Genomic DNA, 57,671 nt, shown 5'->3' on the forward strand with positions numbered 1-57,671 from the left:
CTATTACCTCGGCGGCACCTTCACGGCGCTCGGGATCGTGCTGCTGCTCACGACCATCTTCCAGGTCCGCTATGGCCTCGCGCCGCTGAAACGCATCTCCGAATCGATCGCCGACATCCGGTCCGGGCGCGCCGAGCGGCTGGAAGGGGAGTTTCCGGTCGAGATCGCGCCGCTGGCCCGCGAAACCAATGCGCTGATCGATGCCAATCGCGAGATCGTCGAGCGGGCGCGCACGCATGTCGGCAATCTCGCCCATGCCATCAAGACGCCGCTCTCCGTCATCGTGAATGAAGCGGCGACCCATGCGGCGGACCCCTTCGCGGCCAAGGTCATGGAGCAGGCGGACGTCATGCGCGACCAGGTCGCCCACCACCTCGAGCGGGCGCGGATCGCCGCGCGCGTCACCATCGTATCCACCGTGACGGAGGTGGCGCCGGCCATCGAGGCGCTGCGGCGCACCATGGAAAAGATCTACCGCGACCGCAGCATCGTGGTCGAGGCGACCGCCGATCCCGCCGCGAGGTTTCGCGGCGAGCGCCAGGATCTGGAGGAGATGGTCGGCAATCTGGTCGACAATGCCTGCAAATGGGCGGCTTCGCGGGTTTCGGTCGAGCTCACGGTGGAGCCGCCGGCCCAGTCCGGGGCGTCGCCGATGCTGCGGATCGTGGTCGACGACGATGGCCGCGGCCTCTCGGCCGCCGAGCGCGCCCAGGTGCTGCGGCGCGGCCAGCGGCTGGACGAATCCAAGCCGGGGTCGGGGCTCGGGCTGTCGATCGTCACCGATCTGGCCGCGCTCTATGGCGGCCGCCTGACCCTGGGCGATGCCCCGACCGGGGGACTGCGGGCGGAGCTGAGATTGCCCGGCGTTTGACGGGGCGGCGAATTTCGCCATCCTAAAGGTGTTCTTAATACCGCGGACGCTATGGTTCGGGCAGGGGTGCGCGATGTGCGCTCTCGCCGTGGAAATTTGCACGCCGGCGCATGGGTCAGACAGCTCACGAGCGGTTAAGGGAATATCTCGGGCAGCTGCCGCCGAACGCGCAGTCGCTCCTGATGCGCGAATTCGAGCGCGCCATCGAGCGCGGCCAGGACGTCGCCGTGGCGACCCTGGTGCTCGAGCAACTGCGCAAGGTGGTGCGTCCCGTCGCGCCGCCGGCTCCCGCGCCAACAGCCGACCCGGCGCGGCCCCAACCCGCCATCGAGATCGCCCGTCCGCAGGCCCGCGAGGAGCGCCGCCAGAGCGGCGATGGCCCGCGTCGGCTGTTCCGGCCGCTCGACCCGTTCCTCACCGATTCCACCGGTCCTCTCCGTCCCGGCCAGATCCGCCGTGCCTCGCTGCTGCCGGTCTGGCAGTGGCTCGGCCGCGAAGGGGCGCCGGAGCGCTACGCCGAATTCGAGGCCGCGATGGCGGTCTCCAGCGACAGTTCGCGCGAGGTCGAGATGGCCGCGCGCAAGCTGCAGCGCGCCGCCGCCGACGCGCTGATGAACCTCGTCGGCCCCAACGCGACCGGCGACCGCCAGCGCGCGCTGGCCCGCATCGGCGCGCCCAGCGTGATCGAGGATCTCCTGCCGATCGGGCTGGTGCTGCAGAATCGCGAGGCGCTCGACGGCCTCAACGGCCGGTTGCCCGGCATCATCCGCGTGCTCGGCGATTCGCAGATTGCCTCCGTCACCGAAGCCATCAACGTGCCGTCGCTGCAGACGCCCTCGATGCTGCCGTTCGCATTGTCGCTGGTGATGCAGCGGCTCGCCGCGCCCTGGCAGATCATCCGGCTCGCCACCAAGATCGCGGCATCGGACGACGAGATCCGCGTGGCGGCGACCCCGTTCGGCGTCGCCGTCACCATCGCGCTCAACGATCTCGCCGGGCTCGCCTCGGTGCTGCGCGCCGACATCCGGCGCGGTCATTTCTCCAATCTCGGCGATACGCTGAAGACGCTGCATGACGGCGTTCGCGGCCTGCGCACCGAGCTCGACCTGCGCTCGGAATCGAACTGGGGCAAGCAGCTCACCGCGATCCGCGCCGACATCTCCAATGCCCTGCAATCGGAGATCGACAGCGTGCCGGGCCGCGTCCGCCGCATCCTGCGCCAGCGCGCCGACAAGGACATTCCGGCCGGCGCCGGCGTCGACGGCAGCGAGGTCGAGGAGGTGGCGGCGCTGATCGAGTTCGTCGCCGTCTGCCGCAACTATGCCAGCGAGCTCGCGATCAACGAGGTGACGCTGCGGACCTATTCCGACCTGCAGCAATATGTCGAGAAGGCCACCGAAGCGCTGGTGCAGTCGCTGCGCTCGGGCGACGCGCGGGCGCGCGCCTATCGGCAGTCGCAGGTGTCGGCGGCGATCCGCTTCTGTCACGTCCTGTTCGGCAACGACTACGCCCAATTGATGAGCAGGGCGGCCGAGAACGCGATGAACGGCGAGCGAAAATCCTCGCGCGCCGGCTGAGATTTTCTGCTAATCTGTTTACGTTTTTGATTTTGCAATTTCAGGTTGACCCCGCCCCGGGGCCACGCATAGGTTCCCGCCAGGTTCCATCCTTTTTCATCAAGACCATGATTTCCGTCATCAACTTCGTCGAGGTCGAGAACCGCGTCGTTCGCGCGACCTATCGCAACCTCATGATCAAGGCGAAGGTCGTGCTCGTCGACAAGACGAGCGGGGCGCCACTCGCCGATCCCGTCATCACCATCGCCTCGCCGGTCCCGGTCGGGTCGCTGCGGATCAGGCTCACCGACCATGTCAGGCCGGGGACCTATTTCCTGGTGGCCCTGAACGGGCGCGGCAGCTATCTCGCCAAGAGCGCCGAGTTCGAGGTCCCCTAATTACGTAATCCTCCTGAGTTTTTCGGCGCGGACGGCTGGGCTACCACGGCGGCAAATGTGAATTGCCGCCGGGAACGGTGCTGGTTAAAAGCGGCGCGAGGCGCGCCTGCCGGTGGGCGCTGACTGGAACTCTGTCCGATGACTCTCTGGTTCGTGTTCGCCGTGATGACGGCCGCGGCGATCTTCGCCGTCCTGCTGCCGCTCGGCCTGGGCGCGCGGGCCTCGTCGGACGGTCGCGAGGTCGTCGTCTACAAGGACCAGCTGGCCGAGATCGAGCGCGACGTCGAAACCGGGCTGATCGGCAAGGTCGAAGCCGAGGCCGCGCGGGTCGAGATCGGCCGCCGCCTTTTGGCCGCTGCGGACCAGGAGGGCGAGGCCACGGTGAAGCCGAGCCTCGGCCTGCGCCGCGCGTCGGCCGTGCTGGCGCTGATCGGCGTGCCGATCGTGGCGCTCGCGGTCTACCTGCCGCTCGGCTCGCCGCAACTGCCGGATTTCCCGCTCACCGCGCGCGCGGCGCCGCCCACCGGGACGCAGCCGCTGGAAACGCTGGTGTCGCAGGTCGAGCAGCATCTGCAGAAGAATCCGACCGACGGCCGCGGCTGGACCGTGCTCGCCCCGGTGCTGGCACGGCTCGGCCGCACCGATGACGCGATTCGGGCCTATCGCAACATGATCACCTATGCCGGCGACGGCGCAGCCAAGCGCGCCGATCTCGGCGAGGTGATCACGGCCGCCGCCGGCGGCGTCGTCACCGCCGAGGCCAAGGCCGAGTTCGAGCGGGCCCATGCGCTCGAGGCCGACGAGCCGAAGTCGAACTACTACCTCGGTCTCGCCGCCGAGCAGGACGGCCGCAAGGACGATGCGGGCGCGATCTGGCGGGCGATGCTGGGCAAGGCGCCGGCGGATGCGCCGTGGCGGCCGCTGGTGACGGCGGCGCTCGGCCGCGTCGGCGGCGGCGAGGTGCCGGCGCTGCCGAGCGAGGCGATGGCCGCGGCCAAGAGCATGAGCGACGGTGACCGCGAGACGATGATCCGCGGCATGGTCGACCGGCTGGCGGCGCGGCTGAAGCAGAATGGCGACGACGTCGAGGGCTGGCTGCGCCTGGTGCGCGCCTATGTCGTGATGGGCGATCTCGACAAGGCCAAGGGGGCGCTGTCGGATGCGCGGCAGGCGGTGTCCGGCGATGCCGAGCGGTTGCGGCAGCTCAACGAGGGCGTGAAGACTTTCGGCTTGGATGGATGAGCGGCGCTTCCGCCGCCAACGGGATGACGGGATGACACGCAAGCAGAGGCGTTTGACGATCATCGGCGGTGCGCTGTTCGTGCTCGCGGTCGCGGCAGGGCTGGTGCTCAACGCGCTGCGCGACTCCATCGTGTTCTTCTCGACCCCGACCATGGTCGCGGAGAAGCATATCGGCCCGGGCAAGCGCTTCCGGCTCGGTGGCCTGGTGCAGCCGGGCTCGCTGAAGCGCGGCGACGATCTCGACATCAGCTTCGAGGTCGCCGACGGCGGCGCCAAGCTGCCGGTCGCCTACAAGGGCATCCTGCCGGATCTGTTCCGCGAAGGGCAGGGCGTCGTCGCCGAGGGCGCGCTCGATGCCAACGGCGTGTTCAAGGCCGACACCGTGCTCGCCAAGCACGACGAGACCTACATGCCCAAGGAAGTCGCCGACAGCCTGAAGAAGCAGGGCCATTGGAAGGACGATTACGGCAAGCCGCAAGCCGGCGCCCAGCCAGCCGGCGCAACCACACCAAGCCCGGTGTCGATGCGCGAGGGAGCTGACAAGAGCGCGGCAGGAGCGACGCAGTGATCGCAGAGAGCGGACATTATGCCCTGGTGCTGGCGCTCGCGCTGGCGCTGATCCAGTCCACCGTGCCGATGCTCGGCGCCGCCCAGCGCGACGTCGCGCTGATGAATGTCGGCCGCTCGGCGGCGCTGGCGCAATTGCTGTTCGCCGGCCTGTCCTTCATCGCGCTGATCACCCTGCACGTGACCTCGGATTTCTCCGTCGCCAACGTGTTCGAGAACTCGCACTCGATGAAGCCGCTGCTCTACAAGGTCACCGGCGTGTGGGGCAACCACGAAGGCTCGATGCTGCTGTGGGTGTCGATCCTGGCGCTGTTCGGCGCCATGGTCGCGGCCTTCGGCAACAATCTGCCGCTGTCGTTGCGCGCCCGCGTCCTCGCGGTGCAGGCCTGGGTCGCGACCGCGTTCTATCTGTTCATCCTGACCACCTCGAACCCGTTCACGCGGCTCGCCACCCCGCCGATCGAGGGCCGCGACCTCAACCCCGTCTTGCAGGACATCGGGCTCGCCGTGCATCCGCCGATGCTCTATCTCGGCTATGTCGGCTTCTCGATCTCGTTCTCGTTCGCCATCGCAGCCCTGCTCGAAGGCCGCATCGATGCCGCCTGGGCGCGCTGGGTGCGGCCGTGGACCCTGATGGCCTGGATCTTCCTGACGCTCGGCATCGCCATGGGCTCGTACTGGGCCTATTACGAGCTCGGCTGGGGCGGCTGGTGGTTCTGGGACCCGGTCGAGAACGCCTCGCTGATGCCCTGGCTCGCCGGCACCGCGCTGCTGCACTCCGCCGTCGTCATGGAGAAGCGCAACGCGCTCAAGGTCTGGACCATCCTGCTGTCGATCCTGACCTTCTCGCTGTCCCTGCTCGGCACCTTCCTGGTGCGCTCCGGCGTCATCACCTCGGTGCACGCCTTCGCCAGCGATCCCACGCGCGGCGTCTTCATCCTCGGCATCCTCGTGCTGTTCATCGGCGGCAGCCTCACGCTGTTCGCCGGCCGCGCCACCGCGCTGAAGCAGGGCGGCCTGTTCGCGCCGATCTCGCGCGAGGGCGCGCTGGTCTTGAACAATCTGCTGCTCACCGTGTCCTGTGCCACCGTGCTGTTCGGCACGCTCTATCCGGTGATCATGGAGGCGCTCGACTTCAAGCTCTCGGTCGGCGCGCCCTTCTACAACATCACCTTCGGCCCCTTGTTCGCGCTGCTGCTGCTGATGGTGCCGTTCGGCCCGATGCTGGCCTGGAAGCGCGGCGATCTCGTCGCCGCGATGCAGCGGCTGCTCGCGGCCGGCATCACCGCGCTGGTGGCGATCGCGATCGTCTGGGCGTGGGCGCGCGGCGGCAGCGCGCTGGCGCCTGTTGGCATCGGCCTCGGTGTGTTCGCGATCACCGGCTCCGTCGTCGATCTGGTCGAGCGCAGCGGCGTGGCCCGCGTGCCGTTCAGGACCGCGCTGCACAGGACCCGCGGCCTGCCGCGCTCGGTGTGGGGCACGGCGTTCGCGCATGCCGGCCTCGGCGTCGCGCTGCTCGGCATCGTCTGCGAGACCACCTGGAACAGCGAGCTGATCAGCACGCTGCGTCCCGGCGACGTCCGCAATCTCGCCGGCTACCAGATCAAGTTCGACGGCATGACCCAGCGCCAGGGCCCGAACTTCAGCGAGGTCGTCAGCACCTTCGTCATCAGCGAGGATGGCAGGCAGCTCAGCGTCCTGACGCCGAGCAAGCGCAGCTTCGCCACCCGCGGCATGTCGACGACGGAAGCGGCGCTGATGACCCGCGGCGTCAGCCAGCTCTACGTCTCGCTCGGCGATGCCACCGCCGACGGCGGCCTCGCCGTGCGCATCTATCACAAGCCGCTGGTGCTGCTGATCTGGTTCGGCCCGGTGCTGATGGCGTTCGGCGGCCTGCTGTCGCTGTCCGACCGGCGCCTGCGCGTCGGCGCGCCGCGGCCGGCGCGTGCCGCGCACGCGCTGCAGCCGGCGGAGTAGGGCGGATGCGACGCATTCTCGGTCTCGCGGCGCTCGCGCTGCTGCTGCTCGCCGCGCCGGTGGCGCATGCGGTGCAGCCCGACGAGGTCATGGCCGACACGGCCAAGGAGCAGCGCGCCCGCGCGCTGTCGCGCGAGCTGCGCTGCATGGTCTGCCAGAACCAGTCGATCGACGATTCCGATGCGCCGCTGGCGCGCGACCTGCGCCTCCTGGTGCGCGAGCGTCTCGCCGCCGGTGATAGTGACAATCAAGTGCTGGATTTCCTGGTCGCGCGCTACGGCCAGTTCGTGCTGCTGAAGCCGCGCTTCGAGCGCCAGACCCTGTTGCTATGGCTGCTGCCGCCGCTGCTGCTGCTCGGCGGCGGGCTTGCGCTGTGGCTGCAGGTGCGCCGCCGCGGCCAGCGCGGCCCGGAGGCCACGCCGAAGCTGACGGCCGACGAGGAGGCGCGGCTTGCGGCGCTGATGGCCGCGGAGAAGCAGCCGCCGGCGACATGAAGTGCGCGACTCATGGTCGATGCGCCGCGCCGGTTTCGGAGCTCACCCTCATGGTGAGGAGGCGCGCAGCGCCGTCTCGAACCATGAGGCCACAGCGCGGGCCTCGCCCTTCGAGACGCCCGCCTGCGGCGGGCTCCTCAGGGTGAGGAGCGGAAGGCAGAACGTGGCCGGAGTGCTCATGGTCAGCGTCCAGCACGCCTTCGATGCTCCATCTTGCTTCGGCCGGTAGCCCGCAAAACCCCGTGCTCGCCCCGCCCCCGTGCTTTCATCTTATTTTACCTTTGTCTGGAAGTGTGCGTTGACATTCCGTCTGACGTACCCGGGCAAAGCCGATGTTCTCCAACAGTAATCTGACGATCCGCTTCCTCGTGGGGGGCGTCGTGGCCTCTCTCCTCATGCTGTTGGCGATCGGCGGCGGCACCGGCTTCATCGCGGTGCTCTATCTCAACAACCAGATCACCAGCCTGTCGTCGGATTTCGCCAGTCTCAGCGGCCCGGCGCGTGATCATGCGATGCTGACCTATCAGCAGGCGCATTCGGCGTTCTCCTACTTCCTCATGGCCTGCGTCGCCATTGCCGTGTTCGCCAGCGCCGTCTGCCTGATGACCTACGCCGCCGTGCAGAACGGCATCCTGCGCCCGCTCGCCGCGATGGTCAGCGCCATGCGCGACGTCGCCGACCAGAAATTCGACACCCGCATTCCCGGCCTCGGCCTCAGCAACGAGATCGGACAGCTCGCCGGCGCGCTGGAGGTGTTCAAGACCAACGGCATCGAGCGCCAGCGCCTCACGGAGCGCGAGCTGCAGGAGGCGCAGCGCCAGGGCGAGCGTTCGCGCTTTCTCGACGGCCGCATCCACTCCTTCAACGAGCTCGTCGCCAGCGTCGTCGGCAGCGTGGCGTCCTCGGCGGTCCGGCTGAAGAGCAATGCCGAGACGCTGTCGCGCGCCGCCAACGACACCTCTGCTAAAGCCAATGCGGTCGAGGCCGCCGCCAACCACGCCAATCGCAGCGTCCAGACGGTGGCCGGCTCGGCCGAGGAGATGTCGAGCTCGATCGGCACCATCAGCCGCCGCGTCTCCGACGCCACCCAGCGCGCCGAGGGCGCGGCGTCGCAGGCCGAGAAGAGCAAGAACACCATCCATTCGCTGTCGGACGCCGCCGAGAAGATCGGCGCCGTCGTCCAGCTGGTGCAGGCGATCGCCTCGCAGACCAACCTGCTGGCGCTGAACGCCACCATCGAGGCCGCCCGCGCCGGCGAGGCCGGCAGGGGCTTCTCGGTCGTGGCGTCGGAGGTGAAGAACCTCGCCAACCAGACCAGCAAGGCGACCGACGAGATCTCCGCGCACGTCGCCAGCATCCAGGGCATCACCGCCGAGACCCGCGGCGCCATCGACGGCATCTCGACCACGCTCTCCGAGATCAGCGCCATCATGTCCGGCATCGAGGTCGACACCTCGCAGCAGCGCAACGCCACCCAGGACATCTCCAAGAGCGTCCAGGAAGCCGCCCGCGGCACCCTCGACGTCTCCAACCACATCGCCCAGATCACCTCCACCTCGGCCGAAACCGGCCGCCTCGCCTCTGAGGCCCGCGACGCCGCCGGCGAGCTGTCGCAACAGGCCGAGACGCTGAAGCGCGAGGTGGATGCGTTCATCGTGAGCGTGAAGGCGAGCTGAGGCGGCGATGCCGTAGCCCGGATGAGCGATAGCGACATCCGGGTTCTCACGCGCTGCCGAGGTGAACCCGGACATCGCCGCGCTCATCCGGGCGACGCGTTCGGTCGAGTAGGGCGGATTAGCGCAGCGTAATCCGCCACTGCAGACCGAGCTTGGATCGTGGCGGCTTACGCCTGCGGCTAAGCCGCCCTACGCACCGCCGATGGGGCGGTCCGTCCGCGTAACCCGCATGAGTGCAGCTACATCCGGGATCGCACCAGATTTAGAGATGACTCCGGATATCGCTGCGCTCATCCGGGCTACGCTCGCTACTCCACCGTTAGCTTGGGTAGCGTATTAAGGGGCTTGCAGATCACTTCCATTTTTGAGGCGCAGCGCTCGCAGTCGCCATGATTGATAAGGCCCCACCACTTGATCCCCACGGCATAGGTCCCATTCGGGCACGTTGAGATGAAAGGAGGCTCAAACACGGTGCCCCATCCGGCTTCGTTTCCCTGCCGAAACGTTTGCGGTTCGCCGGGCCAGACTGAAAGTCGATTCATTGTCAAATAGATTAGGGTCAGCGTGAGGGCGGTTGAAATTAAGATCGCCGATTCTAAAGGCCATCGGTTCAACCACGCTCTTACCGCGGGAATACGCACCACTAAGAGTGCGCCGGCCATCGCGATCAGCTTGTCAGCGATGGAAGCGAAGAAAGAACTTAGCATGAATATCGCTCACCTCCTCCAAAATGCAAAAAATATATCAAACGGAACTATACTCGTGAAGAGAGCGCCGGCGAAATCACGCGCGCGCAGCGGCGGCGATCTGTTTGGTGATCCGTGAACCAGGCGCCTCGTATCCAGGGCCAGTACGTAGCGTAATCCGCCATGGCCACCGAGACTGCCGCGCGGCGGCTTACGCCTCCGGCTAAGCCGCCCTACGCACCACCGATCAGGTGAGCCGGCCCCGTAGCCCGGATGAGCGTAGCGATATCCGGGTTCACACGAGCTTTAGAGACGAACCTGAACATCGTTGCGCTCATCCGGCCCACGCTCGCTTGGTTGTCGTCCGAGTATTGGATAGGGCAGTACTAACTTCATCCCTTGCCCGTAGCCCAAATCACCTCTTCTTCTGAAAAACAGTCGATAAATTCCGAAAATCAAAAATCCTCTTGCGCTCCACCCCAAATCACCCTTATCCTCCGCGCGTTCCGTTCCGCTGAGGGAGCGTATCGCGATCGTCACGGACGCGGGTTTCGGAATGCGATGGACGCGGGCTGCCGCAGCGGGGTTTTTGGCCTCGCCGACGAACGGCGGATCGCGGACGTGAAATCGTGTGGTCCTGGTCGCCCGATGCTGCGGCCAAGCCGGTGGTGATGATCCGCCGGTGACGGGGGCAAGACAGCCGGTCCCCGGGGAGATCACGTATAATCGTTAACACCATCGCACAGGGAGGGCCGGGCGTGTTCGGCCAGACCTGTGGTACCTGCCGCCTGCATTTTTTTCCGCAGGCGGGCCACGGGCGGTGTGCCGAGTATGAACGACAGCTTGGAGGTGGAAGTCCTCTATCCAGCCTGATGGCGGCGAAGGATTAGCGAAGCGCAAGGGCGTCATCGCGAGGTGGGGTCTGAAGACAGCGTGGAGCAAAGCCGCGGCCCGATGAACAAACATCGGATGTGAGGCCTACCCGGCCGGACGAGCGAGCCACCAATCGCGAAGTCCACGGTCATCAAGGGGCGGGGTGGTAGATCCGACGGGCATGCGGTGAAGGCGGTCGGTCTTACCTCGGGAGATCTGCGTCGTGTCCCGGCAACGGGACTGAGGTCGTTGCAAGGCGATCTGAACGCGACGCAGAAGTCAGCAGAGGGCATAGTAGGCGGCAGCGTACCGCCGAAGGCCCGAACGATGGAAGTTCTGGTGGAGCGGTGATCTCGCACGACCCAATGCGGCAGGAAGCTCAGAGCAATCTGAACCCTCGCCCCGGACCGAGGGGTGAAGCCCCGCGGGCCGGCGCCGGGGCGGCCGAAGCTCGCGCGGCGAAAGCCTGTCTCGATCAGACGGCGGTCGCGGGACCGTCGATGGAAAGGATCGTCGCACGTGAGAACCTGAAGAAGGCATTGGACCGAGTGAAGCGCAACAAGGGCGCGGCGGGGGTCGACGGGATGACCGTGGATGATCTGCCGGCCTACCTGAAGGTGAACTGGCTCGCGATCCGCGCCCAACTGCTCGACGGCACCTACAAGCCGCAGCCGGTGCGGCGTGTCGAGATTCCAAAGGCATCGGGCGGCGTCAGGCTGCTCGGCATCCCGACGGTGCTCGACCGCTTCATCCAGCAGGCGGTTCTGCAGGTGCTGCAAAGCGAATGGGATCGGACGTTCTCCGAGACGAGCTTCGGCTTCCGGCCGGGCCGCTCGGCGCATCAGGCGGTGGCGAAGGCGCAGACCTACATTGCGTCCCGGCACGCGGTCGTGGTGGATATCGATCTGGAGAAGTTCTTCGACCGGGTCAATCACGACATCCTGATGGGGCTGGTCGCCAAGCGGGTTGCCGACAAGCGACTCCTGAAGCTGATCCGCGGCTTCCTGACTGCGGGCGTGCTGGAGGGAGGGCTGGTCAGCCCGACGGAGGAAGGAACGCCGCAAGGCGGGCCGCTCTCGCCGCTGCTGTCGAACCTGATGCTGGACGTGCTGGACAAGGAGCTGGAGAGGCGAGGTCATCGCTTCGTGCGCTATGCCGACGACTGCAACATCTATGTGCGCAGTCGGAAGGCGGGCGAGCGGGTGATGGCGAGCATCGAGAGATTCTTGGAACGGCGCCTCGAGCTCAAGGTGAACAGGGCCAAGAGCGCGGTCGCCAGACCGAGCCACCGCAAGTTCCTGGGCTTCAGCTTTACGCAGGGGAAGAAGCCGCGCCGGCGCATCGCGCCCGAGGCCATTGCCCGTTGCAAGGCGAGAGTTCGGGAGCTGACGGGGCGACAATCTGGCCGAAGCCTGGAGCAGATCATCGAGAAGCTGGCGCTGTATCTGAAGGGATGGCGCGGCTACTTCGGGTTCTGCGAGACGCCGTCGGTGTTGCGCAAGCTCGATGAGTGGATCAGGCGGCGGTTGCGCGCCGTCGTCTGGACCCAATGGAAGTGCGGTCCTACTCGCTTCGACGAGCTGCGACGCCGCGGCGTCGACCGGGAGACGGCGCTTAAAACCGCCGGCAACCCACGTGGTCCCTGGCGGCTCGCCAACAGCGCCGCACTGGCCAACGCTCTGCCAAGGTCCTTGTTCGCCTCACTCGGCCTGCCTTTCCTCGCAGCCCGCAAAGCCGCTTAATCCGCCGAACCGCCGTATACGTGATCCGTATGTACGGTGGTGTGGGAGGGGTGGAGTCGCGAGACTCCCCCCTATCCCGATCGGCCAGCGCCCGGCCTTCCCTGTGCCCTCGACGTGAGGGTGCGAGTTTGAAGGGCATAGCTCGGGCGCGGGATGCGTCGCGAGGATGTGGAGGCTCGACGCGCGGTTAGTTTTCTCCACATGCTGTTTGATAGTGTGGATCAGGATAGTTGCTCCGGGCGTCATTGCGAGCGCACCGGACGGGTAGGGCGGATTAGCGAAAGCGTAATCCGCCGGGGGCTGGCTCCGGTGCGGGCGGATGTGCGGCGGCTGGATCGGGGGCTGTTGGAAAGGCGGCGGGTTACGCCTGCGGCTAACCCGCCCTACGGGGGTTACGACTTTGGTCGGACCGGCCAAAATGATGGCCGCTACGGGGCGGCCGGGACGCTGGCAAACCCCTGGTCTCGCAAGGCTTTTCCGCCGCGCTCCACCATCTGCGCCATTCCGCCGCAGTGTTCGTGTCCGTCCATTACAGAAGTTTAACGCCGCAGCCAGCACGCCGTAAGGCGGCGGCCCCCATCTTCACTGGCGAACGGGGCGCACAGCCCGGGACCCAAGTTTAGACCTTGACCAAAATCGCTTGCGGAGAAAACCGTATGACTGACCGTCCGACCGACCTGTCCTCCCTTCCGTCCTATCGCCAGCCCCGGCGCGGGCTGTTCTCGGCGCGCAAGTTCGCGCTGATGGCCTCCGTGGTCGCGGGCCTCGGCGTCGCCGCCTATGGCCTGTCGCCGCAGGGGGCGCCGGTCGATCTGTTCTCGACCTCGGCGCATGCGCAGGTCGCGAACGAGGTCAGCAAGGTCGCGCGCCCGGTCGGCTTTGCCGACATCGTGGAGCGGGTCAAGCCGTCGGTGATTTCGGTCAAGGTCAACATCGCGGAGAAGGTCGCCAAGGACGACAGCGACGACGATACGCCGTTCCAGCCGGGCTCGCCGATGGAGCGCTTCTTCCGCCGCTTCGGCGGTGAGAACGGCATTCCCGGCATGCCGGGTCGCGGCGGCCGCGGCGGTGGTCGCGCCGTGACCGGGCAGGGCTCCGGCTTCTTCATCTCCGCCGACGGCTATGCCGTGACCAACAACCACGTGGTCGACGGCGCCAACAAGGTCGAGGTGACGACCGACGACGGCAAGACCTACAGCGCCAAGGTGATCGGCACCGACCAGCGCACGGATCTGGCGCTGATCAAGGTCGAGGGCAGCACGAACTTCCCGTTCGCCAAGCTCGCCGACGGCAAGCCGCGCATCGGCGACTGGGTGCTGGCGGTCGGCAATCCGTTCGGTCTCGGCGGCACGGTGACGGCCGGCATCGTCTCGGCCGTGGGCCGCGACATCGGCAACGGCCCGTATGACGATTTCATCCAGATCGACGCCCCCGTGAACAAGGGCAATTCGGGTGGTCCGGCGTTCGATGTCGACGGCAATGTCGTCGGCGTCAACACCGCGATCTATTCGCCGTCCGGCGGCAGCGTCGGCATCGCGTTCTCGATTCCCGCCTCCACGGTCAAGAGCGTGATCGCGCAGCTCAAGGACAGCGGCTCGGTCAGCCGCGGCTGGATCGGCGTGCAGATCCAGCCGGTGACGCAGGATATCGCCGACAGCCTCGGCATGAAGAAGGCCGAGGGCGCGCTGGTCGCGGAGCCCCAGGCCAATGGTCCGGCGGCGAAGGCCGGCATCCAGTCCGGCGACGTCATCACGGCGGTCAATGGCGAGCCGGTGAAGGACGCGCGTGAGCTCGCCCGCACCATCGGCGGCATTGCGCCGGGCGCCTCGGTCAAGCTCAACGTCCTGCAGAAGGGCCAGGAGAAGACCATCAACCTGACGCTCGGCAAGCTGCCGAACACGATTGAGGCCAAGGCCGACACCGGCGGCGACAATGCGAGCCCGACCCGCGGCGCCGACGTGCCGAAGCTCGGCATGACCGTCGCGCCCGCTTCGAGCGTTGCCGGCGCCGGCAAGGACGGCGTCGTCGTCACCGAGGTCGATCCGAAGAGCGCGGCCGCCGATCGCGGCTTCAAGGAAGGCGACGTCATCCTGGAGGTCGCGGGCAAGTCGGTGACCTCTGCCGGTGACGTCCGCGAGGCCATCAACGCCGCGAAGGCCGACAACAAGAACAGCGTGCTGATGCGTGTGAAGAGCGGCGGCCAGTCGCGCTTCGTCGCGGTGCCGCTGGCCAAGGGCTAAGAGCCCTTACGAGATGGGAGGCCGCCGGCAAGTGCCCCCGCGTCGGCGGCTCTTCCTGGGGCGGGCTTAAAGTTCCGCTCCCACAGACCTTCCGTTGGACAACGCCCCCCTCCGTCGGAAGGAACTCGGGCGGTGAGGTCCCCCAACCTCACCGCCCACTTTGCTGCCGATCAACCCCGGGCCCACGCCGCCTTGCACGGAAACCGCGGCCGGTCCATGTAGATGGACACCAACCGTGACCACCGCCCCCGTTTCCGCAATGCGCCTCCTGATCATCGAAGACGACCGCGAGTCCGCCGACTATCTGGTCAAGGCGTTCCGCGAGGTCGGACATGTCGCAGACCTCGCCAGCGACGGCGAGGAGGGGCTCGCCATGGCCGAAAGCGGGGATTACGACGTGCTGGTGGTCGACCGCATGCTGCCCAAGCGCGACGGCCTGTCGCTGATCGGCGCGCTGCGCGACGAGGGCAACCGGACGCCGGTGCTCATTCTCTCGGCGCTCGGCCAGGTCGACGACCGCATCAAGGGCCTGCGCGCCGGCGGCGACGACTATCTGCCGAAGCCCTACGCCTTTGCCGAGCTGCTCGCCCGCGTCGAGGTGCTGTCGCGCCGCCATGGCGGACCGGCCGAGGAGACCACCTACAAGGTCGGCGATCTCGAGCTCGACCGTCTTTCTCACAGGGTTGCGCGCGGCAAGGACGAGCTCACCCTGCAGCCGCGCGAGTTCCGCCTGCTCGAATATCTGATGAAGCACGCGGGGCAGGTGGTGACGCGCACGATGCTGCTCGAGAACGTCTGGGATTATCACTTCGATCCGCAGACCAACGTGATCGACGTCCACATCTCGCGGCTGCGCTCCAAGATCGACAAGGGGTTTGACCGTCCGCTGCTCCACACCATCCGCGGCGCGGGGTATATGATCCGTGACGGCCTTCGGTAAGCTGATCCGCACCACGGCGTTCCGGCTGACGCTGGTCTATCTGCTGTTGTTTGCGCTGTTCGCAGCCTCGCTGCTCGGCTATTTCGCCTGGAACACCCGCCGCCTCATCACTGAGCAGATCTCGACCACGGTCACCTCCGAAATCAGCGAGATGACCGACATCTTCTCCCGCTGGGGCCTGCGCGGAATCGTCGGCGCGATCGAGAGCCGCGCGCTGCGGCCCGGTGCCAATCTCTATCTCATCACCACGCCGACAGGACAGATGATCGCCGGCAATGTCGGCTCGCTGGCGGCGGGCGTGATGGGCTCGTCCGGCTGGTCGGAGACCTTCTATCGCCGGCTCGATGATTCCAGCGAGCAGAACCACCGCGCGCTGGTCTACGTCACGCAGCTCTCCAACGGCTTTCGGCTCCTGATCGGTCGCGACCTCGAGGAACGGCGCCGGCTGTTCGGCATCGTCGCCAAGGCGGCGCAATGGTCGGTGCTCGTGGTCATGGTGCTCGGCATCGGCGGCGGCATCTTCGTGGCGCGGCGCGTGCTGCGCCGGATCGATGCGATGACCGGCACGACGCGGCGGATCATGGATGGCGATCTCTCGGGCCGGCTGCCGGTCGGGCGCAGCGGCGACGAGCTCGATCGCCTGGCTGAAAACCTCAACGCGATGCTGGAGCGCATCGAGGCGCTGATGACCGGCCTCAAGGAGGTCTCCGACAACATCGCGCACGACCTCAAGACGCCGCTGACGCGGCTGCGCAACCGCGCCGAGGAGGCGCTGGCGAAGTCGCGCTCCGAGGACGAATATCGCGCGGCGCTGGAGCGCACGATCGAGGAATCCGACGGCCTGATCCGGACGTTCAACGCGCTCCTGATGATCGCGCGAGCGGAGTCGGGGCAGGCGCGCGGCGACATGGTCGAGTTCGACGCGGCCGAGGTTGCCGGCGGCATCCACGAATTGTACGAGCCGCTGGCCGAGGACAATGAGATGACCTTGCGGGTCAAGGCCGCGGCCGCGCCGGTGCATGGCAATCGCGAGCTGATCAGCCAGGCGCTCGCCAATCTCGTCGAGAACGCGATCAAATACGGCAAGCCGGCGGCGCTGCCGCTCGATGCCGCCGCCGCCGCTGATAGCCGCGAGATCCTGATCGAGGCGCGGCGCGAGGGCGGACAGGTGCTGCTCAGCGTCACCGATCATGGCGAGGGCATTCCTGAGGCCGAGCGCAAGCGCGCCGTCGAGCGTTTCGTCCGGCTGGAGGCGTCCCGCACGTTGCCGGGGTCCGGCCTCGGCCTCAGCCTCGCCTCCGCCGTCGCGACCCTGCATGGCGGCGAGCTCCGGCTCGGCGATGCCAGGCCGGGCCTGATCGCGACCCTGGTGCTGCCGGCCGGTGCCGGCGTGCCCGCGAAGCTTGCGGCGCCGGCGCAGGATGTGCCACAGAAGGCCGCATGACCTCCTCCGCGCCGGGAAACGCGGACGGGCAGATGCTGGCCGAACGTTTCGTTGCCGGCCCGCATGTCCGTGCGCCCGACAAAGCCGAACACCGGCTTCACGAGTGGCTCGCCGAGCTCGAGCCGTCCTTGGCCGTCTCGCTCCGCGCGCTGCTCGCCGGCGGCTGGCCGCGAACCATCCTGCTCGGGATTGCCGAGTGCTCGCCCTATCTGTTCGATCTCGTGCGCGCCGACGGCCATCGCCTGGACCGTCTCTTGCGCTGCGACCCGCAGGCGCACCTTTCCGAGCTGATCGCCCGCACCGGCCGCGAGGTGTTCGCCGCCTCCAGCGAAACCGAGGTGATGAGCCTGCTGCGGCGGCTGAAATCCGAGGCGGCGCTGCTGATCGCGCTGTGCGACATCGGCGGCGTGTGGCCGGTGATGCAGGTGACGGCGGGGCTGACCGACGTCGCGGTGTCCTCGGTGCAGATGGCGCTGCGGTATCTGCTGCGCCTGGAGACGGTGCGCGGCCGGCTTGCGCCCGTTGATGCCGACGATCCGGAGCAGGGCAGCGGCCTGTTCGTGCTCGCGATGGGCAAGATGGGCGCGGGCGAGCTCAACTATTCGAGCGACATCGACCTGATCGTGTTCTTCGACCCCGAGGTCAATTCGCTGGCGCGCGACATCGAGCCGCAGCCGTTCTTCGTCCGCGTGACGCAAGCGATGGCGCGGCTGCTGCAGAGCCGCACCGCGGACGGCTATGTGTTCCGCGTCGATCTCCGGCTGCGGCCGGATCCGGCCTCGACGCAGGTGGCGATGTCGACCGAGGCGGCGCTGCATTACTACGAGCGCGAGGGCCGCACCTGGGAACGCGCCGCGATGATCAAGGCGCGGGTCTGTGCCGGCGACGTGGTCGCGGGCGAGGCGATGCTGGCGGAGCTGTCGCCCTTCGTATGGCGCAAGCATCTCGACTTCCAGGCGCTGACCGACGTCCACGACATGAAGCGGCAGATGCAGGTCTATCGCGGCCACAGCGAGATCGCGGTCGAGGGCCACAACGTCAAGGTCGGGCGCGGCGGCATTCGCGAGATCGAGTTCTTCGCCCAGACCCAGCAACTGATCGCCGGCGGCCGCCATCCCGAGCTGCGGGTGCGTCCGACCCTGCAGGCGCTCGACGTGCTCACCGCCAGCAAGTGGATCACGGAGCAGGCGCGTGACGAGCTCACCACGGCCTATGAGTTCCTGCGCCGGGTCGAGCACCGGCTGCAGATGATGGCGGACGAGCAGATCCACAGCCTGCCCGACGATATCGAGGGCGTGAGCCGCTTCGCATGCTTCTTCGGCTACGACAGCCGCGAGCGGTTCGCGACCGATCTGCTGTTCCATCTCGACGTCGTGCAGGGACACTACGCCCGGCTGTTCGAGGGCGATCCCACCGGCACCGTCAGCCTGCCGGCGGTGAACTACGGCGCCGGTCCCGACGAGCCGCGCCTGATGGAGCATCTTGCCGCATTGGGCTTCCGCGATCCCGTGATGGTCGCCAAGACCCTGCAACAATGGCTCGCGGGCGAGTACCGCGTGTTCCGCACTGATGCGACGCGCACCGCGTTCACCGATTTTCTGCCCGCGCTGATCGATGGCCTCGCCCATGCCGACGAGCCGGATCGCGCGGTCGTCGCCTTCGACCGTTTCCTGCAGGCACTGCAGCTGGGCGGCCGCCTGATCACCCTGCTCGGGCAGAACCGCGATCTCGTCGCGCTCGTCGCGCTCGTGCTCGGGGCGGCGCCTCGGCTCGGCGACATGCTGGCGCGGCAGCCGCGGCTGATGGACGGCCTGATCGATCCGCGCTTCTTCGGCGCCATCCCGGACCGGCGTGAATTGTCGGAGCGGCTGGCGTCGACGCTGCAGGATGCCGGGACCTATGAGGAGTTTCTCGATCGTCTCAGGCTGTTCGGCCAGGAGAGCCTGTTCCTGATCGGCACGCGCATCCTCTCGGGGACGGTGTCGGCGCAGCAGGCCGGCACCGCGTTCGCCGATGTCGCCGAGGGCATCGTGCACACCGTGCATGATCTCGTGACCGACCGCTTTGCCGCCCAGCATGGCCGCATCAAGGGCCAGGAGACCGCGATCGTGGCGATGGGGCGGCTCGGCGCGCGCGAGATGACGGCCTCCTCCGATCTCGACCTGATTTTGCTGTATGATTTCGATGCCGACGCGCCGGATTCCGACGGCGAGCGCTCGCTGCAGGGCGCGCATTATTTTGCGCGCTTCACCCAGCGGCTGATTTCGGCTTTCACGTCGCGCACCAATTACGGCGTGCTCTACGACATCGACATGCGGCTGCGGCCGTCGGGTCGCGCCGGTCCGCTGGCCTCGCACATCGACTCCTTTGCGCACTACCAGGAGCACGAGGCGTGGACCTGGGAGCACATGGCGCTGACGCGCGCGCGGGTGATCTCGGCGTCGCCGGCGTTTCGGGCGCGCATCGAGGAGATCATCCAGGCGGCGCTGCGCCGGCCGCGCGACAGGAGCGCGATCGCGCGCGACGTCGCCGACATGCGCCGCGCGATCGCCGCCGAGAAGGGCGAGGCCGATCTGTGGGATCTCAAGCACGCCGCCGGCGGCATGGTCGACATCGACTTCGTCGCGCAATATCTGCAGCTCGTCCATGCCGCGACGACGCCGGAGATTCTCGATGTCAGCACGCTTGCGGTGCTGGACAATGCCGAGCGGCTCGGCGTGCTACCGCGTGCTGAAGCCGTGATCCTGCGTCAGGCTGCGCGGCTCTATCACGATCTGACGCAGATCGTGCGGCTGTGCGTCAGCGACAAGTTCAAGCCGGATCAGGCCGGCGAGGACCTGCTGCGGGTGATGACCCGGGCGGGCGACGCGCCGGATTTCTCGGCGCTCGAGGCGAGGCTGCGCGAAACGCAGACCGAGGTGCGGCGCGTGTTCACCGCACTCGTGGAGGGATGACCGGACCAGGCGCGCGGTAGGACAGCCGGCCGCCTATGCCTTTTCCTTGGCGACCGCCGCCTGCTTCAGCCGGCCGATCGCTTCCTTCACCGCCGGGTCGAGGCCGGCGCCGCCGGCGTCGTGGTGCGCATAGATCGTCTTGAGCATGCGCGGATCCCAGAACTTCTTGATGTGCTCGGCGACGCCGGCGACCTCCTTCTCCTGCCCCTGGCTCTGGAAGAACTTGCCGATCTGGTTGGCCATGTAGACGAGGCGCTCGGAGGGGTTATGCGACATGGGTGTTGTCCGTCTGTGTTGATCGCGCGCCGGTCTCGGCGCTCGCGACGATCCGGTCGGGATGGGTGAAGATTTCGAAGCCGTCGTTGCGGGCCACCGCAATCAGCGTGATCCCCGCGGACTCGGCCATGCGGATGGCGAGCGCGGTCGGTGCTGACACTGCGACCAGAACGGGGGCGCCCATAGCCGCGGCCTTCTGCACCAGCTCGACGGAGACGCGGCTCGTCATGAGCACGATGCCTTCGGTCGCAACGCTTCGCGCCTGCGCGAGGTGGCCGGCGAGCTTGTCGAGCGCATTGTGGCGGCCGACATCCTCGCGGAGCGCAACGATGCCGCGCGCCGGCGTCCAGAACGCCGCGGCGTGCACGGCGCGGGTCTCGCGATTGAGCTTCTGCAGCGGCTCGATCGCGGCGAGCGCGGTCATGACGTCGCGCGGCGCGAAGCGCCGGCCCGCGGGCACGCGCGCCACCGGCCGCACCGCTTCCGCGATGGAGTCGATGCCGCATAGTCCGCAGCCGGTGGGACCGGCGAGGCTGCGCCGGCGCTCTGCCATGCGCGCAGCAAGCTCCGGCGGCAGCCACATCCTGAGCTCGATGCCGTCGGTAAGCTCGACGACATCGAGCGAGATGATGTCGTCGCGGCTGGCGATGATGCCCTCGTTGAGGCTGAAGCCGATGGCGAAGTCGGTGAGATCCTGCGGGGTCGCCATCATGACGGCCTGGGTGCCGCCATTATAGGTCAGCGCGACCGCGGTCTCCTCCGGCACGCGGCGGTGGCCCTCGGTGAGGGCTCCGTCGCGCCAGACCAGACGATCCGCGATGCGCACTGCATCGGTCATGCTACTCCGCCGCCTCCACGATCGGGGCGATGCGACGCGAGTTGCGGGCCTGCTCGTCATAGGCCTTCTGCCAGTCCGACGGGCCGTTGGACTGCGACACCTGCACCGCCGTGACCTTGTACTCCGGACAGTTGGTCGCCCAGTCCGAATAGTCTGTCGTGATGACGTTGGCCTGGGTCAGCGGGTGGTGGAAGGTGGTGTAGACCACCCCCGGCGCCACGCGCTTGGAGATCAGCGCATGCAGCGTGGTCTCGCCGGCGCGGCTGGTCAGCCGCACCCAGTCGCCGTCGCGGATGCCGCGCTGCTCGGCGTCGTGCGGATGGATCTCCAGCACGTCCTCGCCATGCCACACCACGTTGTCGGTGCGCCTTGTCTGAGCGCCGACATTGTACTGCGACAGAATGCGGCCGGTGGTCAGCAGCAGCGGGAAGCGCGGGCCGGTGCGCTCGTCGGTCGCGACATACTCGGTGACCACGAACTTGCCCTTGCCGCGGACGAAGCCGTCGACATGCATGATCGGCGAGCCCTCGGGGAACTTCTCGTTGCAGGGCCACTGCACCGAGCCCATTTCCTCGAGCTTCTGGTAGGAAACGCCGGCAAAGGTCGGCGTCAGCGCCGCGATCTCGTCCATGATCTCGGACGGATGGTTGTACTTCATCTCGAAGCCCATCGCCTTGGCGAGACCGATCGTGACCTCCCAATCGGCGAGGCCGTTGCGCGGGCTCATCACCTTGCGCACGCGCTGGATGCGGCGCTCGGCGTTGGTGAAGGTGCCGTCCTTCTCCAGGAAGGTCGAGCCGGGCAGGAACACGTGGGCGTAGTTGGCGGTCTCGTTCAGGAACAGGTCCTGGACGATGACGCATTCCATCGACGACAGCGCCTGCACCACATGCGTGGTGTTGGGATCCGACTGCAGGATGTCCTCGCCCTGCACGTAGAGGCCCATGAAGGTGCCTTCGATCGCGGAGTCGAACATGTTCGGGATGCGCAGGCCCGGCTCAGGGTTGAGCTTGACGTTCCACATCGCCTCGAACTGGTCGCGCACGGCGTCGCCCGAGATGTGCCGGTAGCCCGGCAGCTCGTGCGGGAACGAGCCCATGTCGCACGAGCCCTGCACGTTGTTCTGGCCACGCAGCGGGTTCACACCGACGCCGCGGCGGCCGATATTGCCGGTCGCCATCGCGAGGTTGGCGATCGCGATCACCGTGGTCGAGCCCTGGCTGTGCTCGGTCACGCCGAGGCCGTAATAGATCGCGCCGTTGCCGCCCTTGGCGTAGAGCCGGGCCGCGCCGCGGATGGTCTCGGCATCGACGCCGGTGATCCCGGCGACCGCCTCCGGGCTGTTCTTCTCCAGCGCGACGAACTCGGCCCAGTCCTGGAATTCGCTCCAGTCGCAGCGCTCGCGCACGAAGGTCTCGTTGACGAGGCCTTCGGTGACGATGACATGCGCCAGCGCGGTCAGGATGGCGACGTTGGTGCCGGGCAGCAGTGGCAGATGATAGTCCGCCTTGATGTGCGCTGACTTCACGAGGTCGATCTTGCGCGGATCGACGACGATCAGCTTGGCGCCCTGGCGCAGCCGCTTCTTCATGCGCGAGCCGAACACCGGATGCGCATCGGTCGGGTTGGCGCCGATCACCATGATCACGTCGCTGTCCTCGACCGAGTCGAAGTCCTGCGTGCCGGCGGAGGTGCCGAAGGTGGTGGCAAGGCCGTAGCCGGTCGGCGAGTGGCAGACGCGGGCGCAGGTGTCGACATTGTTGTTGCCGAAGCCCGCGCGGATCAGCTTTTGCACCAGATAGGTCTCTTCGTTGGTGCAGCGGGACGAGGTGATGCCGCCGATCGAGTCGCGGCCATGCTTCGCCTGGATGCCGCGCAGCTTGTCGGCTGCGAACTTGAAGGCCTCGTCGTAGGAGACCTCGCGCCAGGGCTGGTCGATGGTCTCGCGGATCATCGGCTTGAGGATGCGCTCCTTGTGGGTCGCGTAGCCATAGGCGAAGCGGCCCTTGACGCAGGAATGGCCGCGATTGGCCTTGCCGTCCTTGTAGGGCATCATGCGCACGACTTCTTCGCCGCGCATCTCGGCCTTGAAGGTGCAGCCGACGCCGCAATAGGCGCAGGTGGTGACGGCGGAATGCTCGGGCTGGCCGATCTCGATCACGCTCTTCTCGGTCAGGGTCGCGGTCGGGCAGGCCTGCACGCAGGCGCCGCAGGACACGCATTCCGAGCCGAGGAAGCTCTCGCTCATGCCCGGCGACACCCGGCTGTCGAAGCCGCGGCCGGAGATGGTCAGCGCGAACGTGCCTTGCACCTCCTCGCAGGCGCGGACGCAGCGCGAGCAGACGATGCACTTGGAGGGATCGTAGGTGAAATAGGGGTTCGATTCGTCCTTCGGCAGCCAGGCAGGATTAGCCTCGCCGCAGGCGTCGGCGAACACATGGTTCTCACCCTGGTTGCCGTAGCGGACGTCGCGCAGGCCGACCGCGCCGGCCATGTCCTGCAGCTCGCAATCGCCATTGGCGGCGCAGGTCAGACAGTCGAGCGGATGGTCGGAGATGTAGAGCTCCATCACGCCCTTGCGCAGCTTCTTCAGCCGCTCGGTCTGGGTGTGGACGACGAGGCCCGCGGCCACCGGTGTGGTGCAGGAGGCCGGCGTGCCGGCACGGCCCTCGACCTCGACGAGGCAGAGGCGGCAGGAGCCGAACGCATCGACCATGTCGGTCGCACACAGCTTCGGGATCTGCGTGCCGGCCTCCATGGCCGCGCGCATGATCGAGGTGCCTTCGGGAACGGTGATGCTCTGACCGTCGATGGTGAGCGTGACCATCGTCTCGGACTTGGAGCGGGGCGTGCCGTAATCGGTTTCGTGGATGAGCGACATGGTCGGTGTCCTTTCCCGATAGCCTATTCCGCGGCCTGCAGGCGCGGCTGCTGGGGTCCGAAATCTTCGCGGAAGTGCCTGAGCGCTGATAGCACAGGGTAGGGCGTGAAGCCGCCAAGTGCGCACAGCGAGCCGAGCTTCATAGTGCCGCAGAGGTCCTCGACCAGAGCGATATTCTCGGCGACGCGCTCGCCGCGGCGGATCTTGTCGATGGTCTCGGCGCCGCGGGTCGAGCCGATGCGGCACGGCGTGCACTTGCCGCAGGATTCGATGGCGCAGAACTCCATCGCGAAGCGTGCCTGCTTCGACATGTCGACGGTGTCGTCGAACACGACGATGCCGCCATGGCCGATCAGGCCGTCCTTGGCCGCGAACGCCTCGTAGTCGAACGGCGTGTCGAACAGCGCACGCGGGAAGTAGGCGCCGAGTGGCCCGCCGACCTGCACCGCGCGGACAGGGCGGCCAGTGAGGGTGCCGCCGCCGACGTCGTCGACGAGTTCGCCCAGCGTGATGCCGAACGCGGTCTCGAACAGCCCGCCGAACTTGACGTTGCCGGCGATCTGGATCGGCATCGTGCCGCGCGAGCGCCCCATGCCGAAATCGGCATAGGCCTTGGCGCCTTCATTGAGGATGAAGGGGATCGCGGCGAACGATAGCAGGTTGTTGACCACGGTCGGCTTGCCGAATAGCCCATGATGGGCGGGCAGCGGCGGCTTGGCGCGAACCAGTCCGCGCTTGCCTTCGAGGCTTTCCATCAGCGCGGTCTCTTCGCCGCAAACATAGGCGCCGGCGCCGGTGCGCACCTCGAGATCAAAGGTGTGGTTGGAGCCGGCGATCTTGTCGCCGAGCAGGCCGGCCTTCCGGGCGATGTCGATCGCCTTGGTCATGGTGGCGATCGCGTGCGGATATTCGGAGCGCGTGTAGATGTAGCCCTTGGTGGCGCCCACCGCGATGCCGCAGATGGTCATGCCTTCGATCAGCACGAAGGGATCGCCTTCCATCAGCATGCGGTCGGCGAAGGTGCCGCTGTCGCCCTCGTCAGCGTTGCAGATGACGTATTTGCGGTCGGCCGCCGTCTGCGCCACCGTCTTCCACTTGATGCCGGTCGGGAAGCCTGCGCCGCCGCGGCCGCGCAGGCCCGACGTCGTGACCTCGGCAATGACCGCATCCGGCGACAGCGTCAGCGCGCGCGTGAGACCCTTGTAGCCGCCATGGGCGCGATAGTCCTCGAGTGACAGCGGATCGACGATGCCGCAGCGGGCGAAGGTGAGGCGGGTCTGCCGCTTCAGCCACGGGATCTCCTCGGTCAGGCCGAGCGAGAGCTTGTGCGGCTTGTCGGCGATGATCGCATCCAGCAGCGACGGCACGTCCTCAGCGGTCACCGGACCGAAGCCGAAGCGGCCCTGCGCCGTCTCCAGTTCGACCAGCGGCTCCAGCCAATACAACCCACGCGAGCCGTTGCGGACGATCTCGATGTCGACATTGCGCTCCAGCGCCGCCTTGTGCAGCGCCTGCGCGACCTCATCGGCGCCGACAGCGAGCGCGCCGGCATCACACGGGACAAAAAGACGCACGCTCATCGCTGGGCCTCCGAGACGAGAGCATCGATCCGGGCTTCGTCGAGCCGGCCGACCAGGCGTCCATCGAGCATGGCCGACGGCGCGGTTGCGCACAGCCCGAGACAGTAGATCGGCTCGAGCGTGACGCGCTCGTCAGCCGTGGTGTTGCCGAGGGCGACGCCGAGCTTCGCTTCGGCACGCGCCGCGAGCGCATCACCGCCGGCGGCCTGGCAGGCTTCGGCGCGGCACAGCTTCAGCACGTGACGACCGGCCTTCTTGGCGCGGAAATCATGGTAGAACGTGAACACGCCGTAAACCTCGGCGCGCGACAGGTTCAGGGCGGACGCGATCATCGGAATGGCATCCTCCGGCACGTAGCCGAACGTCTCCTGCAACGCATGGAGGATGGGCAAGGTTGCGCCCTCCATGCTGCTATGTTCGGCGATGATCTCGGCGCCGCGCGCCGCGTCCCAACTTTCGTACACCGGCGTCATCCTGATCCCGATTCTGCGTTGCAAGCGTTTCGCACATCCAAATTGGAATTGCTCGAGATATCAATAAAGCAGTCCCGTGCTGCGATAGCGAAACGCAATCGAGAGATAGCTAGAAGTTGACGAAAAACAGGCGTTCGCGCGACAGGGCTGCGGCGTGTTTTACCATGTCGGCGCCCCCCTCGTCGTGATAGGGTTTCACCATGGCTGGCAACGCCGAAAACGTGCGGAACCGGGCCGTTCAACCGCTGGAAGGCCGACCTCTTGATCGACAAGCTCGAACTGCTGCTGGCGTTGGCCAAGGAGCGTCATTTTGGCCGGGCGGCGGAGGCGTGCGGTGTCACCCAGCCGACCATGTCGACCAGCATCAAGCAGCTGGAGGAGATCCTCGGCGTCATGCTGGTGCAGCGGGGATCGCGGTTCCAGGGGTTCACGCCCGAAGGCGAGCGAACGCTGGATTGGGCGCGCCGGATCGTCGGCGACTTCCGGGCGATGCGCCAGGAGATCAACGGCCTCAAGGACAAGCTGTCGGGCGAGATCCGCATCGCTGCGGTGCCGACCGTGCTCGGCATGGTGGCCTCGCTGACGACGCCGTTCCGCGCCAAGCATCCGGAGGTCCGGTTCCGCATCATGTCGTGCACGTCGGCCGACGTGCTCGGCCTCTTGGAGAATCTCGAGGTCGATGCCGGCCTGACCTACATCGAGAACGAGCCGATCGGCCGTGTCCGCACCATCCCGCTCTACAACGAAAGCTACCGCCTGCTGACCGCGCCCGACGCGATGTTCGGCGATCGCGAGCAGGTGACTTGGCAGGAGGTCGGGCAGGTGCCGCTGTGCCTGCTGACGCCGGACATGCAGAACCGCCGCATCATCGATCGCGCGCTGCGCGCCGCCGGTAACGACGTCACGCCAACGCTCACCTCGAACTCGCTGCTCGTGCTCTACACCCATGTGAAGACCGGCCGCTGGGCCAGCGTCATGCCGGCCAAGCTTGCCGAGACGCTCGGCCTCGCCGACAAGGTGCGCTCGATCCCGATCATCGATCCCGTAATCAACTACCAGATCGGCCTCGTCATCCCGCAGCGTGACCCGATGACGCCGCTGATCGCAGCCCTGGTGCAGGTCGCGCGCGAGGTCGCACCGAGCCTGCAGGCGTGAGGCGCATGTCCGGCAGCTGAGTTGCCGCTGACGCCGTGTCTCACCACCGGCGGTGAACAATGGCCTGGATTGCGCTCGCCATGACGGCGCAAATTGCCTCCTCTCGTCATTGCGAGCGCAACGAGGCAATCAGGTTGCTGCCGTGGCGACGGTCGGCGTCGTCACCGACCTCGCTGGCGTCATCGGCAGACTTCGGGCTCTCATGCGGTTGGGGAACCCTGACCTTGCGCGTGGCGCGTGGTCTTCAGCTCATAATGCGCGGCATGGCTGTCATAGCGGCTGAGCAGCTTCCGCGCCGCGGGCGGCACCACCGCCGTGTCATGCGCTGGACCCGCAAAGCGAACCACCGCCGCCTGATCGACGAAGGTCATGATCGTCACGAATTCGACCTCGGCCTCCAGCGGTCTGCGCAGCAGCTCGATGCCTAGAAATCCTTCGATTGCCTGATCCACAATGGCCGGAAAGATTGTCGACCGCAGCAGCTCCTCATAGGCGTCGGCATCCGCCGCCCTGGTCCAGCCGCGCCATATACGCTTCAGCATCTGATCGTCCTCCGTCGTGACGATGTTCACCCGAGAACTCGCACAGGCCGGTGGCAGTGCACTTGGTCAAAATTGCGCTTTCTGCGACCGACGTGTCAGACAGCCACCATCGTTCCGGGGCAAGACCTATAGGCCTTGAACCCGAAATCCGCCGTCCCGAACCATATGGAGTTCCAGCTTCCATCGTCAGCGAGGCCGCTTCGCGCCCTCCCATTGACGCCCCCCGAATTGAGGGTGATCGTGGCGTGGCAGGACTAATAGCCCGCAAACCTCTCCCGCATCACTTTCTCCTCTTGCCGGATGCGCAAGACGAGCGGCACGGCATAGATGGTCATGCCGACCACGAGCGTGACATAGGCGTGCAGCGTCAGGGCGTAGCCGATCAGCTCGGGCAGGATGTTGAGGAAGTAGTTGGGATGGCGGACCATCCGGAACAGCGGATGCGTCACCAGCGCATGGTCCCGCGCGATCATCAGCTTGACGGTCCAAAACCGGCCGAGCAGCCGTGACACCACGAACAGCATCACCGCACCGAACAGATAGATCACGAACCCCGTGATGCTGACGGCGTCGACCGGGGCGTCGCGGACAAGGCCCTCGGTCGTCGCGGCGAGGTAGAAGGCGACATGGGCGATCGCAAGCCAGCGCGAAACCGATGCTCCGTATTCGGTCGCGCCGTTGGCGCGCAGCCGCTTCTCGTTGCGGATCGAGACGGCGAGCATGGCGAAACGATAGGCAAAGGCGGCGACAATGAAGGCGATGATCACGCTCGGCACTCCAGATTTCGGAGCGATTGCCTTAGTTGCCGATGCGCAGGTGCGTCAATACCACATTCTGCTAATGTTGCTTACTAAGTGCGAGGCCGATGTCAGCGCACGCGGCGAAAAGGGCAGCTGATTGCAGACCTTGGGCGTCATGTACCGCGAGAGGTTGCTGGGACGACAGCGGTCTTTGTCGATGCAGCCGTGCACGACGACGTTTTTGTAGCTGGCGTAGGGTGGGCAAAGAGCCGCCCGCAGGGCGGCGCGTGCCCACCGTCTGCGTCGCGAACATCGGTGGGCACGGCGCGCGAGAGAGCACAGCTCAACGCGCGTCTCGCGGGCGCGCCTTTGCCCGCCCTACGGCACCACGCACGCAACTCATGCCGCGACGGAGATGCTCGCTGTTGCCTTATGGGCGTCGCGGGGCAGGGTGACGCGGACCACGGTGCCGAACTCCAGCCGCGAGCGCAGCCGCATCGAGCCGCCGTGCAGCTGGGCCAGCGAGCGGGCGATCGCGAGCCCCAGGCCGGAGCCGTGATAGGTCTTGGTCATCTGGCTCTCGACCTGCTCGAACGGTCGGCCGAGCCGCGCCAGCGACTGGGCGGGGATGCCGATGCCGGTGTCGGCGATGATGAGCACGACCTTGTCCTCGAACACGCGGCTGCGCATCGTGACCCGGCCGCCTTCGGGGGTGAACTTCACCGCGTTGGACAGCAGGTTGACCATGATCTGCTTGGTGGCGCGGCGGTCGGCGACGACGGGGATGCTGCCTCCGATGTCGGCGTCGAGCACGAGGCTCTTGTCCTGGGCGCGGCCGGAGACGACGCGCAGGGATTCGGCCAGCGTCTTGGCGAGGTCCAGCGGCTCCATGTCGAGCTTCATGCGGCCGGCCTCGATCTTCGACATGTCGAGGATGTCGTTGATTACTTCGAGCAGATACTGACCAGAGGTCAGGATGTCGTGGCAGTACTCCTGATACTTCTCTGAGCCGAGCGAGCCGAACATGCCGCTGCCCATGATCTCGGAGAAGCCGATGATGGCGTTGAGCGGCGTGCGCAGCTCGTGGCTCATGTTGGCGAGGAATTTCGACTTGGTCTGGTTGGCTTCCTCGGCGCGGGTCTTTTCCTGCGAGTACTTCTCGGCGAGGTCGGCGAGCTCGATCGCCTGGCGCTCCAGCGCGCTCTGCGAGCGCTGCAGGTCGATCACGGTGGCGCGCAGGCGCAGGTCGTTGTCGACGAGCTTCTGCTCGTGCTCCTTGATGCGGGTGATGTCGGTGCCGACCGAGACGTAGCCGCCGTCCTTGGTGCGGCGCTCGGAGATGTGCAGCCAGCTGCCGTCGTCGAGCTGGGCCTCGAAGGTGCGCCCGCCCGGCGCCTGCTGGCTGTGGTCGTGCAGCCGGGTGCGGATCTCCGGCATCTTGCCGACCTCGATGACGGTCTCGTAGGAGGTGCCGGGGATCACGGCGGAGTCCGGCAGCTTGTGCAGCTTCTGGAAATGCGAGTTGCACAGCACGAGCCGGTTGTTGGCGTCCCACAGCACGAAGGCTTCCGAGATCGTCTCGATCGCGTCCCGCAGGCGGAGGTCTGCCTCGACGGTCTTCTCGACCAGGCTCTTCTGCTCGGTGACGTCGACCGCGATGCCGATCAGGTGCAGGCCGGAGTCGGAGGTGCCCTGGCTGAGCTCGCAACGGACCCGGAGCCAGATCCAGTGGCCCTCGGTGTGGCGCATCCGGAAGCTCTGGTCGATCTGGTGGATGCCGCCGGCGACGAGCTGGTCGGCGATCGCGAACAGGTCGATGTCGTCCGAGTTCACCAGCGCGTTGACCTCGCCGAAGGTGAGGAGGTCGGTGCGGTTTTCGAGGCCGAGCATCGCGAACATCGAGTTCGACCAGAAGATGCGCCCGCGCGACAGGTCCCAGTCCCACAGCCCGCAGCGGCCGCGGTTGAGCGCGGTGTCGATGCGGCCACGCACCGCGTCGTTGATCAGGTCGCCCTCGCGGGCGCGCGTCGACTGCCAGTGGAAGGCGAAGCCCAGGATCAGCACGACGAAGCCCGTCGTCGCCGACAAGGTCACGGAGAGCGCGGCGTCCGAGCCCCAGATCGGCTCGAGCTTCTCCTGGATCACGACGACGCGGCCGGGCAGCGCCTTGATCAACTGCGACACCGCGAAGGCCGGACGGCCGTTCGGCAAGGTGATCTCGGTGACCGCGCCCTGCAGGCCGGGCGTGGCCAAGAGCTGCGCGGTCGAGATCAGATCGAGGATGCGGTCGTTCTCGCCGAGCGCTGCGTCGACCGGAACCCGGGCCAGGATGCGGTGGTCGGCGCCGGTGACGATCACGTGGCGTCCGGCCGCCGCTCCCCAGGCGGGGATCAGGTCGGGCAGCAGGCTCTGCAGATGCTCGATGTGGGCGATGCGGTCCGGGCGCATCGCCAGATGACCGATGCGGTCGGCGAGCAGGTCGGAGATCGCGGCCAGGTCGCGCTTGGTCGCGCCGCGCTTCTGACGGCTCTGGTCGAGCACCTGGACGAAGGCGCCGAGACAGATGGTGACGAGAAAGGCGATGATCAAAGTAGGGACAGCACGACGCAATACCGGCTCAGCAGTCAGTAGCCTTTGATAGGCCGGTTTCGCGATCGATTGCGCCAACCCTTTGATGGAATCAGAAGATTGGACGCACGCGTTCGCGGCATGCGCACGCGCCATGCTGAAGACCCCCGAAACTTCTTGGATACCCGAATTTCGAAAGAGCCCCAGCCGCTTCCGAATCAAGTTGATTTGAATCCAGATTTGTCGGGCTGTCGAGAGTCAACGATTTGGCAAAAGCTAATAAATCTTATCCAATGCGGAATTGCCATGGCGAAAAGCCGGCAGAGTGAGTCCGAAGCGGGAACGCAGCATGACTTTCATGCTTCAGCCGTGCGGCGGCTCGGCGTGACTGATGACGCGCTTGACGCTCGGGAAGGCGCGACGCACCCCGCGCTCGATGTGGTCGACATTGTCGTGCACCTTCAGCACGCTCATCGACGGCGCGGCGCGGCAGTGGAAGTTGACGATCTCGCCGGCCTCGGTGTTGCGGACGCGGACATTGTGCACGTCGTACATGTCGGTCTCGGCGGCGAGGCGCTGCAGGGCCTCGGCGATCTCGGCGATCCGCTGCGCTGGCGCATCGACGCCGAATGGCAGCTCGGGCTCGAGCGGCTCGATATGGGTGTCGACCTCGACGTCGGCGCCGAATTCGGCGCGGATGCTGCGTTCCAGCTCGTGCGCGATGGCATGCGCTCCGAACAGGCTCATGTCGCCGTCGACCTCGAGGTCGATCGCGACGATCAGGCGGCCACCGACGTCATGGACGGTGACGTGATGGATCGCGAGGCCGGAATTGCGCGCGATCACCATGATGCGCTCGCGGACGCTCTCGTTGCTGAGCGCGACCGGCACCGTCGTGAAGGTGACGTCGGCGCCGGACAGGCTGGCATCGACTGCGGCCTGCGCATCGCGCTTGATCTCGTGCACGCGGTCGATCGGGTAGGTGCGCGGCACCTGCACCGTGGCGTCGACGAAATGCGTCGCGCCGACGAGCCGGACCCGTAGCCGCTCGACATCGACGACGCCATTGATCGAACGGATCGCGGCGCGCGCCTTCTCGGCCGCACCCTCTGGCGCGCGGTCGAGCAGTGTTTCTACGGTGGAGCGCGCCAGCCGCAGGCCGAGCACGGAGATCATCAGGGCGACCGCGACCGCGGCGGCGGAATCGCCCCACCAGAAGCCGAGCGCGGTGAGGACGAGGCCGGCGATGACGGCGATCGAGCCGAGCACGTCGGAGGCGAAATGCAGCGCGTCGGCGGCGAGCGCCTGGCTGTGGGTCTCGTGCGCGGCCCGGTGCAGCGCGCGGGCGCGCCAGAAGTTGACGGCGATGTCGACCAGCAGCACCACGAACGGAATCGCCGACAGCGACGGCGGCGCCGCCGCCTCGCGCAGCCGGCTGACGGATTCCACCAGCACGCCGCCGGCCAGCACGTAGAGCAGGGCGATGACGCCCAGCGCCGACAGGCTCTCCAGCTTGCCGTGGCCGTAATGATGCTCGTCGTCGGCCGGCCGGTCCGATACCCGAACCACCATCCAGGTGATCACGGTGGCGACGACGTCGACGGCGCTGTGCAGTGCCTCGGAGACGAGCGCGAGACTGCCGATCAGGATGCCGACGATGAACTTCGCCGCGGCCATGCTGGCGCTCGCCGCGATCGAGATCGCGGCGACACGGGTTTTCCCGGAATCGATATGGGAGGCGGCGTCTCTCATGGCGGCGGATGTAGCAGCCGAGGCCGCACCATGAAAGCCAGGATCGCGCGGTCCATGGGCGTGGACCGCGCGCTGTTTCGAGTGCTTCTAAATCTCAGAAGCTTGCGTTCACAAGGTCACCACGATCTTGCCGAGATGCTTGTTCGCCTCCATGTGCGCGAACGCCGCGCCAATGTCGTCGAAGGCGAAGACGCGGTCGATCGGCAGCCGCAGCGCGCGCTGCTCGACCGCACTCCAGATGTCCTTTTTCACCTCGTCGAAGATCGTACGGATCTCCTCGATCGAACGGGTGCGGAAGGTGACGCCGACATAGGTGATGCGGCGCGCCGCGTGCAGGTCGAAGTTGAAGTCGGCATGGGTGCCGCCGAGCCGGCCGACATTGACGATGCGGCCGAGGACCTTGGTCGCGGCGAGGTTCTGATTGGCGACCTTGCCCGACACCTGGTCGATGATCAGATCGACGCCCTCGCCGTTGGTCGCCTGCAGCACCTGATCGACCCAGGCGGGATCGCTGGAGTCGATGGCGAGATCGGCGCCGAACTCGTTGAGCCGTTGGCGGCGCATCGCATCGGTCGAGGAGCCCACCACCAGCGAGGCGCCCTTGAGCTTTGCGATCTGCATCGCCATCAGGCCGACGCCGGAGCTCGCGCCCTGCACCAGCACGCGCTGGCCCGGCTGCAAAGCGCCGTTGGTGATGACGGCGTTGTGCATCGTGGTCAGCGCGATCGGGAGCGTGGCAGCCTCGTCGAAGTTCATGTTCGACGGCGCGTGGAACAGGCGGCCATGGTCGGCAAGGGTGTATTCGGCGAACGCCGCGCTGCCCGAGCCCATGACCTTGTCGCCGATCTTGACGCCCCTGGCGTCGGGACCGAGCTCGGCGACCTCGCCGGCCCATTCCATGCCGAGCACGGTGCCGACGCCGCCGGCGGCACCATGCACATGCCCCTTTGTCATGCCGAGGTCGGCGCGATTGAGGCCGCAGGCGCGCACGCGCACCAGGACCTGCGTGCGCTTCGGCGCGGGCTTGGCGATATCGGTGATCGCGGCGCCCTGGGCGCCGTAGACATAGGCTTTCATCGCGAGGAATCCTGTCGGGTCGGCATGAGCGGCGACCTTACTGTGCCGCTCCTCTCTGCGCACCGCCTAACAGGCGGCGCGCTGCTCCGACAAGACTCTCTCAGTCATGAACCGGTTCCGCTGACCGGGCTGGACGCGTCAGGCGGCGACCGGAGCTTCCGCTTCGTCGAAGGCGCTGGAGACATCGCGCATGCTGATGACGCCGGCGAGCGCGAAGTCGACGATGACGGGGAGGTGGCGGATGTGGTGCACGTTCATCAGGTGCCGCACGTGCTCGAGCGTATCCTCGGTGCTGCAGGAGATCAGCCGCTGCGGCGAGATCAACTGCGAGACCTTCAGGTTGACGCCGGCGGCGCCATGCTCGGCGATGGCGCGTACGACATCGCGTTCGGTGAACATGCCGGCCGCGGTGTTGCCTTCGGTGCGGACGACGTCCTTGACGACGAGGGCGCTGACATTGCTGGCGCGCATCAGCTGCGCCGCGACGCCGACGGTCTCGTTCATTCGCACCGTGATCACGCGCGCCGTCTTGTTGCGCAGGATGTCTCCGACTTTCATGGCACCCTCCCGTTTGTTGATAGTGAACGGAGGGAAGTCTGGTATACGTTATGCCAGAAGTCAATCGGGTTTGACGGCTTTTCGTGCGCTCGGCCACCGAAAAAACACGTCAGCGACACTGCCGGAGCTGCCGGATATGACGCGCCAGCGTCCTGCCCCGGCGCAAAAAAAAGGAGGCGCACCGTGGTGCGCCTCCTGAAGTCGCGGGAAGAAACAGTGGCGTCACGCCATCCGGGCGTCCTGCGTCACCGGCTCGGTAACCGGCTCCTTGCCGAGGATGAAGGCGCGGCGCAGCGGCTTGATCACGAACAGCGCCATCAATGCGGCCGTCGCGTTCAGCCCGACGCCGATCACGAACACGGCCTGCCAGCCATATTTTGCGGAGACGAGGCTCGCGAGCGGGACCAGCAGCGAGGCGGTGCCCTTCGCGGTGTAGAGCATGCCGTTGTTGGTCGCGGCGTATTTGCTGCCGAACGTATCGCCCGAAGTCGCCGGAAACAGGCTGTAGATTTCGCCGAACACGCCGAAATAGACGGCGGTCGCGAGCACGAACACGATCGGATTGTGCCCGTAGCTCGACAGCGTCAGCAGCATCAAAGCGGCCGTGCCGAAGGCGATGAACATGGTGTGCTCGCGACCGATCGTGTCGGAGATCCAGCCGAACACAGGGCGGCCGAAGCCGTCGAAGATTCGATCGAGCGAGATCGCGAAGGTCAGCGCCGCCATCTGGAAGCCGGCGAGCGTCACCGGCTCGTTGGCGATCTTGAAGTCATGGGCGATCGGGGCGATCTGGGCGGCGGTCATCAGGCCGCCCGAGGCCACCATGACAAACACCAGATACATGATCCAGAAGATCGGCGTGCGCAGCACCTGCGGCGGCGTGTAGTCGATCTTGCTCTGCGGCAGATTGAGCTGCTTCTTGCGGGTCGGCGCCGCAACCGTCGGCGGCCGCAGGAAGATCGCGAGCACGAACACGACCAGCCCCTGGCCGATGCCGAAGGTGAAGAAGGCGCTCTGATAGCCGCTCGAGGCGATCATGCTGGCGATCGGCACCACGGTCAGCGCGGCACCGGCGCCGAAGCCCGCGGCGGTGGCACCCGCGGCGAGGCCGCGGCGGTCGGGAAACCATTTCAGCGCATTGCCGACGCAGGTGCCGTACACTGCGCCCGCGCCGATGCCGCCGATGACGGCGCCGGCGTAGAGCAGGGTGAGCGAGTCGGCGTAGGAGTTCAGCATCCAGGCTAGCGAGATCATGACGCCGCCGAACATGATGACGACGCGCGGACCGTATTTGTCGACGAACCAGGCCTCGACCGGCACGAGCCAGGTTTCGGTGACGACGAAGATCGTGAAGGCGAGCTGGATCGCCGTGCGACCCCAGTGAAACTTCGCGTCGATCGGATCGACGAACAGCGTCCAGCCATATTGCAGGTTGGCGATCATCGCCATGCAGACGATGCCCATTGCGAGCTGGATCCAGCGGAAGCCGCTGGACTGTGCCTGGACAGGCGGTGTTGCCTCTGTGCTGGAAACCATGTGTCCTCCCAAACGCGCTCTCTTGGAGGATGCCGCTGCAAGCGCGCTCCTCATCTGCGCACGGAACCATTCTGGTATAATATATTCCAGTCCGCAATATGGCCTGCGACACAGGGTGCGACATGTTGCTTTGCAGCGAGACCGAAATCGTCCGCCAAGCAAAAGAAAACGCTCGGCAAAATGCCGAGCGTCGTCGATCTGGAAGCGTTCTTTTTATTTTTGTTGCAGCGCGAAGGGATGCGTCAGAGCGTCGATTTCTGCACCACGACCCTCCGCCAGGGCTTGAGCACCGCGATCGCGAGGATCGATGCCAGGATGTTGGCGCCGGCCGCGATGATGAAGACGCGATCCCAGTTGCCGCTCGATTGCTGCATGTAGTTCGCGATCGGCACCAGCAGCGCGGCCGTGCCCTTGGCGGTGTAGAGCAGGCCGGCATTGGTGGTGGCGAACTTGGTGCCGAACGTGTCGGTGCAGGTCGAGGGGAAGAGCGAATAGATCTCACCCCAGGCGAAGAACACGAAGCCGGAGAGGATCACGAACCACACCGGATCATGGCCCAGCATGTACAGCGCCCAGATGCCGATGCCTTCCATGCCGAAGGCGATGAACATCGTGTTCTCGCGGCCGATGTTGTCCGAGATCCAGCCGAAGAACGGACGCGTCAGGCCGTTCAGCACGCGGTCGATGGTGGCTGCGAAAGTCACCGCCGTCATGGTCATGCCGATCAGCGTCACCGGAATGTTGTCGACCTTCCAGTCGCCGGCGATCGGCTTGAGGTTGGCCGTCACCATCAGGCCGCCGGCGCCGACGATCACGAACATGAAGTACATCAGCCAGAAGATCGGCTGACGGATCACTTCGGTCGGGTTGTAGTTGCGACGGCTCTGCACCAGGTTCGTGTTCTGAGCAACGGCCGGCACCTGGCCTTCCTTGGGCGCGAACAGGAAGAAGGCGAGGATGACGATGATGATGCCCTGGCCGAGACCGAAATACAGGAAGGTGGTCTGAAAGCCGGAGTCGCGGATCATGGCCTGGATCGGCGCGACTGTCAGCGCCGAGCCGGCGCCGAAGCCGGCTGCCGTGATGCCTGCCGCGAGGCCGCGCTTATCGGGAAACCACTTCAGCGCGTTGCCGACGCAGGTGCCGTAGACGCCGCCGGCGCCGATGCCCGCGATGATCATGCCGAGATAGTAGCCGTTGAGCGAGGTGGCGTAGGCGTTGATCATCCAGCCGATCGCGCAGAGCACGCCGCCGACGAGCACGACGATGCGCGGGCCGTATTTGTCGACGAACCAGCCCTCGACCGGCACGAGCCAGGTTTCGAACAGCACGAACAGGGTGAAGGCCCACTGGATCGAGGCGCGATCCCAGCCGAACGTCTTGGCGATATCCGGGACGAAGAAGGTCCAGCCATATTGATAGTTGGCGATCATCACCATCGCCAGGACGCCAACCGCGAGCTGCGTCCAGCGATAGGCGTCGCTTACTCTTGCAGATGCGGGCGCCCCCGCGTGAGCCAAGTCCGTCATGTTTCCTCCAGGGCTGTCTATTTTTGTCCTAACAGCTATGCGGAGTTTGGTATATGATATGCCAATAGACAAGCGGATTCATCGACCCCGTGCTCGCTGGTAGCCCAGCGATCGACGAAAAAAGCCTGTAGAAGCAAGGCAAATCGCTGCAGCGACAATACGACGCAGCAGAGGATATTTGTAGCTCAACTATCGGAGTAGGGGCGAGTTACGCGGCGACCGCCCGCAACCGGTTGTAGCCCTGCTGGATCGCCGACCAGAACAGCGCGATCAACCCGAGCGCCATGATGGTGCCGACCAGTCCGTTGGAGAAGAATATCGCGAGCGATCCCTGGGATCCCAGCAGCGACTGCCGGAAGGCCTCCTCGGCCTTGTCGCCGAGCACGATGGCGAGCACCAGCGGCGCGAGCGGATAGCCGCACTTCTTGAACAGATAGCCGAGCACGCCGAACACCAGCATCAGCACGACGTCGAACGTGCTGCTGTGCACCGAATAGGCGCCGATCGCACAGAGCACCAGGATGAGCGGGGCGATGATGCTGAAGGGAATGCGCAGGATCGCCGCGAAGACCGGCACGCAGGTCAGCACGACGAGCAGGCCGGCGAGGTTGCCGAGATACATCGAGGCGATCAGACCCCAGACGAATTCCTTCTGCTCGACGAACAGCATCGGGCCGGGCTGGAGGCCCCAGATCAGGAGGCCACCGAGCAGCACCGCCGCCGTGGGGGAGCCGGGCACGCCGAGCGACAGCATCGGCAGCAGCGCCGCCGTGCCCGCCGCATGGGCCGCCGTCTCCGGCGCGACGACGCCCTCGATCTCGCCATGGCCGAAATTCTTGCCGCGCTTGGAGAGGCGCTTGGCGATGCCGTAGCTCATGAACGACGCCGGTGTCGCGCCGGCGGGGGTGATGCCCATCCAGCAGCCGATCACGCAGGAGCGCAGCGACGTCAGCCAATACGCCGGCATCTCCTTCCAGGTGTGCAGCACCACCCGCAGATTGATCTTGGCATTGCCGCCGCGGAAGCTCAGGCCTTCCTCCATCGTCAGCAGGATCTCGCCGATGCCGAACAGGCCGATCACGGCGATCAGGAAGTCGAAACCGTTGAGCAGCTCGGTGATGCCGAAGGTGAGCCGGAGCTGGCCGGTGATGGAATCCAGGCCGACGGCCGCGAGTGCGAAGCCGATCATCATCGCCGCGATCGTCTTGAACGGCGGCTCCTTGCTCAGGCCGACGAAGCTGCAGAAGGCGAGGAAGTAGACGGCGAATTTCTCGGCCGGGCCGAACTGAAGCGCGAAGCCGGCCACCAGCGGCGCAATCAGCGTGATCATGATGACCGCGAACAGCGCGCCGACGAAGGACGAGGTGAACGCTGCCGTGAGCGCCTCGCCGGCCTTGCCCTGCTGCGCCATCGGGTAGCCGTCGAACGTGGTCGCGACCGACCATGGTTCGCCGGGTATGTTGAACAGGATCGAGGTGATGGCGCCGCCGAACAAGGCGCCCCAATAAATGCAGGACAGCATGATGATGGCCGAGGTCGGCGGCATGCTGAAGGTCAGCGGCAGCAGGATCGCGACGCCATTGGCGCCGCCCAATCCCGGCAGCACGCCGATGATCACCCCGAGCACGATCCCGAGGATCATCACCATGATGTTGAAGGGTTGGAGCGCGACTGCGAAGCCGTGAAACAGATTGGCGAGTTCTTCCATGCCAGCTTGGTCCTGCAACCCTCAGCGGATGAGTTTTCGTGTCAGAGTCCGAGCCAATCCTCGACCGGCCCCTTGGGCAGTGGGACCATGAACCAGCGCTCGAAGATCAGATAGGTCACCACCGGCATTCCGATCGCGACCGCCGCCACTGTGAGCCAGCCATATTTGCCAAGCCAACGCATGAACCAGGCGATGAAGATCATGGAGGCGACGTACAGACCGGTGAAGGGCAGGGCGCCGACATAGATCGCCGTCGGCACCACCACGCTCATGACCTGGCGGAGCTGACGCCATTCGGCGAAGACGCTGCCGTCAGCCTCGCGCAGCGTGTTGCGGACATTCATCGCGCTCGCCGCGATGATGAACAGGCCGACGTAGAACGGGAAGAATCCCGCGCGCGGCCCCTCGGCGCCCCAATTGATCCCCGCCTTCACGCTGCCGAGGATCACGATGATCCCGAACAGCGCGATCGCGAGCGTGACGCCGAGTTCGACCGCCTTGTGGCTGGGCCCGGCGGATCCTCCCTGGCTTCTCATGCGAGCCGCTCAGTTCGAGGCGAGGAAGCCGGCTTCCTTCATCAGGAGCTCGTGACGCTTCTCTTCGGTCTCAACCCACTTCGCGTAGTCCGCACCGGTCATGAAGGTGGTGTTGAAGGCGCCGGTCTTCATGAAGTCCTGCCATTCCGGGGTTTCCCGCACCTTCTTGAACAGGTCGACATAGTATTCGATCTGGTCCTTGGTGGCCCGCGGCGACATGAAGATGCCGCGCAGCATCAGGTATTCGATGTCGAGGCCCTGCGACTTGCAGGTCGGAATGTCCTTCCAGGCCTTGCCGTCGGTGATCTGCTCGCCGTAGCCCATCGGCTTGTCGTCGAACACGCAGAGCGGCCTGACCTTGCCGCCGCGCCATTGCGCCACCGCTTCGATGGGATTGTTGACGGTGGAGTCGATGTGGTTGCCGACCAGTTGCACGGCCACTTCGCCACCGCCCTTGTAGGGGATGTAGGTGAACTTGGCGCCGGTCGCCTTCTCCATGGCCACCGTGATGATCTGGTCTTCCTGCTTCGAGCCGGTGCCGCCCATCTTGAGGGTGCCCGCGCCTTGCTTGACCGCGTCGATGTAGTCCTTGGCGGTCGTGTACGGCTTGTCGGCGTTGACCCAGAGCACGAATTCGTCGAGCGCCAGCATGGCGACCGGTGTGAGGTCCTTCCAGCTGAACGGAATGCCGGTCGCGAGCGGCGTCGTGAACAGGTTCGACAGGGTGATGATGATCTTGTGGGGGTTGCCGGCTGACGCCTTGACGTCGAGGAAGCCTTCGCCACCGGCACCGCCGGACTTGTTGATGACGACCAGCGGCTGTTTCATCAGATTGTGCTTGGTGACGATGCCCTGAATCGTCCGGGCCATCTGGTCGGCACCGCCGCCGGTTCCGGCCGGAACGATGAACTCGACCGGCCGGACGGGCTCCCATCCCGCCAGAGCCGGGATATGCCCCACCATCAGGGCGACGCCGGCCACAACGGCCACGCGCATGGAACGCTTCATCGACGCTTTCTCCCCTTCATTCCCGGACCGCACGGCTTCTTCCGGCCGCTATGCCCAATCGAACCACTGACCCGTCGAGTCCGGCTGGTGTCATCCTCCACCGCGACGCGCTTCAGGTCGTCGCCGGCCTCGGACTCTCTCGCAATGCCCATTGCAGCCAAAAGTTGTAGTGGCGGCCTGGGTCATGCAGCAAGACGTGCATCCGCAGCAAATCGACCGATTTGATTTTGGTATGAAGAGGTGACCGACCGCAATTGAGGAGATCGGTTGGGATGCTCACGGGGCCAATTTGTCGCAGGCCGCGGGGGTGTCGCAAAAGCAAAAGCCCCGGAGGTCCGGGGCTCTTGATTGGGCTTCGATGCTGCTTGCGCGCGCGAAGCGCGCCGGCCTCAGAGGCCGAAATACGGCAGGTCGCCGTTGCGGTTGGCGGCGCGGGCGCTGGTCATCAGCACGCGGTCGAGGGCGGCCAGGAAGCGGCCGAACAGGGACACGGAGTTGACGAGGGGGAGGGCGACGGTCTTGGCCATGGTTTGTCTCCATCAGTTGGGCGGTAGGACGTTCTGACTGAGGAGAATTTACGTATACCAGATGCCAGATACAATGGATCATATTGCATGGCGGTATGAGGATTTTGCGCTGCAGCAGGAATGTTACAATTTGAATTCCCTATCGAAGGCGGCATTTTCATATGGAAAGAGCCGCCCAACCTGGGCACCGGATCGTCTCGATCCTGCTTGGCGGACCGAGCCGGCAAAGTCTGGGTATCTCGGCGACTGCTGAGAGCTGCCATCCCGTGCGTCTATCCCCCCGCGTGCAACGCGACGGAACAATCGGCCCGAGGTGAGGGAACTGTGCTGCCCGGGCCGCAGTTACTCTGCAATGAAGCGGAGTGGCGCCGCCGGATGTTGATCGTTCAGTCCGTCGCGCTGTATTCCTCGAAACGTATCATCAGCAGACCTGAGGGCGAAGGAAAGGCCATGCGCGCCTTGATCCTGGCACTGTCCATCCTGGCGATCGCCGGAAGCGCGCAGGTCGCTCACGCTGGTCTGAGCAGCACACCTCGTGAAGCGTCGGCACCCGCCGATACCGTGATCGCTGCCCAGGACGCCAATCAGCAGGCCGAGAATCAGATCGGCCTCACCAAGGCGAAGCGTCGCGCCGTGCAACGAGGGCTGACCCGGCTCGGGTTCGGCACCAAGATCAACGGGACGTTCGACGATTCGACCCGCGCCGCCCTTGCCCATTGGCAGGAGGAGCGCGGCTACCCCGCGACCGGCTTCCTCAATGCTGCCCAGCACAAGGCGCTGATGGACGCGGCCACCGAGGCTGCCAAATCCGACCGCCAGGCCCGTCGCAGCACGGGACGCGCGCGACATCAGCGGAATGTGGGAGGTCCGATCGGCGCGATCGGCGGCGCGATGCATCGCGTGGTGGGCGGAATATTCGGCAGGTGATGGGGCTGTCCGACAGCTTGACCGCTTTGCCGACCGACAGGCACTTGCGGCGCTCATGGATCGTAGATGATCTTCGCCGTGATGCCCAATCGGGCCGCGACCGCATCGACCTCTTCCCGACTTTGTGGATAGGCTTCAAAGACGATGTTTGCCTTAAAGAGACGCGGGTAATATCTCGGGTTGAGCGTCCATAGGATATCGTGATCCACCCCTGTCTCTGCGTAGAGGCTGGCCACTCTTCGTCTCACGTAGATGCTGTCGGGCGGCATCACAGACGAGGGATCGATGGCTCTCTCCCAAAGAAACCGAGCTTGGCGCGCCGATGAGTATTCGACGGTGTCGCTTCCCTCGCGACATGGTCCACGCCGCAAGCCCCTCGGACCGCCGTCGCGTGGTGTCTTGAGGAATGCACAATAGGGATGGGCCGGGTCGCTGCTTTGGGGATTATGCCAGAGAACGAGGGCGTCCTTGAGCACGTAAGTTTGGTCGGGAGCGGTGATGATGAATTCGGCGCAGGCCGAGAAGCAGTAGTCATAGACGACAACGGTCGCATGCCGCTCGCGAATGAGATCGGCGAGTTCGAGGGCTTTGTCTTCCCTCCCGCCGGTGCTGCGGATGACGAAGAGCCCACCAAGCTCGAGTGCTTTCGTCAGTGATACGTCGACTTCTGGAAGCATCGTCGTGTCGAAACACATGATGCGCTTGTCCGGGCTCAGCGTCATGGCTCTCGGCGGCCAGATCGATCGGCAATAGGAGACCGCACGGTCATAGCTCTCGCGGTCACTCGCGTCGTCCAGAGCACGTGCAACGCCGGTCGGCGCTGAAAGCACGGCGGACATCAGGGAAATGAGCAGCCAGCCTTTTTGAAACCAATGGGCCACTGGGAGGGCTCCTCAACGGACGTCTCGCTTTCATTTCGGAAGTCGATGGTTTCGCTAACAGTGCACCCGGTGTTCATTGGCCCAGAGATTCTACGATCGCCCGCGAAAGCTCAAGGATAGCGTTTGCACCTCGCTGGTAGGCCGAACCATCAACTGAATACATGGTCGTGCCGTCCCGGATCGTGATTCGGCTTACGACCGTTCGCCCAAGCGCGGTGGCTAAGTTCAATAGTGTTTGCTCAATTTTTTCCCTGGCCGGTAGGTCTCGGTTCTGTAGTGTAGAATGGATGTATTCTCTCTCTGACGGCTGGGCGTCCACGAGTTTCGCGCGCTGTTTCAGCCGCGCATTGTCGACATGTCGCATAATTCGCTTTTCGGCAAAGAAGGGGCAGAATTGCCCGACACGGCCAGTCTGCAAGCGTGCCCGAGGGTCTGGCAATGTGTTCGATCGCACGAGACTAACATGAAGTCGCGACCAAGGTCAGCTCTGGGTTATACGGTCGAAACGTCGGCGACATGCGTCATGTCCGCTTCACCCTGAGGCCGGCCGTGGCCCGTAATGGTGATCCGCAGCGCAGGCCGAGACCAAGGTCCCCGCCGGTGTCTGCGGAAGAGACATCAATCTTTCACCGCAAAAGTCAAAAAGCCGCCGGGCGATGCCGGCGGCTTTGAGTCGATGGAACGCATACGTGCGGCGTTCGCGCCGCGTCCGTCCTTTACTCCGCGGCTTCCTTGCGCGGCGGATCGAGCGCGCCGGAGTCGTGGATTTCGGCGACCTGGTGGTCGCTGAAGCCCAGCACCTGGCGCAGGACCTCGTCGGTGTGCTCGCCGAGCAGCGGCGAGCGGGTGACGTCGGCCGGGCTGTCCGACAGCTTGATCGGGTTGCCGACCGAGAGATACTTGCCGCGGGTCGGATGGTCGACCTCGACCAGGGTGCCGGTCTTGCGCAGCGACTCGTCCTCGGCGATTTCCTTCATCGACAGGATCGGGCCGCAGGGGATGTCGAACTCGTTCAAGATGTCCATGGCCTCGAACTTGGTCTTGGTCATGGTCCACTGCTCGATCCGGCCGAAGATCTCGTTCAGGCGCGGCAGGCGGGCGGCGGGCTTGGCGTAGTTCGGATCGGTCTTCCAGGTCGGCTCGCCGATCACGTCGCAGATCTTCTCCCAGACCGGGGCCTGGGTGATGAAGTAGATGTAGGCGTTCGGGTCGGTCTCCCAGCCCTTGCACTTCAAGATGCGGCCCGGCTGGCCACCGCCGGAATCATTGCCGGCGCGCGGCACGGCATCGCCGAACGGCACGCCCTCGCCGAACTGGCTGTATTCCTTGAGCGGACCGTGGTCGAGGCGCTGCTGGTCGCGCAGCTTGACGCGGCAGAGGTTGAGCACGCCGTCCTGCATCGCGGCGGTGACGCGCTGGCCCTTGCCGGAGTGGGTGCGCTGATAGAGCGCGGTGACGATGCCGAGCGCGAGGTGCAGGCCGGTGCCGGAATCGCCGATCTGCGCGCCGGTGACCAGCGGCAGGCCGTCACGGAAGCCGGTGGTCGAGGCGGCGCCGCCGGTGCACTGGGCGACGTTCTCGTAGACCTTGCAATCCTCGTAGGGGCCAGGGCCAAAGCCCTTGATCGAGGCGACGATCATCTTCGGGTTGATCGCCTGGATCTTCTCCCAGGGGAAGCCCATGCGATCGAGCACGCCGGGGCCGAAATTCTCGACCAGCACGTCGCACTTCTTGATCAGCTCGGTCAGAACCTCCTTGCCCTTGGGGTTCTTGGTGTCGAGCGTAATCGACCGCTTGTTGTGGTTCAGCATCGTGAAATAGAGGCTGTCCACGTTGGGAATGTCCTGGAGCTGGCCGCGGGTGATGTCACCCACGCCCGGCCGCTCGACCTTGATCACGTCGGCGCCGAACCAGGCCAGCAGCTGGGTGCAGGTCGGTCCGGACTGGACGTGGGTGAAATCGAGAATGCGAACGCCCTCGAGCGCCTTGGTCATGTGTTGCTCTCCGTAACGATTGGTCATCCCGCATCGGCGGGCAGGTGATGTCTTGCGGGTGGCCTTACTTCTTCTTCGTCAGCACGCTCTGCGGATTGAGGTTGCCGATACGGCCGCTCTCGGATCCGGCTGCAGGATCGATCACGGCATTGATCAAGGTCGGCTTGCCGGAATCCATCGCTTCGTTGACGGCGCGCTTCAGCTCGTCTGGCGAGGTCGCGTTGACGCCGACGCCGCCGAAGGCTTCCATCATCTTGTCGTAGCGGGCGCCCTTGACGAATACGGTGGTCGCCGGATCGTCGCCCGCCGAGTTCTGGTCGGTGCCGCGATAGATGCCGTCATTGTTGAAGATGACGACGCAGATCGGAAGATTGTAGCGGCAGATCGTCTCGACCTCCATGCCGGAGAAGCCGAAGGCGCTGTCGCCCTCGATCGCCAGCACCGGCTTACCGGTCTCGACCGCGGCGGCGATGGCCGAGCCCATGCCGATGCCCATGACGCCCCAGGTGCCGACGTCGAGGCGCTTGCGCGGCTGGTACATGTCGATCACGCCGCGGGCGAGGTCGAGCGTGTTGGCGCCCTCGTTGACCAGGATCGCGTCCGGACGCTCCTTGATGATGGTGCGGAGCACGCCGAGCGCGCCGTGATAGTCCATCGGCGAGTTGTTGTTCATCAGCCGCGGCGCCATCTTGGCGACGTTGTCCTCGCGCTTCTTCTGCACCGAAGAGGTCCACTCGACCGGTGCCTTGGCCCAGTTGCTGCCCATCGCCTCGGAGAAGGCCGTGACGACCGAGCCGATGTCGCCGACCACGGGGGCGGCGATCTCGACGTTGGAGTCCATCTCCTTCGGCTCGATGTCGACCTGGATGAACTTCTTAGGTAGCTCGCCCCAGCTCTTGCCCTTGCCGTGCGACAAGAGCCAGTTGAGGCGGGCCCCGATCAGCATGACGACGTCGGCGTCCTTCAGCACCGTCGAGCGCGCCGCGCCGGCGCATTGCGGATGCAGGTCGGGCAAGAGGCCCTTGGCCATGCTCATCGGCAGGAACGGCGCGCCGCTCTTCTCGACGAAGGTCTTGATCGCCTCGTCGGCCTGGGCATAGGCAGCGCCCTTGCCGAGGATGATCAGCGGGCGCTTCGCGTTCTTCAACAGATCGAGCGCGCGCTTGACCGAGTCGGGGGAGGGGATCTGCGCCGGAGCCGGATCGATCACCTTGACCAGCGAGGCTGCGCCGGCCTGCGCATTCATCACCTGGCCGAACAGTTTTGCCGGCAGGTCGAGATAGACGCCGCCGGGGCGGCCCGAGACGGCGGCACGGATCGCGCGGGCGAAGCCGATGCCGATGTCCTGGGCGTGCAGAACGCGGAACGCCGCCTTGCACAGCGGCTTGGCGATCGCGAGCTGATCCATCTCTTCGTAGTCGCCCTGCTGCAGGTCGACGATCTCGCGCTCCGACGAGCCGGAGACCAGGATCATCGGGAAGCAGTTGGTGGTGGCGTGCGCCAGCGCCGTGAGGCCGTTGAGAAAGCCGGGAGCCGAGACCGTGAGGCACACGCCCGGCTTCTTGGTGAGGAAGCCGGCGATCGCGGCGGCATAGCCGGCGTTCTGCTCGTGACGGAAGGAGAGCACGCGAATGCCTTCAGCCTGCGCCATACGACCGAGGTCGGTGATCGGAATGCCCGGCACGTTGTAGATCGTGTCGATCCCGTTCAGCTTCATCGCGTCGATGACGAGATGAAAGCCGTCCGTGAGCTCCTCGTGCGTGTCCGGTGCCTCGGTCTTAACAGCAGTCTGCGCCATGCGCCTCTCTCCCTGGTCGTCTGTGAAGGCGCTTTGCGGCGTCTTCTTCTGTTTGAACCTGTCAGCTGAATAGTTCCTGGCCGTGCGTCTCGACATAGGTCGCGAGGCCCAGCGTATGATCACGGGCGCGCTTTTCGGCGAGCTCGGTGTTGCGTTCCTCCAGCGCCTCGATGATCGCCAGATGCTCGGGCAGGGACGCTGCGATTCGATCGGTGCGCCCGATCGTGAGCTGGCGATAGCCGCGCACGTGAAGGAGGATGTCGTTGGTCATGTCGACGAGCACGGGCGATTCCGACAGCGAGATCAGCGCCTGATGAAACGCGATGTTCGCCTTCGAATATTCCTCGATGTGCTCCTGCGGCGGGCGGTCCTTGCCGAAATCCTTGAAGTAGTCGCGCAGCGCGCTGATGTCCTTCTTGCGCGCGATCGTCGTGATCAGGCGCGCCGCCATGCTCTCCAGCGCCGCCCAGGCGCGGATCATGTCGACGATTTCGATCTTGGTCCGGCGCACCACGACGATGCCACGACGCGGCACGGTCTTCACGAAGCCGTCCTGCTCCAACATCGCGATCGCTTCGCGGATGGGCGTGCGGCTGACACCGAGGCGCTCGGACAGAGCGCGCTCGTCGAGCATCACCGGCTCGGGCGACGCGTAGATGTCCATCTTGAGAATGGCTTCTTTCAAGGCCTCGTAGGCCTTATTCTTGAAGCTCGTCTCCGGGGCGATGCGAGTGATCGCGATGTCGGCCTCGGCCATGATGGGCAATGCCTTGTTTGTTTTCTCTGTAGACAAGACCGATCTCCTCTCCTTGGGAGATGCCTGTGTACAGCATTTTGCGTCCAATATTTTTGGCATGCCAGATGCCAGACTGTCAAGGCGACCGATTTTTCCGCGTTTCCACATCTTCGATGCGCTTGACAAAGTTTGCTTCTGGCATACCAAATGCCATAAACGACGACCAGTCCCCAGGAGGAAGCCCCCAATGTCTGACGCCATCCCGAACGCCAAGGCCACGATCCGCGAAGTGCTCGATCGGGTGAAGGCCGACAAGCGCACCAGCCTCACCGCCCCCGAAGGCAAGGTGGTCTGCGACGCCTATGGCATTCCGGTGCCGAAGGAGGGATTGGCCAAATCCGCCGCCGAGGCGGCCAAGCTGGCCGGCGACATGGGTTTCCCGGTCGTCATGAAGATCGTATCGCCCGACATCCTGCATAAGACCGAGGCGGGCGGCGTCATCGTTGGCGTCAAGACCGCTGACGACGCGCAGAAGGCGTATGAGACCATTCTCGCGAATGCGAAGAAGTACAAGGCCGACGCCAAGATCGAAGGCATCCAGGTACAGCAGATGCTGACCGGCGGGACCGAGGTGATCGTCGGTTCGATCACCGACGGATCGTTCGGCAAGCTGGTGGCCTTCGGCCTCGGCGGCGTGCTGGTCGAGGTGCTGAAGGATGTGACATTCCGCCTCGCCCCCGCCACCAAGGAAGACGCACTGTCGATGCTCGACGGCATCCAGGCGCATGAGATGCTGAAGGGCGTGCGCGGTGGCGACGCGGTCAGCCGCGAGGCGCTGTCCGACGTGATCGTCAAGGTGTCGCAGCTGGTCAGCGATTTCCCGGAGATCGTCGAGCTCGACCTCAACCCGGTGTTCGCGACCAAGAACGGCGCGATCGCAGCCGACGTCCGCATCGTCGTCGATTTCGACTACAAGCCGCGTCCGGCGCCGCGCTCGAACGAGGAAATCGTCACCGCGATGAAGCGGATCATGATGCCGAAGGCGATCGCCGTGATCGGCGCCTCCGCCGAGGACGGCAAGATCGGCAACTCGGTGATGAAGAACCTGATCAATGGCGGCTACAAGGGCGAGATCTATCCGATCCACCCCAAGGCGTCCGAGATCCTCGGCTACAAGGCCTATAAGAGCGTCAAGGACGTCGCCGGCGTGATCGACACCGCGGTGTTCGCGATCCCCGCCAAGTTCGTCGCCGGCGCGTTGATCGAATGCGGCGAGAAGCAGATCCCCGGCGCGGTGCTGATTCCCTCGGGCTTTGCCGAAGCCAACGAGCCCGAGCTGCAGGCCGAGATCGTCGAGATCGGCAAGAAGTACAACGTCCGCCTGATGGGGCCGAACATCTACGGCTTCTACTACACGCCGGCCAATCTCTGCGCGACCTTCTGCACCGCCTATGACGTCAAGGGTCATGCGGCGCTGTCGTCGCAGTCGGGCGGCATCGGCATGGCGATCATCGGCTTCTCGCGCTCGGCCAAGATGGGCGTCTCGGCGATCGTCGGCCTCGGCAACAAGTCCGATATCGACGAGGACGATCTGCTCGCCTTCTTCGAGCAGGACCCCAACACCAATTTGATCGCCCAGCACTGCGAGGACCTCAAGGACGGCCGCGCCTTCGCCGAAGCCGCCAAGCGCGTCTCCAAGAAGAAGCCGGTCATCGTGCTCAAGGCCGGCCGCACCTCGGCTGGCGCCAAGGCCGCCTCGTCGCACACCGGCGCGCTCGCCGGCAACGACAAGATCTACGAGGACGTGCTGAAGCAGTCGGGCGTCATCCGGGCCCGCTCGCTGCGCCAGCTGCTCGAGTTCGCCCGCGGCGTGCCGGTGCTGCCGACGCCGAAGGGTGAGAACGTCGTCATCATCACCGGCGCCGGCGGATCGGGCGTGCTGCTGTCCGACGCCGTGGTCGACAACGGCATGTCGCTGATGGCGATGCCCGCGGATCTCGATGCCGCGTTCCGCAAGTTCATCCCGCCGTTCGGTGCCGCCGGCAACCCGGTCGACATCACCGGTGGCGAGCCGCCGATCACCTATGTGAACACGGTCAAGCTCGGCCTGTCGGACGACCGCATCCACGCGCTGATCCTTGGCTACTGGCACACGATCGTGACCCCGCCGATGGTGTTCGCCCGCAACATGGTCGAGGTGAAGAAGGAGATGGAGGCGAAGGGCTTCGTCAAGCCGATCGTCGCCTCGCTCGCCGGCGACGTCGAGGTCGAGGAAGCCGCCGAATATCTCTACCAGAACGGCATCCCGGCCTACGCCTATTCGACCGAGCTGCCGGTCGAGGTGTTAGGGGCCAAGTACAAGTGGGCGCGCGGCGCCGGCCTGCTCTGATTGATCTGACGCGAATGCCGCTCCGGCCCCTCGCCGGAGCGGCACTTTCTTTGTAGGCATACCCAAGCAAGATCCGTCCGTCCTGCAACGGCGCCGCCTTCGATGACGGTGCAAAGAGGCGCCACGTGATCCGTCGCAAGACGATTGAGTCCCGCGCAGATGCCGCGGCCGAGCCCCGCGACGGCGGCGTGCAATCCGTCGGACGCGCCCTGCAGATCCTTGAGATTCTCGCCGAGGACGATGAAGGCTATCGCCTCAGCGATCTCGCTGTGCGTGCGGGCTTGTCGACCTCCACCGTCCATCGATTGCTGACGACGCTGGAAAAGCGCCGCTTCGTGCAGTTCGACCGCATGGAGTCGAAATGGCACGTCGGCGCGCAGAGCTTCGCCGTCGGCGCGACCTTCACGCGCCGGCGCAATTTCGTGGCGCTGGCGATTCCCTATCTGCGCCGGCTGCGCGACCAGTCGCGCGAGACCGCCAATCTCGCCGTCGTCGACGATGAATCGCTGATGGTGCTGATGCGGCTGGAGAGCCGCGAGATCATGCGCTCGCTGACCAAGGTCGGCGGCCGGCTGGCGATGGTCGCCTCCGGCATGGGCAAGGCCGTGCTCGCGACCTATTCCGACGACGACGTCAACGGCATCATCCACCGCCAGGGCATGCCGCGCCTGACCGAGAAGTCCATCATCCGCGCCAGCGACCTGTTCCGCGAACTGGATACGATCCGGCGGCAGGGCTACGCCGTCGACGACGAGGAGGCCCGCATCGGCCTGCGCTGCATCGCCGCCGTCGTCCACGATTCCTGCCGCGAGCCGTTGGCGGCGATCTCGGTCTCGGGCCTGGCGAGCCGGCTGACCGATGAGCGGGTGGCTGTGATCGGAGCAATGGTGCGGGATGTCGCGGCCGAGCTCACGGCGGCGCTCGGCGGCGTGACGCCGCCGGCCGGAACGTTTCGGTAACAGGACGTTTCGGCAGGGTGCAACGTTTCGATGACAGTGCAACTGACTCCAACGCACGGGCGGAGGGGTGAGTGCACCATCACCGGAATGATTCCCTCGTTCGTCGCTTGGGGCGCCTTCTGTCCAAAATTCAGCTCAACCCTTTCCTCGCGTGCCGTTGAGCGATTTCGCGCTTCTGCTCGTTGCCGATATGCAATCTCTATGATATTATGCTAATAAATGTAATTTAAAGTTGCCGTTGCACTTACTAGGCTAAGCGGCGTCGGTGCGACCGTCCCGCAAAGCTGGAGTGTCGGGCGATGACAAATGTTGTTCGCCCTGAAGCCGGCCAACGTTCTGAAGCCGCGGCCTGATTATGAAGGCCTTGCAAACGAAGGGAGCTTGATATGGCCACTCATGTGCGGACGAAATCGCGGTCAGCCAACCACGGCGACGACTTGACTGCGTGGCATCGGCGAAGGAGGGGCGGGAGCATTCCGATCATCGGTGCCTTGGCCCTCGGCCTGTTATTTGTCTCCGAATCGGCATTCGCCCAGGCCCCGGGCCCGGGGACTTGCACAGCCGTCAAGCGTGCCTCCCCGCGTGGACCTCATTGCGTCCTTACGCAAGACCATTGCACCAAAGGCAACAAGGCGCACATGACGCTCACGGCAGCCGGCTGCAACTGCGTCTGCGCGCCGTAGCAGCAGTGAGCATTGCCGCGTTGTGAAGGAGCGTCCGTAAGGACGCTTCGGCCCGGCCTGAGTTGCTGTCGAGCTCCCTGGCTCGTCGGCTCGAGCGTTGGGCAATCCGATGTTGCGGTCCGTCTCCGAGGACAATGGAGGCGCGGATATTTCGAGGGGAGGGACGAGGGGGCTATTCACCCGCTGCTCAAGCCGTGGTCAGGGCTGCCGATCTATTTGGGCTTGCCGGGACGCGTGCATCGCGCAACCATCGCGGTGCATCGCCCAACACGTCCAGCGAGTTCGTGCCATGACCAAACTCACCCGCTTCTCGGTCGCCCCTCTGCACACGATGACGCGGCGCCTCGCCGATGTCGCTTCGGGCCGCGTTGCGCCCGATCTCGTGATCACCGGCGCGCGCGTGCTTTCGACCTATTCGGAGCGCATCCACCCCTCGCGCGAACTGTGGATCACCGGCGGGCGGGTCGCGGCGGTGAAGCCGGCCGGTGCCCACAAGGCGCTCGGCAGCGGTTTCGCGCTCCATGACGCGGCCGGCGGCATCATCGCGCCGGGGCTGGTCGATCCGCACATCCACATCGAATCCTCGATGGTGACGGCCTGCGCCTATGCGGAGGCCGCGCTGCTCAACGGCACCACGACGATCTTCTGCGACAGCCACGAGATCGGCAACGTCATGGACGTCGCCGGCGTCGAGGCGATGCTGGAGGATGCGCGGCAGGCGCCGCTGTCGATCTTCCTCACCGTGCCCTCGACCGTGCCGGCGACCTCGGCGGCGCTGGAAACCGCGGGCGGCGACCTCACGCCGGACAAGATCGCCGGCCTGTTCGACCGCTGGCCCGAGGCGGTCGCGCTTGGCGAGAAGATGGATTTCGTGCCGGTCTGCATGGGCGACGAGCGCAGCCACGCCATCCTTGCGGCGGCTTTGCAGCGCGGACGGCCGGTGTCCGGGCATGTCTATGGCCGCGAATTCGTCGCCGCCTACGCCGCGAGCGGTGTCACCGACACGCATGAGGCGATCGACCGCGACATCGCCGATGATCTCCTGGATGCCGGCGTCTGGATCTTCCTGCGCGGTGGTCCGCCCACGACCCCGTGGCACAGCCTGCCGCAGGCGATCCGCACCATCACCGAGCTCGGCGCCTCGCACAAGCGCACGGCGGTGTGCACCGACGATCGCGATGCCGACGATCTCATGCTGTTTGGACTCGACTGGGTGGTGCGCGAGGCGGTGAAGGCGGGGATGTCGCCGGAGCAGGCGTGGTCGATGGGCTCGCTGCACGGCGCGACGCGCTTTGCGATGGATGGCGAGATCGGCGGCCTCGGCGGCGGCCGCCGCGCCGATCTGGTTTTGCTCGACGACGGCCTCAAGCCGCAAACGACCTGGTATGGCGGCGAGCTCGTCGTCGACAAGGGCAGGATCACGCCGCGTCTCGATCAGGCGCTGTCGCAGCGCTATCAGTATCCGAAGGCCGCCTATGCCACGGTGAAGCTGCCGGCGCAGATGAAACTGACGCCGGAGCTGCCGACCAAGGCGTGCACCGTGAATGCGATCAAGACGGCGCTGCCGGGCATCACGCTGATCCATGACAAGGTCGCGATCGAGCCGGCGAACGATTGGGAAACGCTGTTCGCGCGCCATGGGCTCTGTTTCGTCGCGGTGATCGAGCGCCACGGCAAGTCGGCTGGCAATGTGGCGCATGGGCTCTTGAAGGATTTCGGCCTGAAGCGCGGCGCCGTCGCGTCCAGCGTCGGCCATGACAGCCACAACATCATCGTCGCCGGCACCAACGAAGCGGACATGCAGGCGGCCGTCGCCGCGATCGGCGCGCACCAGGGCGGTGTCTGCGTCGTTGCCGATGGCAAGGTGAGGGCGATGGTGCCGCTGCCGATCGCAGGCCTGCTGTCGGACAAGCGCGTCACCGAGGTCGCCGATGAGGTCAAGCTTTTGAAGACCGAATGGGTGGAGGCGGGCTGCACCATTCCCTACATGGGCTTCAATCTGATTCCCCTATCGGTCATTCCGGAAATTCGTATCACCGACAAGGGCCTCGTGCTGGTGCCGCAGATGGAGCTCGCGCCGCTGTTCGAATAGCGTGATCGAGCCGTCATGCTGTTAGGACATGTCAGCTGACTTCTGTCCTAACTAACTGAGGCCGCCGCTGTTTTGCCGAGCGTGCCGCATCGTGGGAAAAATCGACGAGTGAATTGAGATCGCAGCTGTCAGCAGCGATGCTTGCGCCTCAACCAGAGGGAGGCGCGAGATGGCGAAGATGCGGGCGATCGATGCTGCGGTGCGTATCTTGGAGAAGGAAGGCGTCACCTGCGCCTTCGGCGTTCCCGGAGCCGCAATCAATCCGCTCTATTCCGCGCTGCAGCGGCGTGGATCGATCCGCCACATTCTCGCCCGCCACGTCGAGGGCGCCTCTCATATGGCCGAGGGCTACACCCGCGCCAAGGCCGGCAACATCGGCGTGTGCATCGGAACCTCGGGCCCCGCCGGCACCGACATGATCACCGGGCTCTATGCGGCGATTGCGGATTCGATCCCGATCCTCTGCATCACCGGGCAGGCGCCGCGCGCGCGACTCTACAAGGAGGATTTCCAGGCCGTCGACATCGAGCAGATCGCCAAGCCCGTGACCAAATGGGCGGTGACGGTGCGCGAGCCAGGGCTCGTGCCGCGCGTGTTCAGCCAGGCCTTCCACATCATGCGCTCGGGCCGGCCGGGGCCGGTGCTGATCGACCTGCCGCTCGACGTGCAGCTCGCCGAGATCGAGTTCGACGACGAGACCTATGCGCCGCTGCCGGTCTACAAGCCCGCCGCAACCCGCAAGCAGATCGAAAAGGCGATCGAGATGCTCAACGCCGCCGAGCGCCCGTTGATCGTCGCCGGCGGCGGCGTCATCAATGCCGATGCCAGCGATCTGCTGGTCGCGTTCGCCGAGACCGTCAACGTGCCGGTCGTGCCGACCCTGATGGGTTGGGGCGCCATTCCCGACGATCATTTGCTGATGGCCGGCATGGTCGGCCTGCAGACCAGCCATCGCTACGGCAATGCCAATTTCCTGGAGTCCGATTTCGTCCTCGGCATCGGCAATCGCTGGGCCAACCGGCACACCGGATCGATCGAGACCTACACGAAAGGGCGCAGCTTCGTGCATGTCGACATCGAGCCGACCCAGATCGGCCGCGTGTTCAACCCCGACCTCGGCATCGTCTCGGATGCGAAGGCGGCGCTGGAGATGTTCATCACCGTCGCGCGCGAGTGGCGCAAGGCTGGCAAGCTGCGCGAACGGCAGGCGTGGCCGGCGGCGTGCCAGGATCGCAAGCGCACGATGCTCCGGCGCAGCGATTTCGACCAGGTGCCGATCAAGCCGCAGCGCGTCTATCACGAGATGAACAAGGCGTTCGGCCGCGACACCTGCTATGTCAGCGTCATCGGCCTGTCGCAGATCGGCGGCGCGCAGTTCCTCAGCGTCAACCATCCGCGCCACTGGATCAATGCGGGGCAGGCGGGGCCGCTCGGCTGGACCCTGCCGGCCGCGCTCGGCGTCCGCGCCGCCGATCCCAGGCGCGAGATCGTCGCGCTCTCCGGCGACTACGACTTCCAGTTCCTGATCGAGGAGCTCGCGGTTGGCGCCCAGTTCAACCTGCCTTACATCCACGTCGTCGTGAACAATGCCTATCTCGGCCTCATACGTCAGGCGCAACGCGGCTTCTCGATGGACTATCAGGTGCAGCTCTCGTTCGAGAACATCAACGCGCCGGAGGTCGGCGGCTATGGCGTCGACCACGTCGCGGTCGCGCAGGGCCTCGGCTGCAAGGCGATCCGCGTCACCGACCCGCGCCAGGCGCAGGCTGCGTTCGCGACCGCGCGCGAATGGATGGCGGAATACCAGGTGCCTGTCGTGGTCGAGTTCGTGCTCGAACGCGTCACCAACATTGCGATGGGGACCGAGATCGACAACGTCGTCGAATTCGAGGAGGTGCTCGACCTGCCGGTCGACGACACCCCGGCCGAGCCGCCGCGCACCTTGCAGCCGGCCTGATCGCAGCGACCGCTCTCATTCGAGGACCAATTCGAGGACCATGACATGCCGCGCTTTGCTGCGAATCTTACGATGCTCTTCAACGAGCTTCCGTTCGTCGACCGCTTTGCCGCCGCCAAGGCGGCTGGCTTCAGCGGCGTCGAGTATCTGTTCCCGTATGATTTCGACAAGGCGGAGCTGCGCGAGCAGCTGACGCGCCACGGGCTGACGCAGGTGTTGCACAATCTGCCCGCCGGCAATTGGGCCGCGGGCGAGCGCGGCATCGCGATCCTGCCGGATCGCGTCGACGAATTCCGCGACGGCGTTCGTCGCGCCATCGAATACGCGCGGGCGCTCGACTGCCGCCAGGTCAACTGCCTCGTCGGGATAGCGCCTGATGATGCCGACCCGCGCGAGCTCAACCAGGTGCTGGTCCGCAACCTGCGCTTTGCCGCAACCGCGCTGAAAGCGCAGGGGATCAAGCTCTTGATCGAGCCGATCAACACGTTCGACATTCCCGGCTTTGTCCTCAACCGCACCGCCCAGGCGCTGCAGCTGATCTCGGAGGTCGAGTCCGACAATCTGTTCGTCCAGTACGACATCTACCACATGCAGATCATGGAGGGCGATCTGGCCCGCACGATGCAGAAGCATCTCGCCCGCATCGCGCACATCCAGCTCGCCGACAATCCGGGCCGCCACGAGCCCGGCACCGGCGAGATCAACTACGCCTTCCTGTTCCGCCACCTCGATGCGATCGGCTATCCCGGCTGGATCGGCTGCGAATACAAGCCGCGGGCGACGACCGCGGAGGGACTTGGCTGGCTGACGGACCGGGCGATCGTTCCGGCCGGCTGAGCTTGATTCCTTGGTCCCTTCACCGGCCTTTTCCAGTTAATGTCTGCGAGCCGACGTCGCCAGCGTCGGCTGAAAAGTCCGCGTTGGGCCAATTGCAGAACTGCCCCGCTTGGTGCAACAGTAGAACAATCCTACATTGGAACGCTGTCGTGTCCTGCAATTCGCCCTCCGGCGCGCACCCGCCGACTACCCACCAAGTCATACGCAAACTCGCCTTGCAAGAAGGTGCGGCGGCACTAAAGGCACTGGCCAACGCAGCCGGACTCGAAGATCAATTTGAACGACGGGCGGCTATTGATGCAATCGGACGTCACCCACATGGGCGCGAGTTGCGCTCTATCATTTTGAGGGCTCTCCGTGATCCATCAGAATACGTTGTGCGCACAGCGTGTGAAGTCGTCGCACAATGGGAGTTGCAAGAGGCGCACGAGCTTGTGGTAGCTCTACTGGCAAATCCATCCAAAGCGACACGGCAAACCGCTATTCGCACGCTGGGTACAACCTGGGTCGATGCAGATTTTCCGACGGTGTTTCGCATCTACAACGACGCCTCGGAAAATGAAATTCGGCGCGAAGCTGCTTGGGTCCTGCGGCAGCGAGCCCACTCTGCCCATTGGCGAACGCTTTTCGATGCATTCCAAGTTGATGAGCTTGCCCGACACCGGCAATGGGCTTGCGAGTTAGCCGAGAAGTTTTCAGTCCCTGACATTCTACCAGTGTTGTCACAGCTGTCCTCGGACGTCGACGGTCACGTTCGAAAGGCAGCGTGGCGGGCTATCCAAACACTTTCGAGCCGCTGATCCCAGCTCGTTTCGTAGGCTTAGGATGCCCGCTGCGGGTCAAATGCAGCCATTGAGGGCCTTGGTCGCCTGCTTCTGCTTCAGACCTGAAAGCGGGCTGTGCTCCCACCTGTTTGGACGGTTTGGGATGGGCTAGCCGCCGACATCTTTAGTGCGTCTTTTCATCTTCGAGTCTGATCATGATGTGCTGCGCCAAGCCGGAGTTCGAGGAGCCGCTGAGAAAATCTCCGGCCGCATGTCGGGCTGACGAACGGAGGGCCGTCCTGGGAGCGGACAACGGAGGAGGTTGCGAACGATGATCACGGTGTTCGGAGAGGGCAGAGGCTTCCGCGTCGTATGGCTGCTGGAAGAGATGGAACTCCCATACCGGCTTCGGGACGTGGACCTCCTGGCCGGGGTCGAGAACGACGCCGAGTTCCTGGCGATCAATCCCGCCGGATTCATTCCGGCGATCCGCGATGGCGATGTCACGATGGTCGAGTCCGTTGCGATCATGGAGTACATCCTGGGGCGGTATGGGCCGACAGCGCTGGCGCCCGCGGCACATGATGTTGCTTTTCCTGCCTACCAGCAGTTTCTCCACCTCGGTGAGGCCGGCCTCGCAGCCTCGCTTTATTTCGTTTCGGGAGCCCGGCACCTTGCGCCTGAAAGCGAGCGCAACAACTGGAGCGCGC

At 65.6% G+C, this 57,671-nt stretch carries 47 protein-coding genes (2 of these 47 running past the window's edge); 24 read left to right on the forward strand and 23 right to left on the reverse strand.

Annotation, left to right across the window (positions count from 1 at the left end; translation table 11 throughout):
* From QX124_RS23130 to QX124_RS23160, 7 genes are all read left to right on the forward strand, one after another.
* A protein-coding gene (locus QX124_RS23130) for a sensor histidine kinase (RefSeq protein ID WP_315739840.1) crosses the window boundary here: on the forward strand, window positions 1-871 show its 3' portion. 506 nt of this gene lie to the left of the window's left edge; only the last 871 of its 1,377 coding nucleotides appear in the window; its start codon lies beyond the left edge, outside the window; it ends in the stop codon at window positions 869-871.
* 110 nt (window positions 872-981) lie between these two features.
* Window positions 982-2,448 carry a hypothetical protein gene (locus tag QX124_RS23135; protein ID WP_315798372.1) on the forward strand — a complete coding sequence of 489 codons (1,467 nt, stop codon included), beginning with the start codon at window positions 982-984 and terminating at the stop codon, window positions 2,446-2,448.
* Between the two features lie 107 nt (window positions 2,449-2,555).
* Window positions 2,556-2,825, forward strand: a complete 270-nt coding sequence (locus QX124_RS23140) for a hypothetical protein (RefSeq protein WP_315785165.1) — start codon at window positions 2,556-2,558, stop codon at window positions 2,823-2,825.
* 138 nt (window positions 2,826-2,963) lie between these two features.
* Window positions 2,964-4,067: a c-type cytochrome biogenesis protein CcmI gene (gene ccmI / locus QX124_RS23145; protein ID WP_315798373.1), complete on the forward strand. Its 1,104-nt coding sequence runs from the start codon at window positions 2,964-2,966 to the stop codon at window positions 4,065-4,067.
* A 31-nt stretch (window positions 4,068-4,098) separates the two neighbouring features.
* Window positions 4,099-4,635 carry a cytochrome c maturation protein CcmE gene (ccmE, locus tag QX124_RS23150; RefSeq protein ID WP_315798374.1) on the forward strand — a complete coding sequence of 179 codons (537 nt, stop codon included), beginning with the start codon at window positions 4,099-4,101 and terminating at the stop codon, window positions 4,633-4,635.
* Window positions 4,632-6,611 carry a heme lyase CcmF/NrfE family subunit gene (locus QX124_RS23155; protein WP_315798375.1) on the forward strand — a complete coding sequence of 660 codons (1,980 nt, stop codon included), beginning with the start codon at window positions 4,632-4,634 and terminating at the stop codon, window positions 6,609-6,611. Before ccmE ends, QX124_RS23155 begins: the two co-directional genes overlap by 4 nt.
* A 5-nt stretch (window positions 6,612-6,616) precedes the next feature.
* Window positions 6,617-7,105, forward strand: coding sequence for a cytochrome c-type biogenesis protein (locus QX124_RS23160; protein WP_315798376.1), 489 nt, complete (start codon window positions 6,617-6,619; stop codon window positions 7,103-7,105).
* Between the two features lie 48 nt (window positions 7,106-7,153).
* Here the strand turns inward: QX124_RS23160 and QX124_RS23165 are convergent, their stop codons facing one another.
* Window positions 7,154-7,285: a hypothetical protein gene (locus QX124_RS23165; protein WP_315739833.1), complete on the reverse strand. Its 132-nt coding sequence runs from the start codon at window positions 7,283-7,285 to the stop codon at window positions 7,154-7,156.
* Window positions 7,286-7,437: 152 nt separating this feature from the next.
* On the opposite strand from QX124_RS23165, the gene QX124_RS23170 reads away from it, so the two are divergent.
* On the forward strand, window positions 7,438-8,781 hold the full coding sequence (locus tag QX124_RS23170) for a HAMP domain-containing methyl-accepting chemotaxis protein (protein WP_315798377.1): 1,344 nt from the start codon (window positions 7,438-7,440) through the stop codon (window positions 8,779-8,781).
* A gap of 308 nt (window positions 8,782-9,089) precedes the next feature.
* Here QX124_RS23170 and QX124_RS23175 read toward each other — a convergent pair whose 3' ends face one another.
* The gene (locus QX124_RS23175; protein WP_315798378.1) at window positions 9,090-9,488 is read right to left on the reverse strand and encodes a hypothetical protein; all 399 of its coding nucleotides are present in this window, start codon (window positions 9,486-9,488) and stop codon (window positions 9,090-9,092) included.
* A gap of 1,217 nt (window positions 9,489-10,705) precedes the next feature.
* Here QX124_RS23175 and ltrA point away from each other — a divergent pair.
* From ltrA to QX124_RS23200, 5 genes are all read left to right on the forward strand, one after another.
* On the forward strand, window positions 10,706-12,082 hold the full coding sequence (ltrA, locus tag QX124_RS23180) for a group II intron reverse transcriptase/maturase (RefSeq protein WP_409997696.1): 1,377 nt from the start codon (window positions 10,706-10,708) through the stop codon (window positions 12,080-12,082).
* A gap of 656 nt (window positions 12,083-12,738) precedes the next feature.
* Window positions 12,739-14,322 carry a Do family serine endopeptidase gene (locus tag QX124_RS23185; RefSeq protein ID WP_315777576.1) on the forward strand — a complete coding sequence of 528 codons (1,584 nt, stop codon included), beginning with the start codon at window positions 12,739-12,741 and terminating at the stop codon, window positions 14,320-14,322.
* Window positions 14,323-14,581: 259 nt separating this feature from the next.
* Window positions 14,582-15,262, forward strand: coding sequence for a response regulator transcription factor (locus tag QX124_RS23190; RefSeq protein ID WP_315739932.1), 681 nt, complete (start codon window positions 14,582-14,584; stop codon window positions 15,260-15,262).
* Window positions 15,246-16,706: an ATP-binding protein gene (locus QX124_RS23195; RefSeq protein ID WP_315798379.1), complete on the forward strand. Its 1,461-nt coding sequence runs from the start codon at window positions 15,246-15,248 to the stop codon at window positions 16,704-16,706. The genes QX124_RS23190 and QX124_RS23195 overlap by 17 nt, the downstream gene beginning before the upstream one ends.
* On the forward strand, window positions 16,703-19,660 hold the full coding sequence (locus QX124_RS23200) for a bifunctional [glutamine synthetase] adenylyltransferase/[glutamine synthetase]-adenylyl-L-tyrosine phosphorylase (RefSeq protein ID WP_315798380.1): 2,958 nt from the start codon (window positions 16,703-16,705) through the stop codon (window positions 19,658-19,660). Before QX124_RS23195 ends, QX124_RS23200 begins: the two co-directional genes overlap by 4 nt.
* Before the next feature lie 33 nt (window positions 19,661-19,693).
* Here the strand turns inward: QX124_RS23200 and QX124_RS23205 are convergent, their stop codons facing one another.
* Genes QX124_RS23205 through QX124_RS23225 form a run of 5 tightly spaced genes read right to left on the reverse strand, consistent with a single transcriptional unit; the run spans window position 19,694 to window position 25,708 of the window.
* Window positions 19,694-19,936 (reverse strand): formate dehydrogenase subunit delta, encoded by a 243-nt coding sequence (locus QX124_RS23205; protein ID WP_315777578.1) that lies wholly within the window; start codon window positions 19,934-19,936, stop codon window positions 19,694-19,696.
* A complete protein-coding gene (gene fdhD / locus QX124_RS23210; RefSeq protein WP_315785182.1) occupies window positions 19,926-20,774 on the reverse strand; it encodes a formate dehydrogenase accessory sulfurtransferase FdhD in 849 nt (282 codons plus the stop codon). The genes QX124_RS23205 and fdhD overlap by 11 nt, the downstream gene beginning before the upstream one ends.
* A gap of 1 nt (window position 20,775) precedes the next feature.
* On the reverse strand, window positions 20,776-23,655 hold the full coding sequence (gene fdhF / locus QX124_RS23215) for a formate dehydrogenase subunit alpha (protein WP_315798381.1): 2,880 nt from the start codon (window positions 23,653-23,655) through the stop codon (window positions 20,776-20,778).
* A 23-nt stretch (window positions 23,656-23,678) separates the two neighbouring features.
* On the reverse strand, window positions 23,679-25,235 hold the full coding sequence (locus QX124_RS23220; protein WP_315798382.1) for an NADH-quinone oxidoreductase subunit NuoF: 1,557 nt from the start codon (window positions 25,233-25,235) through the stop codon (window positions 23,679-23,681).
* Entirely contained in the window at window positions 25,232-25,708 is a 477-nt protein-coding gene (locus QX124_RS23225; protein ID WP_315739931.1) for a formate dehydrogenase subunit gamma, read from the reverse strand. The genes QX124_RS23220 and QX124_RS23225 overlap by 4 nt, the downstream gene beginning before the upstream one ends.
* Before the next feature lie 261 nt (window positions 25,709-25,969).
* Here QX124_RS23225 and QX124_RS23230 point away from each other — a divergent pair, with 261 nt between their 5' ends.
* Window positions 25,970-26,863, forward strand: coding sequence for a LysR family transcriptional regulator (locus tag QX124_RS23230; protein WP_315739822.1), 894 nt, complete (start codon window positions 25,970-25,972; stop codon window positions 26,861-26,863).
* Between the two features lie 200 nt (window positions 26,864-27,063).
* On the opposite strand, the gene QX124_RS23235 is transcribed toward QX124_RS23230, so the two are convergent.
* Together QX124_RS23235 and QX124_RS23240 are read right to left on the reverse strand one after the other, a co-directional pair.
* Window positions 27,064-27,405 carry an antibiotic biosynthesis monooxygenase gene (locus QX124_RS23235; RefSeq protein ID WP_315777644.1) on the reverse strand — a complete coding sequence of 114 codons (342 nt, stop codon included), beginning with the start codon at window positions 27,403-27,405 and terminating at the stop codon, window positions 27,064-27,066.
* Between the two features lie 254 nt (window positions 27,406-27,659).
* The gene (locus QX124_RS23240) at window positions 27,660-28,172 is read right to left on the reverse strand and encodes an isoprenylcysteine carboxyl methyltransferase family protein (RefSeq protein ID WP_315739821.1); all 513 of its coding nucleotides are present in this window, start codon (window positions 28,170-28,172) and stop codon (window positions 27,660-27,662) included.
* Between QX124_RS23240 and QX124_RS23245 the strand changes: the two genes are divergently transcribed.
* Entirely contained in the window at window positions 28,156-28,302 is a 147-nt protein-coding gene (locus QX124_RS23245) for a hypothetical protein (protein WP_315739820.1), read from the forward strand. The genes QX124_RS23240 and QX124_RS23245 overlap by 17 nt on opposite strands.
* Before the next feature lie 242 nt (window positions 28,303-28,544).
* Here QX124_RS23245 and QX124_RS23250 read toward each other — a convergent pair whose 3' ends face one another.
* Both QX124_RS23250 and QX124_RS23255 read right to left on the reverse strand, forming a co-directional pair.
* The gene (locus QX124_RS23250; RefSeq protein ID WP_315739819.1) at window positions 28,545-30,869 is read right to left on the reverse strand and encodes a PAS domain-containing sensor histidine kinase; all 2,325 of its coding nucleotides are present in this window, start codon (window positions 30,867-30,869) and stop codon (window positions 28,545-28,547) included.
* Between the two features lie 207 nt (window positions 30,870-31,076).
* Window positions 31,077-32,390 (reverse strand): cation diffusion facilitator family transporter, encoded by a 1,314-nt coding sequence (locus tag QX124_RS23255; protein WP_315739818.1) that lies wholly within the window; start codon window positions 32,388-32,390, stop codon window positions 31,077-31,079.
* Between QX124_RS23255 and QX124_RS23260 the strand changes: the two genes are divergently transcribed.
* Entirely contained in the window at window positions 32,371-32,499 is a 129-nt protein-coding gene (locus tag QX124_RS23260; RefSeq protein ID WP_315739817.1) for a hypothetical protein, read from the forward strand. The two genes, QX124_RS23255 and QX124_RS23260, sit on opposite strands and share 20 nt — an antisense overlap.
* A 74-nt stretch (window positions 32,500-32,573) precedes the next feature.
* Here the strand turns inward: QX124_RS23260 and QX124_RS23265 are convergent, their stop codons facing one another.
* The 8 genes from QX124_RS23265 to QX124_RS23300 form a co-directional block, all read right to left on the reverse strand.
* Complete coding sequence (locus tag QX124_RS23265) at window positions 32,574-33,542, reverse strand: zinc-binding dehydrogenase (RefSeq protein WP_315798383.1); 969 nt, start codon at window positions 33,540-33,542, stop codon at window positions 32,574-32,576.
* Between the two features lie 138 nt (window positions 33,543-33,680).
* A complete protein-coding gene (locus QX124_RS23270) occupies window positions 33,681-34,100 on the reverse strand; it encodes a CBS domain-containing protein (RefSeq protein ID WP_172114347.1) in 420 nt (139 codons plus the stop codon).
* Window positions 34,101-34,322: 222 nt separating this feature from the next.
* Window positions 34,323-35,636 (reverse strand): oxalate/formate MFS antiporter, encoded by a 1,314-nt coding sequence (oxlT, locus tag QX124_RS23275; RefSeq protein ID WP_315739815.1) that lies wholly within the window; start codon window positions 35,634-35,636, stop codon window positions 34,323-34,325.
* Window positions 35,637-35,878: 242 nt separating this feature from the next.
* Window positions 35,879-37,165 carry an oxalate/formate MFS antiporter gene (oxlT, locus tag QX124_RS23280; RefSeq protein WP_315739814.1) on the reverse strand — a complete coding sequence of 429 codons (1,287 nt, stop codon included), beginning with the start codon at window positions 37,163-37,165 and terminating at the stop codon, window positions 35,879-35,881.
* A 208-nt stretch (window positions 37,166-37,373) separates the two neighbouring features.
* Entirely contained in the window at window positions 37,374-38,873 is a 1,500-nt protein-coding gene (locus tag QX124_RS23285; protein ID WP_315798384.1) for a tripartite tricarboxylate transporter permease, read from the reverse strand.
* A gap of 41 nt (window positions 38,874-38,914) precedes the next feature.
* The gene (locus QX124_RS23290; protein ID WP_315739812.1) at window positions 38,915-39,409 is read right to left on the reverse strand and encodes a tripartite tricarboxylate transporter TctB family protein; all 495 of its coding nucleotides are present in this window, start codon (window positions 39,407-39,409) and stop codon (window positions 38,915-38,917) included.
* A 9-nt stretch (window positions 39,410-39,418) separates the two neighbouring features.
* Window positions 39,419-40,405 (reverse strand): Bug family tripartite tricarboxylate transporter substrate binding protein, encoded by a 987-nt coding sequence (locus tag QX124_RS23295; protein ID WP_409997739.1) that lies wholly within the window; start codon window positions 40,403-40,405, stop codon window positions 39,419-39,421.
* 401 nt (window positions 40,406-40,806) lie between these two features.
* Window positions 40,807-40,944 carry a hypothetical protein gene (locus QX124_RS23300; RefSeq protein WP_284420614.1) on the reverse strand — a complete coding sequence of 46 codons (138 nt, stop codon included), beginning with the start codon at window positions 40,942-40,944 and terminating at the stop codon, window positions 40,807-40,809.
* 450 nt (window positions 40,945-41,394) lie between these two features.
* Between QX124_RS23300 and QX124_RS23305 the strand changes: the two genes are divergently transcribed.
* Complete coding sequence (locus QX124_RS23305) at window positions 41,395-41,871, forward strand: peptidoglycan-binding domain-containing protein (RefSeq protein WP_315756575.1); 477 nt, start codon at window positions 41,395-41,397, stop codon at window positions 41,869-41,871.
* A 53-nt stretch (window positions 41,872-41,924) separates the two neighbouring features.
* Here the strand turns inward: QX124_RS23305 and QX124_RS23310 are convergent, their stop codons facing one another.
* From QX124_RS23310 to QX124_RS23325, 4 genes are all read right to left on the reverse strand, one after another.
* Window positions 41,925-42,752: a hypothetical protein gene (locus tag QX124_RS23310; protein ID WP_315798386.1), complete on the reverse strand. Its 828-nt coding sequence runs from the start codon at window positions 42,750-42,752 to the stop codon at window positions 41,925-41,927.
* A gap of 716 nt (window positions 42,753-43,468) precedes the next feature.
* Window positions 43,469-44,746, reverse strand: coding sequence for a formyl-CoA transferase (gene frc / locus QX124_RS23315; protein ID WP_315739807.1), 1,278 nt, complete (start codon window positions 44,744-44,746; stop codon window positions 43,469-43,471).
* A 64-nt stretch (window positions 44,747-44,810) separates the two neighbouring features.
* The gene (gene oxc / locus QX124_RS23320; RefSeq protein ID WP_315739806.1) at window positions 44,811-46,544 is read right to left on the reverse strand and encodes an oxalyl-CoA decarboxylase; all 1,734 of its coding nucleotides are present in this window, start codon (window positions 46,542-46,544) and stop codon (window positions 44,811-44,813) included.
* A 61-nt stretch (window positions 46,545-46,605) separates the two neighbouring features.
* Window positions 46,606-47,301 carry a GntR family transcriptional regulator gene (locus QX124_RS23325; RefSeq protein WP_409997740.1) on the reverse strand — a complete coding sequence of 232 codons (696 nt, stop codon included), beginning with the start codon at window positions 47,299-47,301 and terminating at the stop codon, window positions 46,606-46,608.
* A 226-nt stretch (window positions 47,302-47,527) separates the two neighbouring features.
* Between QX124_RS23325 and QX124_RS23330 the strand changes: the two genes are divergently transcribed.
* The 7 genes from QX124_RS23330 to QX124_RS23355 form a co-directional block, all read left to right on the forward strand.
* On the forward strand, window positions 47,528-49,669 hold the full coding sequence (locus QX124_RS23330; RefSeq protein WP_315739805.1) for an acetate--CoA ligase family protein: 2,142 nt from the start codon (window positions 47,528-47,530) through the stop codon (window positions 49,667-49,669).
* 125 nt (window positions 49,670-49,794) lie between these two features.
* Complete coding sequence (locus QX124_RS23335) at window positions 49,795-50,628, forward strand: IclR family transcriptional regulator (protein WP_315785212.1); 834 nt, start codon at window positions 49,795-49,797, stop codon at window positions 50,626-50,628.
* Window positions 50,629-51,600: 972 nt separating this feature from the next.
* A complete protein-coding gene (locus QX124_RS23340; RefSeq protein WP_315770442.1) occupies window positions 51,601-53,403 on the forward strand; it encodes an adenine deaminase in 1,803 nt (600 codons plus the stop codon).
* A gap of 169 nt (window positions 53,404-53,572) precedes the next feature.
* The gene (gene gcl, locus QX124_RS23345; protein WP_315798387.1) at window positions 53,573-55,360 is read left to right on the forward strand and encodes a glyoxylate carboligase; all 1,788 of its coding nucleotides are present in this window, start codon (window positions 53,573-53,575) and stop codon (window positions 55,358-55,360) included.
* Window positions 55,361-55,405: 45 nt separating this feature from the next.
* The gene (gene hyi / locus QX124_RS23350; RefSeq protein WP_315770440.1) at window positions 55,406-56,197 is read left to right on the forward strand and encodes a hydroxypyruvate isomerase; all 792 of its coding nucleotides are present in this window, start codon (window positions 55,406-55,408) and stop codon (window positions 56,195-56,197) included.
* A gap of 149 nt (window positions 56,198-56,346) precedes the next feature.
* Window positions 56,347-56,997: a HEAT repeat domain-containing protein gene (locus QX124_RS31930; protein WP_409997737.1), complete on the forward strand. Its 651-nt coding sequence runs from the start codon at window positions 56,347-56,349 to the stop codon at window positions 56,995-56,997.
* 295 nt (window positions 56,998-57,292) lie between these two features.
* Window positions 57,293-57,671, forward strand: the 5' portion of a protein-coding gene (locus QX124_RS23355) for a glutathione S-transferase family protein (protein ID WP_315770439.1). It continues 254 nt past the right edge of the window; 379 of the gene's 633 nt are visible here — the first part of the coding sequence; it begins with the start codon at window positions 57,293-57,295; its stop codon lies beyond the right edge, outside the window.

It is taken from the genome of Bradyrhizobium sp. SZCCHNRI3043 (assembly GCF_032377735.1).
GTDB lineage: Bacteria > Pseudomonadota > Alphaproteobacteria > Rhizobiales > Xanthobacteraceae > Bradyrhizobium.

Coding starts and splice junctions, on each gene's coding strand:
- QX124_RS23295 (WP_409997739.1), bottom strand. CDS start 40,405: ATGCGCGTGGCCGTTGTGGCCGGCGTCGCCCTGATGGTGGGGCATATC.
- QX124_RS23305 (WP_315756575.1), top strand. CDS start 41,395: ATGCGCGCCTTGATCCTGGCACTGTCCATCCTGGCGATCGCCGGAAGC.
- QX124_RS23185 (WP_315777576.1), top strand. CDS start 12,739: ATGACTGACCGTCCGACCGACCTGTCCTCCCTTCCGTCCTATCGCCAG.
- ltrA (WP_409997696.1), top strand. CDS start 10,706: ATGCGGCAGGAAGCTCAGAGCAATCTGAACCCTCGCCCCGGACCGAGG.
- QX124_RS23255 (WP_315739818.1), bottom strand. CDS start 32,390: ATGGCCGCGGCGAAGTTCATCGTCGGCATCCTGATCGGCAGTCTCGCG.
- QX124_RS23285 (WP_315798384.1), bottom strand. CDS start 38,873: ATGGAAGAACTCGCCAATCTGTTTCACGGCTTCGCAGTCGCGCTCCAA.
- gcl (WP_315798387.1), top strand. CDS start 53,573: ATGGCGAAGATGCGGGCGATCGATGCTGCGGTGCGTATCTTGGAGAAG.
- fdhF (WP_315798381.1), bottom strand. CDS start 23,655: ATGTCGCTCATCCACGAAACCGATTACGGCACGCCCCGCTCCAAGTCC.
- QX124_RS23190 (WP_315739932.1), top strand. CDS start 14,582: ATGCGCCTCCTGATCATCGAAGACGACCGCGAGTCCGCCGACTATCTG.
- QX124_RS23140 (WP_315785165.1), top strand. CDS start 2,556: ATGATTTCCGTCATCAACTTCGTCGAGGTCGAGAACCGCGTCGTTCGC.
- ccmE (WP_315798374.1), top strand. CDS start 4,099: ATGACACGCAAGCAGAGGCGTTTGACGATCATCGGCGGTGCGCTGTTC.
- QX124_RS23175 (WP_315798378.1), bottom strand. CDS start 9,488: ATGCTAAGTTCTTTCTTCGCTTCCATCGCTGACAAGCTGATCGCGATG.
- QX124_RS23220 (WP_315798382.1), bottom strand. CDS start 25,235: ATGAGCGTGCGTCTTTTTGTCCCGTGTGATGCCGGCGCGCTCGCTGTC.
- QX124_RS23225 (WP_315739931.1), bottom strand. CDS start 25,708: ATGACGCCGGTGTACGAAAGTTGGGACGCGGCGCGCGGCGCCGAGATC.
- oxlT (WP_315739815.1), bottom strand. CDS start 35,636: ATGGTTTCCAGCACAGAGGCAACACCGCCTGTCCAGGCACAGTCCAGC.
- QX124_RS23235 (WP_315777644.1), bottom strand. CDS start 27,405: ATGCTGAAGCGTATATGGCGCGGCTGGACCAGGGCGGCGGATGCCGAC.
- hyi (WP_315770440.1), top strand. CDS start 55,406: ATGCCGCGCTTTGCTGCGAATCTTACGATGCTCTTCAACGAGCTTCCG.
- QX124_RS23250 (WP_315739819.1), bottom strand. CDS start 30,869: ATGGCGCGTGCGCATGCCGCGAACGCGTGCGTCCAATCTTCTGATTCC.
- QX124_RS23270 (WP_172114347.1), bottom strand. CDS start 34,100: ATGAAAGTCGGAGACATCCTGCGCAACAAGACGGCGCGCGTGATCACG.
- QX124_RS23205 (WP_315777578.1), bottom strand. CDS start 19,936: ATGTCGCATAACCCCTCCGAGCGCCTCGTCTACATGGCCAACCAGATC.
- frc (WP_315739807.1), bottom strand. CDS start 44,746: ATGACCAAGGCGCTCGAGGGCGTTCGCATTCTCGATTTCACCCACGTC.
- QX124_RS23170 (WP_315798377.1), top strand. CDS start 7,438: ATGTTCTCCAACAGTAATCTGACGATCCGCTTCCTCGTGGGGGGCGTC.
- oxc (WP_315739806.1), bottom strand. CDS start 46,544: ATGGCGCAGACTGCTGTTAAGACCGAGGCACCGGACACGCACGAGGAG.
- QX124_RS23330 (WP_315739805.1), top strand. CDS start 47,528: ATGTCTGACGCCATCCCGAACGCCAAGGCCACGATCCGCGAAGTGCTC.
- QX124_RS23260 (WP_315739817.1), top strand. CDS start 32,371: ATGAACTTCGCCGCGGCCATGCTGGCGCTCGCCGCGATCGAGATCGCG.
- QX124_RS23300 (WP_284420614.1), bottom strand. CDS start 40,944: ATGGCCAAGACCGTCGCCCTCCCCCTCGTCAACTCCGTGTCCCTGTTC.
- QX124_RS23135 (WP_315798372.1), top strand. CDS start 982: ATGGGTCAGACAGCTCACGAGCGGTTAAGGGAATATCTCGGGCAGCTG.
- fdhD (WP_315785182.1), bottom strand. CDS start 20,774: ATGACCGATGCAGTGCGCATCGCGGATCGTCTGGTCTGGCGCGACGGA.
- oxlT (WP_315739814.1), bottom strand. CDS start 37,165: ATGACGGACTTGGCTCACGCGGGGGCGCCCGCATCTGCAAGAGTAAGC.
- QX124_RS23165 (WP_315739833.1), bottom strand. CDS start 7,285: ATGAGCACTCCGGCCACGTTCTGCCTTCCGCTCCTCACCCTGAGGAGC.
- QX124_RS23340 (WP_315770442.1), top strand. CDS start 51,601: ATGACCAAACTCACCCGCTTCTCGGTCGCCCCTCTGCACACGATGACG.
- QX124_RS23200 (WP_315798380.1), top strand. CDS start 16,703: ATGACCTCCTCCGCGCCGGGAAACGCGGACGGGCAGATGCTGGCCGAA.
- QX124_RS23265 (WP_315798383.1), bottom strand. CDS start 33,542: ATGAAAGCCTATGTCTACGGCGCCCAGGGCGCCGCGATCACCGATATC.
- QX124_RS23325 (WP_409997740.1), bottom strand. CDS start 47,301: ATGGCCGAGGCCGACATCGCGATCACTCGCATCGCCCCGGAGACGAGC.
- QX124_RS23290 (WP_315739812.1), bottom strand. CDS start 39,409: ATGAGAAGCCAGGGAGGATCCGCCGGGCCCAGCCACAAGGCGGTCGAA.
- ccmI (WP_315798373.1), top strand. CDS start 2,964: ATGACTCTCTGGTTCGTGTTCGCCGTGATGACGGCCGCGGCGATCTTC.
- QX124_RS23245 (WP_315739820.1), top strand. CDS start 28,156: ATGAAGGCGATGATCACGCTCGGCACTCCAGATTTCGGAGCGATTGCC.
- QX124_RS23160 (WP_315798376.1), top strand. CDS start 6,617: ATGCGACGCATTCTCGGTCTCGCGGCGCTCGCGCTGCTGCTGCTCGCC.